Origin of the sequence: Olsenella uli, from assembly GCF_016900775.1 — a bacterium.
GTDB lineage: Bacteria > Actinomycetota > Coriobacteriia > Coriobacteriales > Atopobiaceae > Thermophilibacter > Thermophilibacter uli_A.
In genome coordinates this window covers 1-56,287 of sequence record NZ_JACJKN010000017.1, presented here as the reverse complement: position 1 = coordinate 56,287, position 56,287 = coordinate 1, and the positions used below count along the sequence as shown (strand labels likewise).

Annotated in this window: 47 protein-coding genes, 5 tRNA genes and 1 pseudogene; 51 read left to right on the top strand and 2 right to left on the bottom strand. The window is 70.6% G+C overall.

Annotated elements, in window-relative coordinates; translation table 11 throughout:
* The first annotated feature begins 373 nt into the window (after nucleotides 1-373).
* From H6A23_RS09740 to H6A23_RS09600, 30 genes are all read left to right on the top strand, one after another.
* A complete protein-coding gene (locus tag H6A23_RS09740) occupies nucleotides 374-1,984 on the top strand; it encodes an ABC transporter substrate-binding protein (protein ID WP_204831982.1) in 1,611 nt (536 codons plus the stop codon).
* A 117-nt stretch (nucleotides 1,985-2,101) separates the two neighbouring features.
* The gene (locus H6A23_RS09735) at nucleotides 2,102-3,067 is read left to right on the top strand and encodes an ABC transporter permease (protein ID WP_075279886.1); all 966 of its coding nucleotides are present in this window, start codon (nucleotides 2,102-2,104) and stop codon (nucleotides 3,065-3,067) included.
* Nucleotides 3,068-3,072: 5 nt separating this feature from the next.
* A complete protein-coding gene (locus H6A23_RS09730; RefSeq protein ID WP_273448435.1) occupies nucleotides 3,073-5,094 on the top strand; it encodes a dipeptide/oligopeptide/nickel ABC transporter permease/ATP-binding protein in 2,022 nt (673 codons plus the stop codon).
* On the top strand, nucleotides 5,095-5,919 hold the full coding sequence (locus H6A23_RS09725; RefSeq protein WP_075279888.1) for an ABC transporter ATP-binding protein: 825 nt from the start codon (nucleotides 5,095-5,097) through the stop codon (nucleotides 5,917-5,919).
* A 150-nt stretch (nucleotides 5,920-6,069) separates the two neighbouring features.
* Nucleotides 6,070-6,996, top strand: coding sequence for a dihydrodipicolinate synthase family protein (locus tag H6A23_RS09720; RefSeq protein ID WP_204831981.1), 927 nt, complete (start codon nucleotides 6,070-6,072; stop codon nucleotides 6,994-6,996).
* Nucleotides 6,997-7,007: 11 nt separating this feature from the next.
* A complete protein-coding gene (locus tag H6A23_RS09715; RefSeq protein WP_204831980.1) occupies nucleotides 7,008-7,967 on the top strand; it encodes an ROK family protein in 960 nt (319 codons plus the stop codon).
* Nucleotides 7,968-8,090: 123 nt separating this feature from the next.
* Nucleotides 8,091-8,777: an N-acetylmannosamine-6-phosphate 2-epimerase gene (locus H6A23_RS09710; RefSeq protein WP_204831979.1), complete on the top strand. Its 687-nt coding sequence runs from the start codon at nucleotides 8,091-8,093 to the stop codon at nucleotides 8,775-8,777.
* A gap of 517 nt (nucleotides 8,778-9,294) precedes the next feature.
* Nucleotides 9,295-10,377 (top strand): Gfo/Idh/MocA family protein, encoded by a 1,083-nt coding sequence (locus H6A23_RS09705; RefSeq protein ID WP_204831978.1) that lies wholly within the window; start codon nucleotides 9,295-9,297, stop codon nucleotides 10,375-10,377.
* 3 nt (nucleotides 10,378-10,380) lie between these two features.
* On the top strand, nucleotides 10,381-11,130 hold the full coding sequence (locus H6A23_RS09700) for a DeoR/GlpR family DNA-binding transcription regulator (RefSeq protein ID WP_204831977.1): 750 nt from the start codon (nucleotides 10,381-10,383) through the stop codon (nucleotides 11,128-11,130).
* The gene (gene pfkB / locus H6A23_RS09695) at nucleotides 11,127-12,029 is read left to right on the top strand and encodes a 1-phosphofructokinase (RefSeq protein WP_204831976.1); all 903 of its coding nucleotides are present in this window, start codon (nucleotides 11,127-11,129) and stop codon (nucleotides 12,027-12,029) included. The genes H6A23_RS09700 and pfkB overlap by 4 nt, the downstream gene beginning before the upstream one ends.
* A 270-nt stretch (nucleotides 12,030-12,299) precedes the next feature.
* Nucleotides 12,300-12,545: a hypothetical protein gene (locus tag H6A23_RS11580; RefSeq protein WP_286165939.1), complete on the top strand. Its 246-nt coding sequence runs from the start codon at nucleotides 12,300-12,302 to the stop codon at nucleotides 12,543-12,545.
* On the top strand, nucleotides 12,488-14,275 hold the full coding sequence (locus H6A23_RS09690) for a PTS fructose transporter subunit IIABC (RefSeq protein ID WP_353653056.1): 1,788 nt from the start codon (nucleotides 12,488-12,490) through the stop codon (nucleotides 14,273-14,275). Before H6A23_RS11580 ends, H6A23_RS09690 begins: the two co-directional genes overlap by 58 nt.
* A gap of 232 nt (nucleotides 14,276-14,507) precedes the next feature.
* Nucleotides 14,508-15,434, top strand: coding sequence for an RNase adapter RapZ (rapZ, locus tag H6A23_RS09685; protein ID WP_204831975.1), 927 nt, complete (start codon nucleotides 14,508-14,510; stop codon nucleotides 15,432-15,434).
* Between the two features lies 1 nt (nucleotide 15,435).
* A complete protein-coding gene (gene whiA, locus H6A23_RS09680; protein ID WP_204831974.1) occupies nucleotides 15,436-16,416 on the top strand; it encodes a DNA-binding protein WhiA in 981 nt (326 codons plus the stop codon).
* Nucleotides 16,417-16,566: 150 nt separating this feature from the next.
* Nucleotides 16,567-17,592 carry a type I glyceraldehyde-3-phosphate dehydrogenase gene (gene gap, locus H6A23_RS09675; protein ID WP_075279897.1) on the top strand — a complete coding sequence of 342 codons (1,026 nt, stop codon included), beginning with the start codon at nucleotides 16,567-16,569 and terminating at the stop codon, nucleotides 17,590-17,592.
* A gap of 96 nt (nucleotides 17,593-17,688) precedes the next feature.
* A complete protein-coding gene (locus H6A23_RS09670; protein WP_204831973.1) occupies nucleotides 17,689-18,879 on the top strand; it encodes a phosphoglycerate kinase in 1,191 nt (396 codons plus the stop codon).
* The gene (gene tpiA, locus H6A23_RS09665) at nucleotides 18,872-19,639 is read left to right on the top strand and encodes a triose-phosphate isomerase (protein ID WP_204831972.1); all 768 of its coding nucleotides are present in this window, start codon (nucleotides 18,872-18,874) and stop codon (nucleotides 19,637-19,639) included. Before H6A23_RS09670 ends, tpiA begins: the two co-directional genes overlap by 8 nt.
* 105 nt (nucleotides 19,640-19,744) lie before the next feature.
* A complete protein-coding gene (secG, locus tag H6A23_RS09660) occupies nucleotides 19,745-19,996 on the top strand; it encodes a preprotein translocase subunit SecG (protein WP_075279900.1) in 252 nt (83 codons plus the stop codon).
* A gap of 351 nt (nucleotides 19,997-20,347) precedes the next feature.
* A tRNA-Leu gene (locus tag H6A23_RS09655) sits at nucleotides 20,348-20,438 on the top strand.
* Between the two features lie 100 nt (nucleotides 20,439-20,538).
* Entirely contained in the window at nucleotides 20,539-22,767 is a 2,229-nt protein-coding gene (locus H6A23_RS09650) for a GAF domain-containing SpoIIE family protein phosphatase (protein WP_204831971.1), read from the top strand.
* Between the two features lie 71 nt (nucleotides 22,768-22,838).
* Nucleotides 22,839-23,606, top strand: coding sequence for an anti-sigma factor antagonist (locus H6A23_RS09645; protein WP_204831970.1), 768 nt, complete (start codon nucleotides 22,839-22,841; stop codon nucleotides 23,604-23,606).
* A 103-nt stretch (nucleotides 23,607-23,709) separates the two neighbouring features.
* Nucleotides 23,710-23,785 (top strand) — tRNA-Gly (locus H6A23_RS09640).
* Nucleotides 23,786-23,826: 41 nt separating this feature from the next.
* Nucleotides 23,827-23,900 (top strand) — tRNA-Cys (locus tag H6A23_RS09635).
* A 150-nt stretch (nucleotides 23,901-24,050) separates the two neighbouring features.
* Nucleotides 24,051-24,126 (top strand) — tRNA-Gly (locus H6A23_RS09630).
* An 81-nt stretch (nucleotides 24,127-24,207) separates the two neighbouring features.
* Nucleotides 24,208-25,188: a putative ABC transporter permease gene (locus H6A23_RS09625; protein ID WP_204831969.1), complete on the top strand. Its 981-nt coding sequence runs from the start codon at nucleotides 24,208-24,210 to the stop codon at nucleotides 25,186-25,188.
* Nucleotides 25,185-26,420, top strand: coding sequence for a cysteine desulfurase family protein (locus H6A23_RS09620; RefSeq protein ID WP_204831968.1), 1,236 nt, complete (start codon nucleotides 25,185-25,187; stop codon nucleotides 26,418-26,420). The genes H6A23_RS09625 and H6A23_RS09620 overlap by 4 nt, the downstream gene beginning before the upstream one ends.
* On the top strand, nucleotides 26,420-27,496 hold the full coding sequence (gene mnmA / locus H6A23_RS09615) for a tRNA 2-thiouridine(34) synthase MnmA (RefSeq protein WP_204831967.1): 1,077 nt from the start codon (nucleotides 26,420-26,422) through the stop codon (nucleotides 27,494-27,496). Before H6A23_RS09620 ends, mnmA begins: the two co-directional genes overlap by 1 nt.
* A gap of 48 nt (nucleotides 27,497-27,544) precedes the next feature.
* A complete protein-coding gene (locus tag H6A23_RS09610; protein ID WP_204831966.1) occupies nucleotides 27,545-28,024 on the top strand; it encodes a YbaK/EbsC family protein in 480 nt (159 codons plus the stop codon).
* A gap of 123 nt (nucleotides 28,025-28,147) precedes the next feature.
* Nucleotides 28,148-29,644, top strand: coding sequence for a lysylphosphatidylglycerol synthase transmembrane domain-containing protein (locus tag H6A23_RS09605; RefSeq protein ID WP_353653055.1), 1,497 nt, complete (start codon nucleotides 28,148-28,150; stop codon nucleotides 29,642-29,644).
* A 153-nt stretch (nucleotides 29,645-29,797) separates the two neighbouring features.
* Nucleotides 29,798-29,872, top strand: a tRNA-Val gene (locus H6A23_RS09600).
* A 291-nt stretch (nucleotides 29,873-30,163) separates the two neighbouring features.
* Here H6A23_RS09600 and H6A23_RS09595 read toward each other — a convergent pair.
* Nucleotides 30,164-32,278 carry an LTA synthase family protein gene (locus tag H6A23_RS09595; protein WP_204831965.1) on the bottom strand — a complete coding sequence of 705 codons (2,115 nt, stop codon included), beginning with the start codon at nucleotides 32,276-32,278 and terminating at the stop codon, nucleotides 30,164-30,166.
* Between the two features lie 156 nt (nucleotides 32,279-32,434).
* On the opposite strand from H6A23_RS09595, the pseudogene H6A23_RS09590 reads away from it, so the two are divergent.
* Nucleotides 32,435-32,752, top strand: a pseudogene (locus tag H6A23_RS09590) (peptide chain release factor-like protein); the annotation flags it as partial.
* Nucleotides 32,753-32,831: 79 nt separating this feature from the next.
* Here the strand turns inward: H6A23_RS09590 and H6A23_RS09585 are convergent.
* Entirely contained in the window at nucleotides 32,832-33,302 is a 471-nt protein-coding gene (locus H6A23_RS09585) for a hypothetical protein (protein WP_204831963.1), read from the bottom strand.
* Between the two features lie 287 nt (nucleotides 33,303-33,589).
* Here H6A23_RS09585 and H6A23_RS09580 point away from each other — a divergent pair, with 287 nt between their 5' ends.
* The 20 genes from H6A23_RS09580 (at nucleotide 33,590) to murB (ending at nucleotide 56,021) form a co-directional block, all read left to right on the top strand.
* Nucleotides 33,590-33,952: an Asp23/Gls24 family envelope stress response protein gene (locus tag H6A23_RS09580; protein ID WP_204831962.1), complete on the top strand. Its 363-nt coding sequence runs from the start codon at nucleotides 33,590-33,592 to the stop codon at nucleotides 33,950-33,952.
* Between the two features lies 1 nt (nucleotide 33,953).
* On the top strand, nucleotides 33,954-34,541 hold the full coding sequence (nusB, locus tag H6A23_RS09575; protein ID WP_286165938.1) for a transcription antitermination factor NusB: 588 nt from the start codon (nucleotides 33,954-33,956) through the stop codon (nucleotides 34,539-34,541).
* The gene (locus H6A23_RS09570) at nucleotides 34,541-34,831 is read left to right on the top strand and encodes an exodeoxyribonuclease VII small subunit (protein ID WP_286165937.1); all 291 of its coding nucleotides are present in this window, start codon (nucleotides 34,541-34,543) and stop codon (nucleotides 34,829-34,831) included. Before nusB ends, H6A23_RS09570 begins: the two co-directional genes overlap by 1 nt.
* A gap of 1 nt (nucleotide 34,832) precedes the next feature.
* Nucleotides 34,833-35,564, top strand: coding sequence for a TlyA family RNA methyltransferase (locus tag H6A23_RS09565; RefSeq protein WP_353653054.1), 732 nt, complete (start codon nucleotides 34,833-34,835; stop codon nucleotides 35,562-35,564).
* A 373-nt stretch (nucleotides 35,565-35,937) separates the two neighbouring features.
* Nucleotides 35,938-36,795, top strand: coding sequence for an NAD(+)/NADH kinase (locus H6A23_RS09560; protein WP_204831959.1), 858 nt, complete (start codon nucleotides 35,938-35,940; stop codon nucleotides 36,793-36,795).
* A gap of 52 nt (nucleotides 36,796-36,847) precedes the next feature.
* Nucleotides 36,848-38,491: a DNA repair protein RecN gene (recN, locus tag H6A23_RS09555; RefSeq protein ID WP_204831958.1), complete on the top strand. Its 1,644-nt coding sequence runs from the start codon at nucleotides 36,848-36,850 to the stop codon at nucleotides 38,489-38,491.
* 211 nt (nucleotides 38,492-38,702) lie between these two features.
* Complete coding sequence (locus H6A23_RS09550) at nucleotides 38,703-39,617, top strand: TIGR02452 family protein (protein WP_204831957.1); 915 nt, start codon at nucleotides 38,703-38,705, stop codon at nucleotides 39,615-39,617.
* A 159-nt stretch (nucleotides 39,618-39,776) separates the two neighbouring features.
* Nucleotides 39,777-41,426 carry a CTP synthase gene (locus H6A23_RS09545; protein WP_204831956.1) on the top strand — a complete coding sequence of 550 codons (1,650 nt, stop codon included), beginning with the start codon at nucleotides 39,777-39,779 and terminating at the stop codon, nucleotides 41,424-41,426.
* Between the two features lie 20 nt (nucleotides 41,427-41,446).
* A complete protein-coding gene (locus H6A23_RS09540; protein WP_204831955.1) occupies nucleotides 41,447-42,343 on the top strand; it encodes a site-specific tyrosine recombinase in 897 nt (298 codons plus the stop codon).
* Between the two features lie 501 nt (nucleotides 42,344-42,844).
* Entirely contained in the window at nucleotides 42,845-43,303 is a 459-nt protein-coding gene (locus H6A23_RS09535) for a division/cell wall cluster transcriptional repressor MraZ (RefSeq protein WP_204831954.1), read from the top strand.
* Nucleotides 43,304-43,315: 12 nt separating this feature from the next.
* Entirely contained in the window at nucleotides 43,316-44,278 is a 963-nt protein-coding gene (gene rsmH / locus H6A23_RS09530) for a 16S rRNA (cytosine(1402)-N(4))-methyltransferase RsmH (protein WP_204831953.1), read from the top strand.
* A gap of 239 nt (nucleotides 44,279-44,517) precedes the next feature.
* The gene (ftsL, locus tag H6A23_RS09525) at nucleotides 44,518-45,036 is read left to right on the top strand and encodes a cell division protein FtsL (RefSeq protein ID WP_204831952.1); all 519 of its coding nucleotides are present in this window, start codon (nucleotides 44,518-44,520) and stop codon (nucleotides 45,034-45,036) included.
* 11 nt (nucleotides 45,037-45,047) lie between these two features.
* Nucleotides 45,048-46,832: a peptidoglycan D,D-transpeptidase FtsI family protein gene (locus H6A23_RS09520; RefSeq protein WP_204831951.1), complete on the top strand. Its 1,785-nt coding sequence runs from the start codon at nucleotides 45,048-45,050 to the stop codon at nucleotides 46,830-46,832.
* 43 nt (nucleotides 46,833-46,875) lie between these two features.
* Entirely contained in the window at nucleotides 46,876-48,315 is a 1,440-nt protein-coding gene (locus tag H6A23_RS09515) for a UDP-N-acetylmuramoyl-tripeptide--D-alanyl-D-alanine ligase (RefSeq protein WP_204831950.1), read from the top strand.
* Nucleotides 48,312-49,343 carry a phospho-N-acetylmuramoyl-pentapeptide-transferase gene (mraY, locus tag H6A23_RS09510; RefSeq protein ID WP_204831949.1) on the top strand — a complete coding sequence of 344 codons (1,032 nt, stop codon included), beginning with the start codon at nucleotides 48,312-48,314 and terminating at the stop codon, nucleotides 49,341-49,343. The genes H6A23_RS09515 and mraY overlap by 4 nt, the downstream gene beginning before the upstream one ends.
* A gap of 13 nt (nucleotides 49,344-49,356) precedes the next feature.
* Entirely contained in the window at nucleotides 49,357-50,778 is a 1,422-nt protein-coding gene (murD, locus tag H6A23_RS09505; protein ID WP_204831948.1) for a UDP-N-acetylmuramoyl-L-alanine--D-glutamate ligase, read from the top strand.
* A 1-nt stretch (nucleotide 50,779) separates the two neighbouring features.
* Nucleotides 50,780-52,255, top strand: a complete 1,476-nt coding sequence (ftsW, locus tag H6A23_RS09500; protein WP_353653053.1) for a putative lipid II flippase FtsW — start codon at nucleotides 50,780-50,782, stop codon at nucleotides 52,253-52,255.
* 8 nt (nucleotides 52,256-52,263) lie between these two features.
* A complete protein-coding gene (gene murG / locus H6A23_RS09495; RefSeq protein ID WP_204831947.1) occupies nucleotides 52,264-53,391 on the top strand; it encodes an undecaprenyldiphospho-muramoylpentapeptide beta-N-acetylglucosaminyltransferase in 1,128 nt (375 codons plus the stop codon).
* Nucleotides 53,392-53,697: 306 nt separating this feature from the next.
* Nucleotides 53,698-55,110 carry a UDP-N-acetylmuramate--L-alanine ligase gene (gene murC, locus H6A23_RS09490; protein ID WP_204831946.1) on the top strand — a complete coding sequence of 471 codons (1,413 nt, stop codon included), beginning with the start codon at nucleotides 53,698-53,700 and terminating at the stop codon, nucleotides 55,108-55,110.
* A complete protein-coding gene (murB, locus tag H6A23_RS09485) occupies nucleotides 55,107-56,021 on the top strand; it encodes a UDP-N-acetylmuramate dehydrogenase (RefSeq protein WP_204831945.1) in 915 nt (304 codons plus the stop codon). The genes murC and murB overlap by 4 nt, the downstream gene beginning before the upstream one ends.
* The last annotated feature ends 266 nt before the right edge of the window (nucleotides 56,022-56,287 follow it).

The window sequence follows — 56,287 nt, the reverse complement described above, 5'->3', positions numbered from 1 at the left end:
GGGTGGGGGCGGGCGGTGGCGCGCATATGATATGGAATCGATACCGCTTCGCGCATGATACAAGTGGTTCTACATTGTGATGCCAGTTGGCGAGAAGAACCTTTGGCTGTCATTCATGAATCAGGTCGAAATAATTGATTCACCAGCTATTTGTTTGAAGTTGATTGGATCTTATCGCATAGAAAACAGAAGCGAAATAGGGTCCAACCAGAATACCAATACACAATAAGCTTACGGAAGGATTACCGTCTGGGGTATCAAAACGCACCGTCGGCCGTTTGCTTCAGGAAGATTACGCCCGCATTTCGTAGTGTTGAAAGGCAAAGGGACGGCTGCCCAAGACGGGGCGGCCGCAGGAGGAAAGGGAGAGAACATGAAGAAGCTCATGAACAGCGCCGTGTCGCGTCGCACGTTCCTCGGCGGGGCGGCGGCGGCCGGCGCTCTCGGCCTGGCGGCCTGCAGCGGCGGCGGGGACACCACCACGCCCGATGACACCCAGGGCGATGCCTCCGCCACCGGCGGCAACACCATCTCCGCGGGCTCCGCGTACGCGCCCTCCGAGTACAACCCCACGAAGACCTCCTCGGCCTTCTGCCTGGGCTCCAACTGGCACGTCCTCGAGGGCCTCTACGGCACCGACCCGCACGACTACTCCACCTTCCCCGAGCTCGCCACCGGCGACCCGGAGCAGGTCGACGAGACCCACTTCACCATCACCGTCCGCGAGGGCGCCGCGTTCTCCAACGGCAACCCCGTGACCACCGCCGACATCGTCGAGTCCTTCGACCGCACCAAGGCCGACGCCACCTACTCCGCATTCCTCGCCCCGATCGACGCGCTCGAGGCCACCGATGACACCACCATCACCGTGACCACGGCCATCGCCAACTTCTCGCTGCTCAAGGAGCGCCTGGCGCTCGTCCGCGTCTTCCCCGCCGGCACCACCGACGACGAGCTCTCGAGCCAGCCCGTCGGCTCCGGCCCCTGGATGTATGACGCCATCACGGACAACACCGTCGACCTCGTCCCGAACCCCAACTACAACGGCTCCTATCCCGCCGAGGACGCCGGCCTGCACTACGATATCCTCGTCGACGCCACCGCGCGCATGACCGCCCAGCAGCAGGGGACCACGCTCGTCATGGAGTCCGTCACCGCCGACGCCATCGACATGATCGAGTCCGCGGGCTGCAAGGTCGACAAGGTCCAGGGCTTCGGCACCCGCTTCATCATGTTCAACACCACGAAGGCGCCGTGGGACAACAAGGCCGCCCGTCAGGCCATCATGTACGCCCTCAACACCGACCAGATGATCGAGAACATCTTCAGCGGCCTCGCCGCAGCGGCCTCGTCCTACATCCCGGTCGACTTCCCCAACTACCAGGAGGCCGCGACGGTCTACACCTACGACCAGGAGAAGGCCAAGAGCATGCTGAGCGACGCCGGCGTGACGCCGGGCGACCTCGTGATCCGCACGACGGACAACACGCAGGCCGAGCAGATGGGCATCCAGGCCCAGCAGGACCTCGCCGCCCTCGGCTTCAACGCCACCGTCACCACCGACACCTCGGCGGCCACCTACGCGGCCATCGACGGGGGCTCCGACAACTTCGACATCCTGATCGCCCCCGGCGACCCGTCCTGCTGGGGCGCCGACCCCGACCTGCTCCTCAACTGGTGGTACGGCGACAACGTCTGGCAGCAGACCCGCACCGGCTGGGGCTCCTCCGCTGAGTTCGCCCAGATTCGCGAGCTCATGACCGCGGCCCTCGGCCAGTCCGGCGACGAGCAGCAGGCCACCTGGAAGCAGGTCTACGACCTCATCGCCGACAACTGCGTCCTGTACCCGCTCATCCACGTCCAGACCGTGACCGCGTCCTGGGCCGACGCCGCCACCAGCCCCAGCGGCATCGCCATCGAGGGCTTCGAGGGCATCGGCACCACGGGCATGAACTTCATCGGCTGCAAGACCGTGAGCGCGTAGCCTCTTCCGAAGGCCTCTCCCCACGGAAGGGTGGGGGGCATAAGGACGTTCGAGGGGCCCGGGCGCGGATGAGCTCGGGCCCCTCTGCTCACCAAAGGCATAGAGAGAGGAGAGGGTATGAACAACCTTCTGCGCCTCATCGGTCGGCGCCTCATCGCGCTGCCGATCATGGCCCTGGGCGTCACCCTGCTCGTGTTCTTCCTCATGTCCTTCACCGACCCCTCCATCCCGGCGCGCACCGTCCTCGGCGAGGGCGCGTCTCCGGAGGCCGTCGAGGAGTACATGGACGAGCATGGAATGAACGACCCGTGGCCCGTCCGCTACGTGGACTACATCGCCGGCCTCTGCCAGGGTGACCTCGGCACCTACGGCAGCCGCCAGACCCCGGTGGCCACGGCCATCGCCTCGGCGCTGCCCATCACGATGCAGCTCACGTTCTTCGGCCTGCTTCTCGCTGCGATCTTCTCGTTCACGCTTGGCGTCGTTTCGGCGCTCTATAGGGACAAGTGGCCGGACCAGGTGATACGAGTGATATCCATCGCAGGAATCGCGACGCCGTCCTTCTGGCTTGCGGTCCTGCTCATCCTCGCGGTCACGCTGGGCGGCCTCACGCGCGTCTTCCCGTCCTCGGGCGCGCTTCCCGACCTCTTCGCCAACCCCGCCGGCTACTTCGGCCGCATGATCATGCCCGCCATCGCGCTGGCGTTCCCGGTCATCGGCCAGATGACGCGCATCGTGCGCACCGCGATGGTCGAGGAGCTCGACAAGGACTATGTTCAGACGGCCCGCGGCAGCGGCATCCCCGAGAACGTGGTCATCGCGAAGAACGTGCTGCGCAACGCGCTCATCACCCCGATCACCACGCTCGGCCTCAAGATCGGCTACCTCATGGGCGGCGCCGTGGTCATCGAGGTCATCTTCGCGCTCCCCGGCATGGGCACGCTCATCCAGCAGGGCATCACCGGCGGCGAGATCATGCTCGTTCAGGGCGTCGTCGTGGTCGTGGCTCTGGCCTTCGTCATCATCAACATCGTGGTTGACATGCTCTACCTGCTGATCAACCCGCGCATTAGGACGGTGTAGGCCACATGACTAAGATCAGGGAAAAGCAGACCGAGAAGCTCGAGAGCGCCGCCTCCAAGGGCCTCAAGCTCGGCGGCCTCAAGAAGATGAGCATCTCGAGCAAGATCTCTCTCGTCCTCCTCATACTGGTCGCGCTCTCCGCCATCCTGGCGCCGGTCATCGCCCCGCATGACCCGCTCGAGATCGGCATGGCCTACCAGCCGCCCTCGGCGGAGCACGTCTTCGGCACGGACAACACCGGACGCGACATCCTCTCCCGCATGCTCTACGGCGGCCAGTACTCGCTCGTGATCGGCTTTGGCGCGACGCTGTTCGCGCTCGTCCTCGGCTCGATCATCGGCGCCGTCGCCGCCGTCGCGCGCAAGGCGGTCTCAGAGGTCATCATGCGCGTGCTCGACGTCATCATGTCGATTCCCGGCATCGCGCTCGCCGCCATCCTGGTGCTCATCCTGGGCAACTCCGTCCCGGCCATCATCTTCTCCATCGGCTTCATGTACACGCCGCAGATCGCGCGCATTGTCCGCGCCAACGTGGTGTCCGAGTACGGCGAGGACTACGTCCGCGCGGTCATCGTCTCCGGAGCCCGCGCCCCGTGGATTCTCATGAGGCACGTCCTGCGCAACTGCATCGCGCCGATCATGGTCTTCACGGTCACGCTCGTCGCCGACGCCATCATCTTCGAGGCGTCGCTCACCTTCATCGGCGCCGGCATCGCCGAGCCCACGCCCACGTGGGGCAACATCCTCTCGTCCGCGCGTGACGGCGTCCTGCTTGGCCGCTGGTGGCAGGCGCTCTTCCCGGGCATCGCGATCATGGTCACGTGCCTCGCCCTCAACATCCTCTCCGAGGGCCTGACCGATGCGATGGCCGCCGCCCCGTCCGCGCCCGTGAGCAACGAGAACGCCGAGAGCCGCCGCGAGGCCGACCTCCTCGTCGCCGATCCGGTTCGCGCCTACAAGGAGCAGGCCGACTCCCTCGCCCGCCGTCTCGGGGCGCTCCGCGAGGTCGAGCTCGCGCGCACCGACCGCCGCGTCCCCGACTACTCCGTGGAGCCGATCCTCCAGGTCAAGAACCTCTCGATCGGGTTCCCGCGCCACGGTGACGTCCATGTGGTGGACAACGTCTCCTTCGACGTGCGCCCGGGCCAGTGCATGGCTCTCGTCGGCGAGTCCGGCTGCGGCAAGTCCATCACCACCAAGACCATCATGAACCTCCTGCCCGACAGCGCCCGCATCCAGGGCCAGATCCTCTACAAGGGCAAGGACCTGCTCAAGCTCTCCAAGGAGGAGCACCGCAAGCTGCTGGGCCACGAGCTTGCGATGGTCTACCAGGACTCCCTGTCCTCGCTCAACCCGTCGATGCTCATCTCCGCCCAGATGAAGCAGCTCACGAGCCGCGGCGGCACCCGCAGCGCCGAGGAGCTCCTCGAGCTCGTCGGCCTCGACCCCAAGCGCACGCTCGAGAGCTACCCGCACGAGCTTTCCGGCGGCCAGTGCCAGCGCGTCATCATCGCCATGGCCCTCACGAGGAACCCCTCGCTCGTCATCTGCGACGAGCCCACCACGGCGCTCGACGTCACGGTCCAGAAGCAGGTCATCAAGCTGCTGAACGACCTCCAGAAGCAGCTCGGCTTCGCCATGATCTTCGTGTCCCACGACCTCGCGCTCGTGGCCGAGGTCGCCTCCGAGATCACGGTCATGTACGCCGGCCAGGTCATCGAGTCCGCCCCCACCAAGGAGCTCCTCACCAACCCGATCCACGAGTACACGCAGGGCCTGCTCGGCGCCGTCCTCTCGATCGAGGCGCACGACGGCAGCCGCCTGCACCAGGTTCCCGGCTCCGTCCCGAGCCCCGCGGACTTCCCCAAGGGCGACCGCTTCGCCCCGCGCTCGAGCCACCCCACGGTCGGCCTCGACGTCCATCCCATCCTCAAGCCCGTTCCCGGCGCCGACCATCACCTCGTATCGGAGATCCCGGACGAGGAGCTCGCGAAGAACGGTCTCGTCTCTCGACTGGAGGTGAGGTAGATGGCGGACAAGACCTCTGGGCAGACCCCCATCATCTTCCTGGACAACATCTCGGTCACGTTCAAGTCCCGCACGGGCTCGCTCTTCCACCCCAACCTCGTGCACGCCGTGAACGGCCTCACGCTCAAGCTCATGCCGGGCGAGACGATCGGCATCGTGGGAGAGTCCGGCTGCGGCAAGTCCACGACCGCTAACGTCATGTGCGGCCTGCAGTCGCCCACGGACGGCCGGGTCTACTTCAAGGGCGACGACGTCACCAAGCGCACCGCCGAGCTCCGCAAGAAGATCGGCCGCGTGGTCTCCGTCGTCTTCCAGAACCCGGCCACGGCCCTGAACCCGCGCATGTCCGTCCACGACCAGCTGCTGGACCCGCTGATCGTCCACAAGGTCGGCTCCGACGACGAGCGCGAGGCGCGCATCAACGAGCTGCTCGGCATCGTCGGCCTGCCGTCCTCGGCGATGTACGCCCTCCCGGGCCAGCTCTCCGGAGGCCAGCGCCAGCGCGTCGCCATCGCCCGCGCCCTCTCTCTCCAGCCGGACGTCATCATCGCCGACGAGCCCACGTCGGCCCTCGACGTCTCCGTCCGCGCGCAGATTCTGAACCTGCTCACGGACCTCAAGAAGGAGCTCGGCCTGGCCATGGTCTTCATCAGCCACGACATCCAGACGGAGCGCTACATCTCCGACCGCATCGTCGTCATGAACCACGGCCAGATTATGGAGGAGGGCCCGGCACGGCAGATCTTCGAGGACCCGCACGACGCGTACACCAAGACGCTTCTCGGCGCGGCCCCGTCGCTGCTGCACCCCAACCTCGGTCAGTAGTCCCCAAGGCCCTGCGGCGGGCGCGCCTTCGGGCGCGCCCGCTTTGCGAATCGGCGAGTGGCGCGTTCCTCTCGCCGCTTCTGCCCTAGCATCTGAGCCCCCTGTCCCGCACGGGGCGGAGCGTCCCGCCCCACACAAGAAAGGACCAGCATGGCAGACCTTAAGATCACGGGCGTCGTCCCTCCCGTCGTCGTCCCCGACACCCCCGACCACGAGCTCGACGTTCCCTCCTTCGAGCGCCTCATCGACCGCATGATCGACGCAGGCGTCGACGGCCTCTTCTTCCTCGGCTCCTCTGGCGAGGTCGTCTTCTCCACTGACGAGCGCCGCCGCCAGATCATCTCCGAGGCCGTCCGCATCGTCGACCACCGTGTGCCCGTGCTCGTGGGCATCATCGACACCGAGACCGAGCGCGTCATCGAGCACGGCAAGGTCGCCCAGGAGCTTGGCGCCGACGCCCTCGTGGCCACCGCCCCGTTCTACGCCCTCGGTGGCATGGCCGAGGTTGAGGAGCACTTCCGCATCCTCCACGAGGAGCTCGACCTGCCCATCTTCGCCTATGACATTCCCGTGTGCGTGCACACCAAGCTCCCGTGGCCGCTGCTCGTCAAGCTCGGCAAGGAGGGCGTGCTCGCCGGCGTCAAGGACTCCTCCGGCGACGACATCTCATTCCGCTACCTCTGCCAGGAGAACGAGAAGGCCGGTCACCCGCTCTCGCTGCTCACCGGTCACGAGATCGTGGTCGACGGCGCGTACCTCTCCGGCGCCGACGGCTCCGTCCCAGGCCTTGCCAACGTCGAGCCCGAAGGCTACGTCCGCATGTGGAAGGCCGCGCAGGCCGGCGACTGGGCCACGGTCAGGGCCGAGCAGGACCGCCTGAACGAGATCTCCCACATCTTCGACGTCACCTCCGGCGTGCAGGGCTATGCCGGCGGCGTGGGCGCCTTCAAGACCGCGCTCTGGCTCCTCGGCGTCTTTGACTCCAACACCATGCCGCGCCCGGTCAAGGCCCTTGAGGGCGACAACGTCGAGGCCATCAAGAAGGTCCTCGTGGACACCGGGCTTCTCGAGGGCTAGGGGGGAGAGCCATGAGCCAGACCATCGTTGCTGTCGACATCGGCGGCACCAAGATCGCCTGCGGCCTCGTCACCCTCGGTGGCGACGCGCCCGTGATCTCTAAGGTCGAGAAGGTCCCCACGGATGCCATGAAGGGCGGCGAGCACGTGCTCGCCACGGTGCTCGCCCAGGTGAAGGCCGCCATCGGGCGCGCCGACGAGCCCCCCGTGGGCGTCGGCATCTCCTCGGCGGGCGTGGTGAACCCGCGCAACGGCGACATCACCTTCGCCAACGAGCTCATGCCCGGCTGGGGCGGCACCCACCTCGGCGCCGAGGTCACCGCCTCGACCGGCCTGCCGTGCCGCGTCCTCAACGACGTCCACGCCCATGCCCTGGGCGAGGCGCGCTGGGGCGGCGGCCGCGACAAGAAGAGCTGCCTCGTCGCGGCGGTCGGCACCGGCATTGGCGGCGCCTTCGTCGAGTGGGGCAAGATCATGCTCGGCGCCCATGACGAGGCGGGCCACATCGGCCACGTCTGCTGCCCGGCCGCCGCGGGCGTGCCCTGCTCCTGCGGCGCCACTGGCCACCTCGAGCCCATCGCCGCGGGCCCCGGCATCATCCGCGAGTACGTGCGCCTGGGCGGCGACGAGGCCACGGCCGACGGCACGCCGATGGACGGCGCGGAGATCGACCGCCGCGCCGCCGCGGGCGACGAGGCCGCCAAGGCCGCCGAGGCCCGCGCCGGGCGCGCCCTCGGCGAGGTGCTCGGCAGCATGTGCAACATGCTCGACCCGGACGTCGTCATCCTCTCCGGCTCCGTGGCCCAGTGCGGCCCCGACTGGTCCGACGCCATGGCCGAGGCCTTCCGCGGCCAGGCCATGCCGCCCGTGGCCACCACGCCCATCGTGGGCGGCGAGCTCGGCGGCGACGCCCCGCTCGTCGGCGCCGCGGAGAACTTCGTGAAGTCCGGCTACGCCGAGGTCTCCGACTAGCCCCGCGGAAAACCTGACAAAGGTGACAGGGCAGTTTGTCAGGTTTTCCCGCCGCGACCGTTGCACAAAACCTGACAAACTGCCCTGTCACCTTTGTCAGGTTTTCTCGGAAGGGAGGATGCCATGCCCATCTCACCGCTCGTCCAGTCCCTCAGGGGGAAGCTCGTCGTCTCCGTCCAGGCCTATCCCGGCGAGCCGCTGCGCCACCCCGAGACCATGGCCCAGATGGCCCGCGCCTGCGAGCTCGGCGGCGCGGCGGCCATCCGCTGCCAGGGCCTCTCCGACATCGCCGCCATCAAGGGCCGCGTGGAGATCCCCGTCATCGGCCTGTGGAAGGAGGGCCACGAGGGCGTCTACATCACGCCCACGCTGCGCCACGCCCTGGCCTGTGTGCACGCCGGCGCCGACGTGGTGGCCCTCGACGCCACCGACCGCCCGCGCCCGGACGGCCGCACCTTCGAGGAGACGGTCGAGGCCATCCGCGCCCAGAGCGACGTCCTCATCATGGCCGACTGCATGACCATCGAGGACATCCGCCGCGGCGTGGCCTGCGGCTGCGACCTCGTGTCCACCACGCTCTCCCACAACAAGGCCGCCATCGACACCACGCTCGAGGACGGCCCCGACGTGCCGCTGCTCAGGCAGGCCACCGCGGAGTTCCCCGACTACCCGATCATCTGCGAGGGCCACGTCCACACCCCGGCCGACGCCAGGACCGCCATCGACGCGGGCGCCTGGGCCGTCGTCGTAGGCACCGGCATCACGCACCCCACATCGCTCACCAGCTGGTTCCGCGCCGCGATCGAGTAGGGGAGAGAGCCCCATCGCCCCGGGTTGACGCGGGCCCCGGACTCGTCCGGGGCCCGCTTTCTCTGTCGGCGTCCCCGCCCTGGCGTCCCCGTTCTTCTCGCCATGCGGGCATCTGGGCCTGCCGCCGAGTCGTCGGTCGCGCCGCGCGAGGATCGCATGCGCAGTCCGCGATGTCCGCAAACTCCCGATTCCGCATCCACGCGAGAACGCGCAGCTTGGGGTTTGCCGCCAATCTGGCCCCTTTTTCGGGCTTGCGCATCGGGCAGTTTCAAGTTTGTCACGCGTAACCGCAGATGTCCGGATATCCGAGATTGCGCGTCCTTCTCGCCCCGCGCGGCGCCTGCTGACGTCGCGGAGCATCCAGGTGTGCGTGAAAATGCTCAAAAATGCGTACTTATAACCGTTTATGGGCAATGTCATACCGCTTACCGCTACAATGCCCAAAGTTGCGTACAAATGGAAGAAATTGCGCAAAAATGGGAGTCACAGGGTAGGACACCACGGTAAGGAGGACCCCATGTCAGACACCCGAAAGAGCGCCCCGCTCGACTCCGCCGCCGCGGCCGAGGCCGCCTTCGCCGCCGTCGAGAACCGCCCGTTCCCCGACGACGTCTTCACCGCGCCCGAGCTCCGCTGGGCCGTGATCGGCTGCGGCGTCATCGCCAACCAGATGGCCACCTCGCTTTCGCTCGCGGGCCGCCGCCTTGCCGGCGTGGCCAACCGCACGCGCGAGAAGGCCGTCGCCTTTGCGGAGAAGTACCACGTCGCGAAGGTCTACGACACCGTCGAGGGCCTCTACGCCGACCCGGACGTCGACGCCGTCTACGTCACCACCCCGCACAACACGCACATCCGCTACCTGCGCGGCGCGCTCGCCGCGGGCAAGCACGTGCTCTGCGAGAAGTCCATCACGCTGAACTCCGCCGAGCTCTCCGAGGCCCGCGCGCTCGCCGCGGCCAACGGCGTCGTGCTCATGGACGCCACCACGATCCTGCACATGCCGCTCTACCGCGAGCTCCTCCGCCGCGCGGAGGCGGGCGAGTTCGGCCGCATGAACCTCGCGCAGCTCAACTTTGGCTCCTACAAGGAGTACGGCGACCTCACCAACCGCTTCTACAACCGCGGCCTCGCCGGCGGCGCGATGCTCGACATCGGCGTCTACGCGCTCAGCCTCATGCGCCTCTTCATGGCGAGCCAGCCCGCGGAGGTGGTCTCGCTCGGCAACCTCGCCCCCACGGGCGTGGACGAGGCGGGCGGCATCGTCTGCCGCAACGCCGAGGGCCAGCTCGGCGTAGTCTCGCTCACGCTCCACTCCAAGCAGCCCAAGCGCGCCGTGCTGAGCTTCGACAGGTGCTACGTCGAGGTCATGGAGTACCCGCGCGCGGACACCGCCACGATCGTGTGGACCGCGGACGGCCACCGCGAGACCGTGAGCGCCGGCGTGGAGGGCTACGCCCTGTGCTACGAGATGGCCGACCTCGAGCGCGCCGTCGCGGGCGACGCCGCGGCCGCCGGGCTCATCGACGTCGCGGCGGACGTCATGGACCTCATGACGCGCCTGCGGGCCGACTGGGGCGTCACCTATCCCGAGGAGGCGTGAGCCATGCTGGCTGAAGAGCGCCACGCGCGCATCGTCGAGATGGTCCGCCGGCGGGGGACCGTCACCGTGGCCGAGCTGGCCTCGGCCCTGGACATCTCCGAGTCCACCATCCGCCGCGACCTCGACAAGCTCGACCAGGCCCACCACCTGGTCAAGGTGCACGGCGGCGCCACCACGCGCGAGTCCGCTCACCTCACGCGCGACCTCACGCTCGAGGAGCGCCACGGCCTGCACGCCGAGGAGAAGCGCGCCATCTGCGCCCACGCGGCCGCGCTCGTGGGCCCGGACGACCTCGTCTACCTGGATGCCGGCTCCACCGTCGAGGAGCTCATCGGGCACCTCGCGGAGCGCTCCGCGCGCTACGTCACGGACTCGGTCTCCCACGCCATGAAGCTCGCGGCCCGCGGCTTCCACGTCACGGTGCTCGGCGGCGAGCTCAAGAGCGCCACGGAGGCGCTCGTGGGGCCGGACGCCCTGGCGACGCTCGCGCGCTACCACTTCACGATCGGCTTCTGGGGCGTGAATGGCATCACCCCCGAGCATGGATTCACCTCGCCGGAGAGCAATGAGGCGCTGGTCAAGCAGCTCACGATGGAGCGCACGGCGCGCCGCTACGTGCTCGCGGACGCCACGAAGTTCGACAACACGAGCCTCGTGGGGTTTGGCGCCTTCGACTCTGCCACGATCGTCACCTGCGGGGATGTCCCCGAGAAGTACCGGAGCTTCGAAAACGTAGTGGAGGTAGCCCGATGATCTGCACCGTCACGTTCAACCCGTCGCTCGACTACATCGTCCGCGTGGACGACATGCGCCTGGGCGTCATCAACCGAACCACCTATGAGAAGATCCTGCCCGGGGGCAAGGGCGTGAACGTCTCCATCGTGCTCGGCAACCTCGGGCACGCGAGCCGCGCCCTCGGCTTCGTGGCCGGCTTCACGGGCGACGAGCTCTGCCGCCTCTGCGCCGAGGCGGGCGTCGAGACCGACTTCATCCGCGTCGCGGAGGGCATGACGCGCATCAACGCCAAGATCAAGAGCGCCGAGGAGACCGAGCTCAACGGGCAGGGGCCCGTCATCGCCGAGGGGGACGTCGAGGCGCTCTTCTCCAGGATCGACGCCCTCGGCGAGGGGGACACGCTCGTCATCTCGGGCTCCGTTCCCGCCGCGCTGCCGCACGACATGTACGAGCGCATCATGGCGCGCCTCGACGGCCGCGGCGTCCGCGTCGTCGTGGACGCCGAGCGCGACCTGCTCACGCGCGTCCTGCCGTACCGCCCCTTCCTCGTGAAGCCCAACAACCACGAGCTCGGGGACATCTTCGGCGTGACGCTCGCCACGCGCGACGAGGTCGTGCCGTACGCGCGCAGGCTCCAGGAGATGGGCGCCGTCAACGTGCTCGTCTCGATGGCGGGGGAGGGCGGCGTGCTCGTGGCCGAGACGGGCGAGGTCTTCCAGAGCCCGGCCGCCAAGGGCACCGTGGTCAACTCCGTGGGCGCGGGCGACTCGTCCGTGGCGGGCTTCCTCGCGGGCCTCAAGGAGACCGGCAGCTACGAGGCCGCCTTCCGGATGGCGCTCGCCACGGGATCTGCCAGCGCGTTCTCGGACCACCTGGCCACGAGGCCGGAGGTCGAGGCGCTGCTCGCGGCGTCGTGATCGTCCGCCCCCGGGCCCGGCGAGAAGGACCTCGGCGCTCAGACAGCTTCGCCGCGCGGAGGGCGCGCGGCTGCAGAACTCGCGGCGAGGTCCTTCTCGCCGGGCCCGGGGGCTTCCAGCGACGCGCCGCGTTCTTCTCGCCTGGCGCAGGCCTCGTGGCCAGGTGGCCCGAGAACGCGCGCGGGCGCGACGCCTCGCCCATCGGGCGGCCCGCGGCCGCCTTGGAACAACGGAAAAAAGTGATGGAAGCACGTGAAGAAAGGACGGGACATGAGAATCACTGACCTGCTCAAGCCCGAGTCAATCGGGATCGGGGGTGCGCCGGCATCCAAGGACGAGGCCATCGACGAGCTCGTCGACCTCATGGCGAAGGGCGGCAACGTCGCCGACAAGGCGGGCTATGCCGCCGCGGTGCGGGAGCGCGCGAGGCGCAGTTCTCCACGGGCCTCGGGGACGGCATCGCCATCCCGCACGCCAAGACGGCCGCCGTCTCGGCGCCCGGCCTCGCGGCCATGACCGTGCCCGCGGGCGTGGACTACCAGTCGCTCGACGGCGAGCCGGCGACGCTGCTCTTCCTCATCGCGGCGCCCGAGGGCGAGGCCAACACGCACCTCGAGGTGCTGAGCCGCCTCTCCACGCTGCTCCTGGACGCCGACTTCTGCGCGGCCCTGCGCGCCGCCAAGACCCCGGAGGAGTTCCGCTCCCTCGTGGACACCGAGGAGGACCGGCACCACGCCGAGGAGGAGGCCAAGGCCGCCGGCGCCGCCGCGCGCGACGCCGCGGGCTACGACGTGCTCGCCATCACGGCCTGCCCCACGGGCATCGCGCACACCTACATGGCGGCCGAGGCCCTCGAGAAGAAGGCCGCCGAGCTCGGCATCAAGATCAAGGTGGAGACCCAGGGCTCCGGCGGCGCTAAGAACGTCATCACCAAGAGGGACATCGAGGGCGCCAAGGGCGTCATCATCGCGGCCGACAAGAACATCGACCTCGTCCGCTTCGACGGCATGCCCGTCTACAGCTGCCCGGTCACCCGCGGCATCAACGAGCCCGAGGTCCTTCTCGGCATCGTCATGGACGGCAAGGCGCCGGTCTACCACCACGCCGGCGCCGCCGCGGACGCCGCCGCGGGCGCCTCGGGCGAGGGCATCGGGCACAAGGTCTACAAGGACCTCATGAACGGCGTCTCCCACATGCTGCCGTTCGTCATCGGCGGCGGCATCCTCACCGCCATCGCGTTTCTCATCGACCAGCCCGGCCTCGGCACCGCCGCCTACGGCTCCTCCATCCCGGCCGCGGCGCTCTTCAAGACCATCGGCAACGAGGCCTTCGGCTTCATGTTGCCCATCCTCGCCGGCTACATCTCCATGTCCATCGCCGACAGGCCCGGCCTCGCCCCCGGATTCGTGGGCGGCATCTTCGCCAAGGTGGGCTACGACTTCGCCTACCTCTCCACGCTCGACGCCACGAGCCTCGTCTCCGGCGGCTTCATCGCGGCGCTCTTCGCGGGCTTCGCGGCCGGCTACATGACCCTCGGCATCGAGCGGCTCTGCGACCACCTGCCGGCCTCGCTCGAGGGCATCAAGCCCATGCTCATCTACCCCATCCTCGGCGTGCTCGCCATCGGCGTGGTCATGCTCGCCCTGAACCCGCTCTTCGCGCTCATCAACACCGGCCTCAACGGCTTCCTGCGCGGCCTCGGCACGAGCAACATCGTCCTTCTCGGCCTCGTGCTCGGCGGCATGATGTCCGTCGACATGGGCGGCCCCTTCAACAAGGCGGCCTACGTCTTCGGCACCGCGGCGCTCGACCCGGCGAGCGGCCTTGGCACCACCGGCCAGATCATGATGGCCTCCGTCATGGTGGGCGGCATGGTCCCGCCGCTGGCGATCGCCCTTTCCACCACGATCTTCAAGAACCGCTGGACCAAGACCGACCGCAGCGCCGGCATCGTGAACTACATCATGGGGCTCTCCTTCATCACCGAGGGCGCGATCCCGTTTGCCGCCGCCGACCCCGGCCACGTGCTGCCCTCCTGCATCATCGGCTCCGCCGTGGCGGGCGGCCTCTCGGCGCTCTTCAGCTGCACGTCGCCGGCGCCGCACGGGGGCGCCTGGGTGACCCCGGTCATCGGCAACGGCCTCATGTGGCTCGTCGCGGCGCTCGTGGGCGCCGTCGTGGCCTGCCTCATCCTGTCGCTCTGGAAGAAGCCGCTCCCGCCCGAGGAGTCCGGCCTCGAGAAGTAGCGCCGCCGAAGCGGCGCCGCCGCGCCCCGGGGGATGGCCCCGGGGCGCGGCCCTTCGAGCATGCCCCCGCGCACAGTTTCCCGCTTCCGGGCCGCGATTCCGTGCACGGGGGCATGCCCGGTCGCACGTTCTTCTCGCCTCGTCCTGCCCGGGCGTGCCGCGCGGCGGTCCGAGCCCGCTGCCGTATACTGGCGAGAGGGACGGCGAGAAGGACCTCGAGGAGGGGAGTGCCATGGGTGCGAGCGGCCAGCAGATGCGCGCGGCCGAGGGGCGCGACCGCGTGCCCGACGTCGTGGTGATCACGGGGATGAGCGGCTCGGGCCGCACGCAGGCCCTGCACGTCTTCGAGGACATGGGCTACTTCTGCATCGACAACCTGCCCCCGCGCCTGCTTTTGCAGCTCGCGGAGCTCGTGGGCATCAACTCGGGCGTGGGCCGCCACCTCGCCGTCACCTGCGACCTGCGCAGCCAGGGCCTCTTCGACGAGATCAGCGACTCGCTCACGCAGCTGCGCGACCACGAGATCTCCTGCAAGGTCGTCTTCCTCGACACCGACGACGACGTCCTCATGCGCCGCTACGACGAGAACCGCCGCCGCCACCCGCTCGCCGGCCCCGGCGAGACCGTGGCGAGCGCGATCGCGCGCGAGCGCACGCAGCTCGCCGCCGTGCGCGAGGCGGCCGACCTCGTGATCGACACGAGCCGCACGTCCACCAAGGAGCTCCGCGCCCGCCTGCGCCGCGCCTTCTCCGAGCTCACCGACCAGCAGCTCATGGAGGTCTCGGTCTTCTCCTTTGGCTTCAAGCACGGCATGCCCGTCGAGGCCGACCTCATGATCGACGTGCGCTTCCTGCCGAACCCCTTCTACGACCCGGAGATGCGCACCCTCACGGGCAACGACCGGCTCGTCAGGGACTTCGTGCTCGGCAACCCCACCACCGAGCGCTTCCTCGAGGCGTGGTACCGCCTGCTCGACGTGGCGATGCCCGGCTACGTGGCCGAGGGCAAGAGCCACCTCTCCATCGCCGTGGGCTGTACGGGCGGGCAGCACCGCAGCGTCGCCATAGCCGGCGCCACGGCGGCCTACCTCGAGCACGGCGGCTACCACGTGACGCTCTCGCACCGCGACCTGGCGCTCGCCAACGTGAGGACGGGCTAGGATGTCGTTCACCGCCCGGGTAAAGGACGAGCTCTCCCGCGTGGAGGGCGCGCCCGCCGCCGAGCTCGCGCAGCTCTCGGCCCTCATCCGCGTGTGCGGGACGCTGTCCTTCCGCGGCGCGGGGCGCTACTCCATCCGCATCGCCACGGAGACGGGCGCCGTCGCGCGCACGATCATCAAGCTCACGCACAAGCTCTTCGACCTGGAGACGCCGCTCACGGTGCGCCGCTCGGTCCTGCACAAGACGCGGAACTACCTCATCGAGATGCCCGAGCAGGACGAGCTCGCCGACGACCTCGTGGAGCTCGGGATCCTCGTGCCGGGCCGCGGCCTTGCGACGGGCGTGCCGGCGGCGCTGCTGCGCACGCGCGAGGCGCGGGCGGCCTTCGTGCGCGGGGCCTTCATGGCGGGCGGCTTCATCGCCGACCCGCGCGGCGACTTCCACCTGGAGATAGCCGTGACGGGGGAGGACTTCGCCCGCGGGCTCGTGGCGCTCGTGGGGTCCTTCGGGGTCTCGGCGCGCCTGAACCGCCGGCGCGGCGCCTTCGCGCTCTACCTCAAGAGCTTCGACGACGTGATCGCGCTCCTGCGCGTCATGGGGGCGCGGCGGATGGCGCGCGTGGTGGAGCTCGCCCGCGCGCAGAAGTCCGTCAAGAACGACGTCAACCGGCGCGTCAACGCCGAGATGGCCAACCAGGCCCGCTCGACGGGGGCCGCCGCCGAGCAGCTCGCCCTCATCGAGCGCGCCGAGAGGGCCGTGGGGCTCCAGGCGCTGCCGCCGGCGCTGCGCGCCTTCTGCCGCGCGCGCCGGGAGCACCCGGAGCTCTCGCTCGCCGCGCTCGGCGCCGAGCTCGACCCGCCGGCCTCCAAGTCCGCGATGTACCACCGCGTCCTCAGGCTCCAGCAGATCGTCGAGGAGGCCGAAATAGCCCGTCCCCAAAGGAGAGCTGGGAACCATCCCACGTCGGCCGACGAAATCTGAGCGCCCGCGGCTTAAATTCCCCCGAGGCCCAGTTTTAGCGAAACGCATCGTCGCGTGTGGGGTACACTATCGGATGGCAGGGGCGTCAGCCCATGTTGGTGCTTTGGTCCGCCGAGGAGAAGCCCCGGCGGCCCCGTGAAAGGAGAAAGCATGGCAGTTAAGGTTGCAATCAACGGCTTTGGTCGCATCGGCCGTCTGGCTTTCCGTCAGATGTTCGGTCACGAGGGCTCCGAGATCGTCGCCATCAACGACCTCACCTCCCCCGACATGCTCGCGTACCTTCTGAAGTATGACACCACGCAGGGCAACTACGCTCGCGACCACAAGGTCGAGGCCGGCGAGGACTCCATCACCGTCGACGGCAAGAAGATCACCATCTACAAGGAGGCCGACGCCTCCAAGCTCCCCTGGGGCGAGCTCGGCGTTGACGTCGTCCTCGAGTGCACCGGCTTCTACACCTCCAAGGCCAAGGCCCAGGCCCACATCGACGCCGGCGCCAAGAAGGTCGTCATCTCCGCTCCCGCGGGCAACGACCTCCCCACGATCGTCTACAACGTCAACCACGAGCAGCTGACCGCCGATGACAACATCATCTCCGCGGCCTCCTGCACCACCAACTGCCTCGCCCCGATGGCCAAGGGCCTGAACGACTTCGCGCCGATCGTCTCCGGCATCATGACCACCATCCACGCCTACACCGGCGACCAGATGCCGCTCGACGGCCCGCAGCGCAAGGGCAACAAGCGTCGCAGCCGCGCCTGCGCGCAGAACATCGTCCCCAACTCCACGGGTGCCGCCAAGGCCATCGGCCTGGTCCTCCCGGAGCTCAACGGCAAGCTGATCGGCGCCGCCCAGCGCGTTCCCACGCCCACCGGCTCCATCACCAACCTCTACTGCGTGGTTGACAAGGTCGTCACCAAGGACGAGGTCAACGCCGCTATGAAGGCCTATGCCGAGACCATCCCCGAGACCTTCGCCTACAACGAGGACGACATCGTCTCCTCCGACATCATCGGCGAGACCCACGGCTCGATCTTCGACGCCACCCAGACCATGGTCCAGGACCTCGGCAACGGCCAGAGCCTCGTTCAGGTCACCTCTTGGTACGACAACGAGAACTCCTACACCTCCCAGATGGTCCGCACCATCAAGTACTTCGAGAAGTTCGTCGCGTAGCCCACGCTCGCATCGGCTTTTCGCAGGGGGTGCGGTCGCAGCTCACGGGGCCGCGGCCGCGCCCCTTTCTCGTAGGAACCAGACAAAGGAGTGAGCATGGCCTTCACCAAGAAGACCGTCCGCGACGCCGACGTCGCGGGCAAGCGCGTCCTCATGCGCGTGGACTTCAACGTCCCCCTGAAGGACGGCGTCGTCACGGACGACACCCGCGTCCGCGCCGCCATCCCCACGATCGAGTACCTCAAGGACAAGGGCGCCAAGATCATCCTCATGAGCCACCTCGGCCGCCCCAAGGGCGACGGCCCCGAGCCCCAGTTCTCCCTGAAGCCCGCCGCCGACAAGCTCGCCGAGCTTACCGGCTATGACGTGAAGTTCGTCGACGACACCTACGGCGAGAAGGCCAAGGCCGCCGTGGACGCGCTCCAGGACGGCGAGATCCTCGTCCTCGAGAACGTCCGCTTCGACAAGCGCGAGAAGAAGAACGACCCCGAGATCGCCAAGACGCTCGCCTCCTACGGCGACGTCTTCGTGCTCGACGCCTTCGGTACCGCGCACCGCGCCCAGGGCTCCGTGGTCGGCCCCGCCGCGTATCTTCCCGCCTACGCCGGCTTCCTGCTCGAGAAGGAGGTCGACACCCTGACGTCGATCTTCGCCGAGCCCGAGCGCCCCTTCGTCGCCATCGTCGGCGGCTCCAAGGTGTCCTCCAAGATCGGCGTCCTCGATCACCTGATCGACTCCGCTGACACCCTCATCATCGGTGGCGGCATGGCCTACACCTTCTTCCTGGCCAAGGGCTACACCGTGGGCACATCCCTCAAGGAGGAGGACTGGGTCGAGCGCGCTGGCGAGATGCTCAAGAAGGCCGAGGAGAAGGGCGTCAAGATCCTGCTCCCGATCGACAACGTCGTCGCCGACCACTTTGGCGAGGACGCCGAGGGCGAGATCGTCGACTCCGACAAGATCCCCGACGACCGCATGGGCATGGACATCGGCCCCAAGACGCGCGAGCTCTACGCCGACGCCATCAAGGCCGCCAAGACGGTGTTCTGGAACGGCCCGATGGGCGTCTTCGAGATGGACCAGTTCGCCGCCGGCACCGAGGCCGTCGCCCGCGCCGTGGCCGACTCCGACTGCACCTCGATCATCGGCGGCGGCGACTCCGTCGCGGCCATCAACAAGTTCGGCCTGGCCGACAAGATGAGCTGGATCTCCACCGGCGGTGGCGCTTCCATGGAGCTCGTCGAGGGCAAGGCCCTTCCCGGAGTGGAGGCGCTTCTCGATGCGTAAGAGGATGATCGCTGGCAACTGGAAGATGAACAAGACCTACAGCGAGGGCGTCGTCCTCGCCCAGGGCCTTGCCGACGAGCTTGCCGACGGCACCGGCGACGTCGACGTCGTCGTCTGCCCGCCCGCCGTCGACCTCAAGGGCGTCTCCGAGGTCATCGAGCAGGCGTCCGCCCCGTTTGCGCTCGGCGCCCAGAACGTCTACTGGGAGGAGTCCGGTGCCTACACCGGCGAGACCGCTCCCAACATGCTCGAGGCCGTGGGCGCGACCTACTGCATCATCGGCCACTCCGAGCGTCGCGACTACTTTGGCGAGACGGACGAGGACGTGAACAAGAAGGCCCGCGCCCTCATGGCTCACGGCATCGTGCCCATCTCCTGCTGCGGCGAGTCCCTCGAGGTCCGCGAGGCCGGCAAGCACGTCGAGTTCGTCGTCGACCAGATCAAGAAGGACACCGAGGGCCTCGAGATCACCGACCCCTCCAAGTACGTGATCGCCTACGAGCCCATCTGGGCCATCGGCACCGGCAAGACCGCCACGGCCGATGACGCCCAGGAGGTCTGCGGCGCCATCCGCGCGACCCTCACCGAGATCTTCGGCGAGGAGGTCGCCCAGGGCATCCGCGTCCTCTACGGCGGCTCCGCCAAGCCCGAGAACATCGCCGGCTTCCTGGAGAAGGAGGACGTCGACGGCGCGCTCGTCGGCGGCGCCTCCCTCAAGGCCGACAGCTTCGCGGCCATGGTCAAGAGCGCGATGGCCTAGCGCCACGTTCTTCTCGACAGATGTGGAGTCTGGGGCCCGGACAAGATCCGGGCCCCTTTGTGTTACCATGACCAGTTGTTATGCATCTGTCCTGAAGGAGCCTCAGTGAACCCGCTCAACATCATCCTGACCGTCCTGCTCTTCCTCTCCGGAGCCCTCACCGTCATCCTCGTCCTCATGCACTCGGGCAAGGGCACGGGCGTCTCTGATATGATCGCCTCCTCGCTCTACAACTCCGGGACCGGCTCGGGCGTCCTCGAGAAGAACCTCAACCGCCTGACGGTCATCACCGCGACCGTCTTCATCGTGAGCATCCTCGTGATGGCCCTCACGTTCCCCACGGGCACGCTCGGCTAGGGCTGCCCTCATCCTAAGGAGCGGTCTTTTGGCCGGCGACGCCCTGGGGCTCGCCGGCCTTTTTTGTGCGACGACGTCTGGGGCCGCACTCGCGAGTGCGTGCCGCAAGTGCGGGCGCACTCGCGGCAGATAGGCGTTGAGTGCGGCCGCATGGGCGAGAAGAACCTGCGAGCGCGTCCGCCGGCACGCTCCTGAGGCCGCACTTGCGAGTGCCCTCCGCAGGTGCGGCCTCAGGGGTTTTGGCCCGCTCGCCCCGCGCTCGAAAAAAATCTCAGATTGGGGCTTGCATCCCCAGCCGGACTCGTGCATACTATCCCTTGCGCGAAAGCAGAACCAAACGCGCAGTGACAAGTCGGAGTGGCGGAATTGGCAGACGCGCTAGCTTGAGGTGCTAGTGACTGACTAAAAGGTCGTGCGGGTTCAAGTCCCGCCTCCGACACCACGAAGGTGCACGGGCCCCGAGAGGGGCCCGTTTTCGTATGCGGATTCGCGTCGCGGCGGCGTGCTACGCTAGTGCCAGGAATCGCGACGGAGGGGGTCACATGCCCAAGGGTGAGCTCAGCACCACGCGCGTCGGGGGGATCGGCGAGGGCAGCCTCGTCGGCGCCCTCTCCAAGCTCCTCCAGCTCACCTGCGAGGCCGTGCTCGTCTTTGACGGCTCCGGCCGGGTCCTCCTCGCCAACGACGAGGCGGCGGAGCTCCTCGGCTTCGGCGAGGGCCTCGTGGGCGTTGACGTGCGGGCGCTGGTCGAGTGCGAGGGGGGCGCCGAGGCCCCCTTCGACGTCCGCGCGCTCGGCATCCCCGTCGACGGGTCGGTGGGGCTTGCCACGCTCAGGTCCGCGGACGGGCGGGCGCACGCCGTGCGCGTGCGCTGCGACGCCGTGCGCGCGCCGGGGGAGACCTACCTGCTCGTCGCCCTGCCCGTCAACGCCGACGCCCTGGCGGAGCGCGAGGGCGCGCGGGCGATGGCGGACCTTAGGCGGGCCAACCACCGCCTTTCGGGCACGCTCAACATCGTGCTCGACACGATAGACTCCGCCGACATCGCCACCCTCTTCGAGCGCACGCTCGAGGAGCTGACCGACACCATGGAGGCGGACGGCACGCTCGTGTACCTCTCCGAGGCGGACGGCTTCCACCTGCGCGGGATCTCGAGCGGGCTTCTCGGCGAGCGGCTCGCGCGGTTCATGCCCTTCGGGCGCAGCGTGGAGCGGCTCGCCATCCGCGAGGGGCGGGCGGTGCGCCTGCGGGTGTGCGCGCCCACCAACGCCTCGCTGCGCCAGGGCAGGCTCACGAGGCGTGACGTGCTGAACGAGGAGACGGGCGAGGTGGTGCGGATGCGGGTGGACACCGTGCCCCCGTTCACGAGCTTCATCGTGGTCCCCGTGTGGTTCGGCGGGCGGGTCATCTCGATCATCGAGGTGGGCTGGCGGCGCCTGCACCCGCTGCTCAAGGATGACGCGCGCCTGCTGGACTCGGTCGCGCGCTACCTCTCCATCCAGCTCGCCGGCGCCTTCGCCACGCTGCGGGCGCGCCGGGCGGACCGGCTCGCCTCCCTCGCGACGGAGCTGCGCGAGGAGCTGCTCACCTCGGCCTCGGAGGGCTCGGGCGAGGGCGCGCTCGGGCGCATCCGCGACGTCTTCGTCGAGGCGGGGGACGAGCTCGACGCCGCCGTCGTCACGGTGCGCGAGAACGACCGGCAGCACGTCGTCATGGCGGAGCTGCCGCTCACGGGCGCGCGCGAGCTGCCCGTGGACCTCGACGCCCTCGTCGGGCCGCATCGCGTGGGGGACGTGGCCGTGGCCCCGGTGCCCCCCGACTCCGCGCTCTGCTCGCTGCTGCGCGACCTGGGCGAGCCGTGCGTCGGCGCCCTCGTCGACCTGGGCGACCTCTCGGGCGCGCGGCGGTGCCTGCTCGTGCTCCGCCCGGACGGGGCCGAGCCCCTCGACGAGACCGAGCTCGAGTTCCTCGTGGGGCTCGCCTCCGACGCGCGCGACATCGCCCGGGGCGAGGAGGCGCGCGAGCAGGACAAGCGCATCTCGCAGGCGCTCCAGACCGGCATGAGAAACGAGCTGCAGTCGGTCGAGGGGCTCACCTCGCAGGCCGTCTACTCCTCCGCGACCAAGGCCGCGTCGGTGGGAGGGGACTTCTACGACCTCATCCGCCTGCCGGGGCATCGCGCCTGCGTCATCATGGGCGACGTCTCGGGCAAGGGGGTCGAGGCGGCCTCGGTCTCGGCGGCGGTCAAGACGGCGCTCGGCGCCTACGCGTGGGAGGGCCTGGCGCCCGCCCGGATGGTGCGCTCGCTGAACGAGTTCCTTCTCGGCTTCTCGCGCCTCGAGACCTTCGCCACGCTCTTCGTGGGCATCGTGGACCTCGACGCCGCGACGATCAGGTACTGCTCGGCCGGCCACCCGCCCGCCGTGCTCGTGCACGCCGGGGCGGACGAGATATCGATCCTCGACGTGCAGTCGGGCGTGGTGGGGGCCTTTCACGACATCAACTACCAGGACGGGCTCGTGAGCCTCGTCCCGGGGGACGTCATTTTGCTCTACACCGACGGCACGACGGAGGCGCGCGACCCGCAGGGCGCCTTTTTCGGGGAGGACGGCCTGCGCGAGGCGGTCATGCGCGAGTCGGCCGCCGACAAGCCCTTCGAGGGCTTCGTGGGCCGGCTTCTGGCCGACCTCGAGGGGTTCACGGGGCAGAACCTGGAGGACGACGTCGCCATGCTGGCCCTGCGCTTCGACGGGCGCGCCGGCGGGGCGTGACGCGCCCGCCGCGCGCCCGCGCGCTCGCCGGCGGGGCGTTAGGACGCGCCTTGGCGGGGAATAATCCCGTCATGGGCGTTCCGGTTGACATAGCCATCTTCAACGTGGAGGGCGATCTCGACGTGAGGTCGGTCCCGGCCGCGCGCCGCCGGCTCGACGCCCTCGTCGCGGAGGGCACGCGGCGCATCTTCATGAACATGGGGGACGTGAGCTACGTCGACTCGGCGGGGATGGGCTTCATCCTGGGCGAGCTGCGGCGCATCCGGCGCCTCGGCGGCCTGCTCTCGCTCTCCAACGTCTCGCCGCAGCTCTACCGCGCGCTCAGCCTCATGCGCATCGTGGAGTACATGCCCGTCTCGCGCGCGGGCGCCCGCCGCGAGGTCTCGGCGCTCGACCCCTCGGTCCTGCCGCGGTGGCGCACGACCTTCCGCGTGGGCGCAGATGAGCTCTCCTCGGCGCGCGAGCGGCTGGGCGAGCTCCTCTCGCGCCTCCCGCTCTCGGGCGACGCCCTCTTCGACATGGGGCTCGCCTGTGGCGAGGCGCTCGGCAACGCCGTCGACCACACCTGCGCCGACGGGGTGCTCGCTACGGTCGCCGCCTACCCGGACCGCGTGTGCGTGGAGGTGAGCGACTGCGGCTGCGGGTTCGAGCTCGCGGAGGGCGACGAGCCGCCCGAGGCGGGCCCCGAGGACGAGCGCGGGCGCGGTATCAGGCTCATGCGGATGCTCGCCGACTCGGTGAGCATCATGCGCAAGCGGACGGGGGAGGGGACCGTCGTGCGCCTCGTCAAGCTGCTCGACGCGCCCGCGCCCGACGGCGCCGCCCCGCTCGCGGGCTGACGCCCCGCGGGCATCCTGACGTCCGCATTCACAGTTTCTCCACGGTTCTCAATCTGACCCCTTGCGCCGATGGGCCGGGGACCGTATAGTAATCCCTGCGCTTGCGGGCTTAGCGCAGTTGGTAGCGCGCCACCTTGCCAAGGTGGAGGTCGCGGGTTCGAACCCCGTAGCCCGCTCCATGCGAGCTCAGAAGGCCGGTCTTGATCGGCCTTTTTCATACGGCGAAGTGGCCAAGTGGTAAGGCACGGGCCTGCAAAGCCCTGACCCCCGGTTCGAATCCGGGCTTCGCCTCCAGGACGTGACGGGCACCCCTCGGGGTGCCCTTTTTCGTGCGCGAGTTCCCGTTCTTCTCGCCACCGCGGCGAGAAGAACGGGGGGCCGAAAAACTTCTCAAGATTGTCCTTGCAATCCTCTGGACGAAGCCGTATCATTACTCCTTGCGTCGCGGGCTTAGCGCAGTTGGTAGCGCGCCACCTTGCCAAGGTGGAGGTCGCGGGTTCGAACCCCGTAGCCCGCTCCATGAATCTGAGAGGGCCGGTCATGTGACCGGCCCTTTTGCTATCCTGTTCACTCGGACGCCTGAGCCTGAGGGGACCCTTGCATGCTCTTCACCATCGCGCTTCTCATCTTCCTGTTTGCCGTCGCACAGGGCTTCGTGCGCACGGTGGTCTACTTCTGGGAGTGGCTCTCACGCGGGCGCAGGCTCGGAGACGAGGAGGTCGAGCTCGCCGAGGAGGCCCTCGAGGAGTCCGAGGACGCGCTCGAGCGCGAGCTCGCCCGGGCCTCGCGCCAGCATGGGCTCGGCCGCGTCTTCGCGCGCTGGCGCGCCTCCGGCGCCGCGGTGGAGGAGTACCTCGACCATCTCCAGCTCGGCTGGTACCAGGTGATCTTCGTCTTCTTCGTGGGCAGCATGGCGGGGCTTCTCATCGAGGAGGTCTTCATGCTCCTCACGGCCGGCCTCACGGAGAGCCGCGTGGGGCTCGTGTGGGGGCCCTTCTCGCCGCTCTACGGGGTGGGTGCGGTCCTTCTGACCGTGCTCTGCTTCCAGATGCGCCGCCGCGGCGCGCGGGCCTGGCAGGTGTTTCTCGTCTCCGCCCTCGTGGGAGGGGTGCTCGAGCAGCTGACGGGCTGGGCCATGTCCGAGCTCTTCGACGCGGAGTCCTGGACCTACCTCCACCTGCCCGACCACATCACGCAGTGGGTGGCGTGGCGCTTCGTCGCCATGTGGGGGCTGCTCGGGCTCGTGTGGTCGCGCGCCGTCATGCCGCGCCTGCTCTACCAGATCGGCATGCCCGTCGCCCGGCGCCAGGTGGTGTTCGTCGCGCTCGTGGCGGTCTACCTCGTGGCGGACATCGCGATGACGCTCGTGTGCTTCGACCGCAAGACGGAGCGCGACGCCGGCGTGCCGCCCGCCAACGCCTTCGAGCAGTGGGTGGACACGAACTACTCGGACGAGTTCATCTCGGCGCGCTTCCAGAACCTCAAGATCGGCGGGGAGCGCGACCTCGTGGACGAGGACGGCAACCTCGTGCTTGACGAGGACGGCAACACCATGACGCAGGACGAGGGGGGCGCGCGATGACGCCGGGACCCACCGAGGGCGCCCTTGCGGGCGGCGCCTATCTCGACTACGCGGCGGCGACGCCGCTCGACCCCGAGGTGCTCGAGGCGATGACGCCCTACCTCACGGGGCGCTTCTACAACCCGTCCGCGCCCTACGAGCTCGCGCGCGGGGTGCGCGACGACGTCGAGCGCGCCCGCGGCGCCGTGGCGCGCCTCATCGGGGCGCGCCCGGGCAACCTCGTCTTCACGGCCGGCGCGACGGAGGCCAACAACCTCGCCTTCGCGGCGGTCGAGGGGCACGTGGTCGTGGACGCCATCGAGCACGAGAGCGTGCTCGCCTGCGCCGGGACCCACGCCCGGCGTACCGTGCGCGTGGGGCGCGACGGCCTCGTGGACCCCTCCGCCGTGGCCCGGGCGATCCGCCCGGAGACCGAGCTCGTCTCGGTGGAGCTCGCCAACGGGGAGCTCGGCTGCGTGCAGCCCGTGCGCGAGATCTCCCGCGCCGTGGCCGCCGAGCGCGCGCGGCGCCTCGAGGCGGGCGAGCGCACGCCCATCTACCTGCATACGGACGCCTCGCAGGCGGCCGGCGCCCTCTCCGTCAACGTGAGCTCGCTCGGCGTCGACCTGCTCACGCTCTCCGCGGCCAAGATCTACGGCCCCAAGCAGGTGGGCGCCCTCTGGGCCTCTGACGACGTCCGGCTGCGCCCGCTCGTCTACGGCGGCGGGCAGGAGGGCGGCGTGCGCTCCGGCACGGAGAACGTCGCCGGCGTCGTGGGCCTCGCGCGCGCCCTGGAGCTCGCCTCCGAGCGCCGGGCGGGCGAGGCGCGCCGGCTCGCGGGGCTGCGCGAGCGGCTGCGCGCGGGCCTGCTCGAGCGCCTGCCGTGGACGGTGGTCTCCGGGCCGCGCAACCCCAAGAGGCGCCTGCCGGGCCTTCTGCACGTGGCCTTCGCGGGGATCGAGGCGCGCCGCCTCGTGATCGCCCTCGAGCGCGAGGGCGTCTCGGTGGGCACGGGCTCGGCCTGCGCCGCGAGCCGCATGCGCGTCTCGCACGTGCTCGAGGCCGTGGGGATGCCGCGGCCGCTCGCCGAGGGGAGCCTGCGCCTCACGCTGGGGCGCCCCACCACCGAGGCCGAGGTCGACTACGCCGTGCTCGCCATCGAGCGCGCGGTGCGCTCCGAGATGGCCCGCCTCGGGCTCGACGACGCCTCCCAGGCCGCCCGAGCGGCCGAGCTCGTGGCGGGGTGGCGCTGATGGGGGGCGCTCCCCTGGGGCCCGCCCGCGGCGCGCGCGTCTTCTGCGGCCTCTCCGGCGGCGTGGACTCGGCGCTCGCCGCGGCGCTGCTCGTGGAGGCCGGCTATGACGTCACGGCCGTCTACATGCGCAACTGGTCGCGCGACCTGCCCGGCTTCAGGTGCCCGTGGGCGAGCGAGCTCGCCGACGCGGAGCGCGTGGCGGTGACGCTGGGGATCGACCTCGAGGTCTGGGACTGCGAGGCCGAGTACAAGGCCACCGTCGTGGACTACCTCGTGGACGCCTACGCGCACGGCCGCACGCCCAACCCCGACGTAATGTGCAACCAGACGATCAAGTTCGGGACCTTCCTCGAGCGCGCCCTCGCCGAGGGGGCGGACTTCGTGGCGACGGGCCACTACGGCCGCGTGGAGCGCGGCGAGGGCGGCCGCGTGTGCCTGCTGCGGGCGCTCGACGAGCACAAGGACCAGACGTACTTTCTGTGGCGCGTGGGCGAGGGGGCGCTCTCCCGCGCGCTCCTGCCGGTGGGGGAGGTCCGCGACAAGGCCACGGTGCGCCGCATGTGCGCCGAGCGGGGCCTGGGGGTGGAGAACAAGCCGGACTCCGACGGCATCTGCTTCGTGGGGCCGGTGGGCATCCGGACGTTTCTCCTCGACGCGCTCGAGCGGCGCGCCGGGGACGTGGTGGAGTGGGAGACCGGGCGCGTGCTCGGCCGCCACGACGGGGCGTTCCTCTTCACCGTGGGGCAGCGGCGCGGGCTCGACCTCGGCGGCGGCCCGGCCCGCTACGTGGTCTCCACGGACGTCGAGAAGAACGTGGTGTACGTGACGGCGGACCGGATGAGCCCCGCGCTCTTCTGCCGCGAGGTCGAGCTCGACGACGTCCGCTGGATCTCCGGCGAGCCGCCCGCGGCGGGGCGCTACCTGGTGCGCACGCGCCACACGGGCGAGCTGCGCGAGGCGGAGCTCGCGGGCTCCGTGTTGCGCTTCGAAGAACCGGTCCGCCGCGTGGCCCCCGGCCAGTCCGCGGTGCTCTACGATGGTCTCCGCTGCCTCGGCGGCGGCATCGTGACATAGGGACGGAGGCTTTGTCACCGCTCCGTCCCCTGTCCCAGAGGGGGAGCCATGTCGATAGAGCGGGCCCGCGCGCACCTCGCGCAGTTCGGCGCCGAGGGGCGCATCCAGGAGTTCGAGACGTCGAGCGCCACCGTGGAGCTCGCCGCGGCGGCGGCGGACACGGAGCCCGCGCGCATCGCCAAGACGCTCAGCTTCATGGTGGGGGAGACCCCCACACTCATCCTCTTCGCCGGGGACGCCCGCGTCAACAACCCCGCCTTCAAGGCCACGTTCCACACCAAGGCCAAGATGCTCACGCCCGACCAGGCGGCCGAGCTCGTCGGCCACGAGGTGGGTGGCGTGTGCCCCTTCGGCGTGGGGCCGGGGGTGGACGTGTTTCTCGACGAGTCGCTCCGGCGCTTCGAGACCGTGTGGCCCGCGGCGGGCAGCTCCAACTCCGCGATCGAGCTCACGCTGGACGAGCTCGAGCGCTTCTCGGGCGCGCGCGGCTGGGTGGACGTGGCCAAGGGCTGGCGCGAGGGGGAGTAGGCCGACGGCGCGCGTAGCCGTTCTCTGTTGTCTGCCGCCCGGCTGCCGGCGAGCGGACGCGCCTCTCGCCGCCGCGCTACACTAGACTGACGAACCGTCCGCCGGCCCAGGGGGAGCTTCCGAGTGGCAGAAGATCAGAACAGAGCCGAGACCGCGCGCGGGTCCGCCCCTGCGGCGGAGCCCCCGGCGGCATCGGCGCAGGCCCCCGCCCCCAGGGCGGCGAAGGGCGCCGCCAAGCGGGTCGCCATGAAGGTCTCGGCCGTCCGCACCGTGGCCGCCGAGGACCGCGAGGCGGACAAGCAGTCCCTGGGGCAGGTCAGAAAGACGGTCGTCTTCCTGGGCCTCGTTGCCGTGGCCTATGCGGCCTACCTCGTCCTCAGCGGGCAGGTCGACGAGTTCGTGACGTCGCTTGCGGGCGTGGACCTCGCCTGGGTCGTGGCGGGCGTGGTCTGCTTCATGTTCTACTACGTCTTCGGCGTGCTCGCCTACGTCCTCTCCATCATCGCCGACCCGGACAACCCCGTGGGCATCCGCGACCTCATGAGCGTCGAGGCCTCGGGCGTCTTCTTCATGCGCCTCACGCCCAACAGCGCGGGCGCCCCGCCGGCGCAGATCTACCGCCTCACGCGCGCCGGCCTCTCCGTGGGCGAGGCGAGCGCCCTCAACTTCACGCGCACCGTGCTCTACGAGGCGGGCGAGGGCGTCTTTGCCGCCATCATGCTCCTGTTCTGCGGCACCTACTTCTACGAGACCTTCGGCGACGTCACCCTCATCGGCGTCTTTCTCTTTGGCTTCAAGGTGGTGCAGGTGGGCGCCATGCTCTTCCTGTGCCTGTTCCCCCGTCCGGTGGTGGCCATCGGCAACTGGGCGCTGCGCTTTGCCAACCGCCGCGGCTGGCTCAAGGACGAGAAGTACGCGGAGTACTACGAGGTCGTGAACACCCAGGTGGTCAAGTTCTCGGCCGCCTTCAAGCGCTCGGCCAGAAACGTGCGCGAGATGCTGCTCACGATGCTCGTGACGCTGTTGCAGCTCGGCTGCATGTACGCGCTGCCGTGGTTCGTGCTGCGCTCCTTCGGCGAGCCGGCGGACTTCATGATCTGCCTGGCCTCGGGGTCCATGCTCGAGCTCCTCATCAACGCGGTGCCGCTGCCGGGCGGCGCGGGCGGCGCCGAGGTGGGCTTTGCCATCCTCTTCCAGGGGATGTACGGGGTGCACACCACGGCCGGCTTCGTCATCTGGCGTGCGGTGGAGTACCTGCTTCCGGTCCTTATCGCCGCGCCGTGCATGGGCATGCGCTCCACGAGCGGCGAGTCCATCAACCGGCGCTGGACGCGCGTCTGGAAGCGCTTCCGCGGGTTTATGGGCGGCAAGCCGGGCGCGGGCGGCGGGCGCGCGGCGCGCGGCGGCGTCACCGTGCGGCCGGGCGCCAAGAAGGCCGTCGTCTCCGGCGGGCCCTCCGGCGCGGGCGCCTCGGACATCGAGGCGCGCATCGCCGCGGGCAAGGCGGCCGCCGCGCGCCGCCGCGCCGCCGAGAAGGCCGACGCCAAGAAGCCCGCTCCCGCGGGCGCGGGCTCCGAGATCACCGTCAAGATCAAGCGCAGACCCGCCGCGAAGCAGTAGGCTTCTTCGCATCTCGTGCGGCCGTCCGGGCGGGGCGCGAGAAGAACATTCGGCCCGGGCGCAAAAAAGTCAAAAATGGGGGTTGCGCTCCGGCCGCGTTCCTTGCTAATATATCCCTCGCGCTGCGGTCCCCAACGCAGCGGAACAACACAAGGGCGTTTAGCTCAGGGGGAGAGCGCTTCCCTGACACGGAAGAGGTCACAAGTTCAAATCTTGTAACGCCCACCAAACTTTCGCAGCTCAGAGCATATAGGCTCTGAGCTGTTCTCGTATCTGCCGCGTCCGTCGCGGCAGGGACCCAGAGAGAGGGCCGGGGGTCGTGGCAGTTCCCGCGTCCGTGGCGTTGTCGCGTTGGGGGTTGTGGCAGCTGCGGTTTGGACTCAACTGGGCGTTCTTCTCGTCCCGTTGCGGAATCTGGGGTCGTGGCAGGACGAATGCTGCCTCGACCCCAGATTCCGCAACGCTGCCGGCGGCGAGGCTGCCACGACCCCCGATTCCGCAACGCCGGGCGCACCGGCGCTACTCCAGCTTGCTCGCGAACTCCAGGTAGCTCATCTGCGCGAGGTCGTCATAGACGTCCGGGAGCGCGCCGGCCTCGTCGAGCGGGGTCCACGTGCCGTCCGCGCCGCGCGCGCCAAGCAGGCTGAGCGCGGGCATCTCCTCCCAGGCGACGAGCTGGGCCTTCTGGTAGTCCGTGAGGGGCGCGCCGATCCTCTCGGCGAGCAGGGCCCCGAGGTAGCACACGCTTGTGGCCTCCTCGTCAAGCTCTCCCGCGCCGGCGATGTCGTAGTTGGCCCAGACGAAGTACGTGGTCTCGTGGACTCTCAGGTTGTGGGCCAGCTCGTCGGACTCGTCCGGGTACAGCGCGTCGTTCACGATGGAGGAGAGCGCGGGCTGGTGGTCGCCGAAGAACAGCACCACCACGGGGCGCTCGAGCCCCTCGAGCGCGGAGATGAGCCCCTCGAGCGCCCGCTCGGACTCGGCGATGCAGCCCAGGTACTCGGAGAGGCGGGCGCTGTCGTAGGCGCTCACGCCGTCGACCTGGTACTGCTCCACCGCGCCGATGTTGTTCTGGTCGTAGCTCGAGTGGTTCTGCATGGTCACGTCGAAGATGAGCTGCGGCCCCGCGTCCTCGTCGAGCAGGCGTAGGATGCGCTCGTAGGTCTCGGCGTCGGACACGCCGCTGTGGTACCACTCCGCCCCGGGGAAGTCGTCGATGGTCAGGAACTCGTCGAAGCCGAGCGCCTCGTAGACGCGGTCGCGGTTCCAGTTGGTGGCGTAGTTGGGGTGCATCGCCGTGGCGCGGTAGCCGAGCGCCGAGAGCTGCCGGGCGAGGCTCGGGGCCTCGGAGAGGTCGTAGAGCGAGTAGGGGTACTTGCCGTCGCCCACGTAGGCGAGCGGGATGCCCGTGATGAACTCGAACTCGGAGTTGCAGGTCCCGCCGCCGATCACGGAGACCGAGAGGTCGCCCGCGAGGATGCGCCCCGGGATCTGCCCCAGGTATTCGAGCCCCTCGTAGCCCCAGCTGGCCCCGTCCAGGCAGGAGAGGTCGGCGAAGGTCTCGTTCATGATGCAGATGACGGTGGGGCGGGCCTCATCGAACTGCGCCGTCGCGGCGGCTCGCCCGGCCGCGGCGCCGCGCGTCTCGTCGTAGCTCGCGGCGTAGGAGGCCTCGAGGCCGCGCGCGGCGGAGGCGGAGTAGCCCTCGGGCTCCTCGACGGGCAGGTCCTGCGCCACGGCGACGAAGGACGTGAGGAAGCCCTGCCTGCGGTAGTAGGTGAGCGTGTACCAGTACTCCATGCCCACCCCGAGGTCGTCGAAGTAGCTCGGGACTGCGACGCCCGCCCAGAGCGCGACGAAGGCGAGGCACGCGGCGGCGAGGTTGGCGGCGGCGGAGCGCGCGCGGCCGGCGCGGCCCTCGGCCGGGACGGGGAGCACGAGCGCGCAGGGCGCGAGCGAGGCGAGCAGGCACGAGAGGCCGAGAAGGACCTCGCCGTCGACGGCATAGACGTAGTTGCCGCTCACGGCCGCGGCGGTCCCCAGCACGAAGAGGTCGTTGGGCAGGATCGCGGACGCCTTGAAGCTGGCGACGAAGAACTGCGTGAGGCCGATGAACGCGCACGTCCCCACGCCGAGCGCGATGCCCGAGCCGCGCCTCTGGAAGAGGAAGTACAGGAACGTGAGCGCGCCCAGGACGAGGAGCGCCTCGATGAGGGCGAACCTCGGCTCCACGGCGATCCCGCCCTCGGCGTAGGGGAGCTCCATGGCAAGAAACCCGAGCGTCACGCCGGCCGCTATCGCCAGGGCGGCGAGCGCGGCGCGCGGCACCCGGCGGGGGAGGCCGGCCGCGGCGGCGCGGGCGTCGAGCGCGGCGAGGAGCGGGTCGCGCAGGAGCGCGGCCGCCCCGGCGACGAGCGCCGCCGCGCAGAGGGTGAGAAGCTCTGGCGCGCCGCCCAGGTAGAGGCCGCTCCCGCACCAGACGATGGCGGCGATGAGCATGAGCGCGGGCGCGGCGAGCCAGAAAAAGGCGCTCGGGCGGGGGAGGCCGCCCCTCGCGAGGGAGCGGCGGACGAAGAGCACCGACCCGGCCGTGAGGGCGCAGAGGGCGACGAGCGGGATGAGGGCGAGGGGCATCATGACCCTTTCGTAACACGAGGCTTACACGGCCATCATGATACGGCATGCGGCTGTGCGTCCTGTGGTGCCCTCGGGCTCTGCTACCATGCTCGCATGGAGACGAACGGGCTCACATACCGCGACTACGCCGCCTTCGCGCGGCAGACGGCCGACGAGATCGCGCGCGACTGCGAGGTCCAGGCCTTTCATGCCTCGGGCCCGGGCGGGCAGGGCGTCAACACCGCCGACTCCGCCGTGCGGATGCGCCACCTGCCCACCGGGATCGTCGTGGTGTCGCGCGAGGAGCGCAGCCAGCTCCAGAACCGCCGCCGCTGCGTCGAGAAGATCCTCGAGATATGCCGCCGCCGCGCCCGCCCGCCGCGCCCGCGCAAGAAGACGTGCGTCTCCGCCGCGCAGAAGCGGCGCCGCCTGGAGGCCAAGCGCGCTCGCGGCCAGGTGAAGCAGCTGCGCCGTCGCGTGGACGGGGAGTAGGCCCCATCTCGCGTCGCGCGCAGATGCCCGCTATGGGCTGGTGCCAGGGCGGCGCGGGGGGTCGGCCCAGAGGTTGCGGCTACCGCACGCGCCTAAGCCAGCGGCGAACGTCCGCGCCGGCCGACACGAGCAGCACCGCGGCGGCGACCGCCATGACGGCGGAGAGCGCCCAGAGGTCGAGGGCCGCGTCGAAGGGGGCAAGCTGCACGGGGAGGAGCGCCCGCCCGCCGTTCTCGGGGTCCAGCCCGAGCATCGTGAGCACGCAGGTGCCGACGGCGGCAAAGACCGCGAAGATCGAGCAGAAGCCGAGGCCGGCGCGGCTCATGACGTCGACCGTCCGGCCCGCCTCGTCGCGCGACGAGGCGTCCGCGGCGCCCGAGACCCTGCGGACGCCCGAGCGCAGGGCGAGGTAGATCGCGCAGGCAACGAGCGCGATGACCAGGTAGATGAGGGCGAAGACGCCGACGCACGGATTTGCCACGCCGAGCAGGCCCGCCCCGCAGAGGAGGGCGAACGCCGCCCAGAACGACCTTGACTGCTCCAACCGCATGGCAAGCCCCCCGTTCTTCTCGCCTGTTCCTCAGTATCGCACTTCCGGGGCGCCCGGGACGCGTCGGCGTTGGCCGCTCCGGGCGGCGCCGGACCTGAGTGACGCGTTTCGAACGAACGGGCCGCCTGGGAGGGCCCCATTTGTCCAAAACTCGTCTCCCACCCATGTGTGACGGCTCATTTGTCCAAAACCTGTCACTCTGGCCGCGCCCGCGCGGTCGCGGCACGCGCCGCCGCGGCCAGAGGGTATACTGTGTGGGACGCAACCGTTCGACAAGGGGGTCCTCAATGGCCGAAAGCGAGCTTCACGTCTCTGGCATCGGCATCTCCAAGGATGTCGTCTCCACCATCGTCTCCATCGCCGCCCGCCGCGTCGAGGGCGTCGCCTCCGTGGGCGGCAACGACATCGCCTCGAGCCTCATCTCGGTCTTCACGAGCAGGAGCGTCGCCCCCGAGAAGGCGGTCGAGTCGGCGGTCGAGGGCGACGAGCTGCACCTCACCGTGCACCTCGCCGTGTTCTACGGCTACCCCTTCACCAAGCTCGCCGCAGACGTCCGCCAGGCGGTCGCCGATGCGGTCACGGAGCAGATCGGCGTCGGCGTCTCCGCCGTCGACGTGTGCATTGACAGCCTCGTCTTCCCCAAGGAGTAACTTGAGCACTCACTTCGGCGGGCGCACTCTCGCCCGCAGCCAGGCCCTCCAGCTGCTGTTCCAGGCGGAGGCCAACTCACGCGCGGTCCTCTCGGTCCTCGACGGCGACTACGCCCTCTCCGAGGGCCCGCTCGACGACTACGCCCGTCGGCTCGCCCTCGGCGCCGACGAGGCGCGCCCCGAGATCGACGCCGTCATCTCGACCCGCTCCACGAGCTGGTCGATCACGCGCATGAACGGCGTGGACAGAAACCTCCTGCGCCTCGCGATCTACGAGATGCTCTACGTCGACGAGGTCGACGTGGCCATCACGATCGACGAGTGCGTGGAGCTGGCCAAGGCATACGGCACCGACGAGTCCTCGCGCTTCGTGAACGGACTTCTCGGCCGCGTGGCCGACGACCTCGAGGCCGGGGTGGACGTCGTCGCGGCGGCCCGCGCCGAGGTCTCGCGCCGCGAGGAGGAGGCCCGCGCCGCCGTGGAGGCGGACGCGGACGAGGCCGAGGGCGACGCGGCCGCGGCTCCCGACGATGCCGGCCAGCCCGCCGCCGATGCCGACGGGGCCGACGCCCCCGCGGGGGACGCGTAATGGCGCGTGTGGACGTCTCGCGCTACCAGACGTTCGGCGACATCACCGAGCGCCTGGACGACATCGTCGCGCAGGTGCGCGACAAGGACGTCTCCCTCGAGCGCTCGCTCGATCTCTTCGACGAGGCCATCGCGCTCGGCTCCAAGGCCGTGAGCCTCGTCGACGCCACGGACTTCTCGCCCGAGGAGGAGGCGCGCCTCGTGGAGGAGCACCGCTCCGCCGGCTCCGACGTCCCACCCGCCGCCGAGAGGGGCGATGGCGCCGAGCCGACCGCCCCCGACGGGGAGTAGCGTGCCCCGCCGACGCCTCGACGAGGAGCTCGTCGCGCAGGGGTTCTTCTCCACGACCGACGAGGCCCTGCGCGCCGTGATGGCGGGCGAGGTCTCGACGAGCGACCGGCGCATGACGTCGGCCGGCGAGCGCGTCCGGCCCGGCATTCCCCTGCACGTGCGCGGCCGCTCCCGCTACGTGAGCCGCGGCGGCCTCAAGCTCGAGCGCGGGCTCGAGGCCTTTGGCGTGGACCCGGTGGGCCTTGCCTGCCTGGACGTGGGCTGCTCCACGGGCGGCTTCACGGACTGCCTGCTCAAGCGCGGTGCAGCCTCGGTCATCTCCGTCGACGTGGGCTATGCCCAGTTCTCGTGGGACCTCCGGCAGGACCCGCGGGTCCGCCTGCTCGAGCGGACCAACGTCGTGGACCTTCCGGGCATCGTGGGCGCGGGCGTGGTCGACCTCGCCGTCTGCGACGTCTCGTTCACCTCGGTCCTGGCCGTGCTGCCCGCCGTGCTCGAGCTCCTGCGCCCGGGAGGGACCTTCCTCACGCTGGTGAAGCCGCAGTTCGAGGCCCCGCGCGAGGACGTGGGGGAGGGTGGCGTGGTGCGCGACGCGGCCGTCCGCGTCGCCGCGCTCGAGCGGGTGCGCGCGGCGTTCGAGGCCGCGGGCCTCGCGGTGCGCGGGTCGTGCGAGAGCCCCATCACCGGCCACAAGGGCAACGTCGAGTACCTCCTCTGCGGGACGCTCCCCTAGGGGGCGCCGAGGGGCCCCGGCGCGCTGTCCGGCGCACGTTTCGCCTTCGTGCGCCGCAGCCCCGCCCCCGCGCGCAATCATCGCCTTGGTGCGTCGCGTTTCGAGGCACCCTATCAGTATGAGTAAATGCATTAGATTTACTAATTATATTTTAGAATAATCTGCTCGGCAGCCAGACTGGAAAAGGCTACGCACCAAGGAGGAATCTGCGCACGGGCCGGGGTTTCTTTCGCACGAGCGAGACTTTTGCGCAGGGCGTCCCGCGGCCGTCCCGTCCCGGGCCGGCCGGTGCCTCCCGGGGCACGCGGGGCCGATTGCCGCCGCGCGGGATGCTACACTCTGAGACGTTGACCATGAAGGAGGAGACAGGCGCGTGAAGGTCCTCATCGTTCCCAACTTCTCTCGCGCGGACGCCCTCGAGGGCGCCCGCTCCCTCGAGCGCTGGCTGCTCGACCAGGGCGTGGACGTGCTCTGGGCGCACGACCAGCGACTCTTTCCCGACGCCGAGGACACGGCCGAGGGCTGCAACCTCGTGGTCTCGCTCGGCGGTGACGGCACCCTGCTGCGCGCCGCGCACATCGTCGGCTACGCGGGCGTGCCCATCGTGGGCGTCTCCTTCGGCCACCTCGGCTTTCTCACCGCCGCCGGCCCCGAGGACCTCGTCGCGACCGTCGAGGACGCGCTCGCGGGCGAGCTTCACGTCTCGCGCCGCGCGACGCTCGACGTCGAGTGCGCCTACGAGCGCCCGGACGGGAGCACGTACGCGCGGCACAGCTTCGCCCTGAACGACCTCGCCGTCGCGCGGGGCGGCGCGGGCAACATGATCGAGTTCGACGTCTCCGTCTCCGGCAAGCACATCGACCGCCTGCGCGGGGACGGCTTCGTGGTCTCCACGGCCACGGGCTCCACCGGCTACGCGCTCGCCTCCGGCGGGCCCATCGTCACGCCCGAGTTCACGGGCATGGTGTGCGTGCCCATCGCGCCACACACCATCATGGCGCGGGCCTTCCTCACCGCGCCCTCGGACGTGGTGGAGATAGAGATGAGCCCCGAGCGCCCGGCCATGCGCCACTTCTTCGTGGACGGGCAGCCCGTCCCGCGCGAGAAGCACAGCCGGGGCGTGCGCGCCACGGTCCGCCGGGGCAGGGGGGACGTCATCCTGCTCGACCGCAGCACGCAGAGCTTCTACGACTCGGTCTCGCGCGTGTTCTACGGCCAGGTGGGAAAGTGACGCCGCGCGGGCGCGGCCCGGCGCGCGGCGAGAGAGGCGGGCGGACGGACAGATGATCGACGAGCTTCACGTGCGCAACGTTGCGCTCATCCGCGACGCCTCCATAGAGCCGGCGCATGGCCTCACCGTCCTCACCGGCGAGACGGGCGCGGGCAAGACGGCGCTGCTCTCCTCGATCAAGCTCCTCGTGGGGGAGCGCGCCGACGCCGGCATGGTCCGCGAGGGCGCGCCGGCGCTCGAGGTGGAGGGCAGGCTCTTCCTCCCCGGCGACGACGAGGACGGCACCGTGGTGCGCCGGCGCGTGTCCGCCGACGGCCGCGGCCGCGTGGAGCTGGACGGCCACATGGCGAGCGTGCGCGAGCTCGCGGCGCGCGTGGGCGCGACGGTGGACCTCTGCGGGCAGCACGAGCACCAGCGCCTGCTCTCCGTGCAGACGCACGTGGGCATGCTCGACTCGTGGGCCGGCGCGCCGGCGACCGAGGCCCTCGCGGCCTACCGCGCGGCGCTCGCGGCGGCCGAGGCGGCGGCCGCCGAGCTCGAGCGCGTGCGGGAGATGGGCCGGGCGACGGGGGAGCGCCTCGACGAGGCCACCTTCGTCCTGAGGAGGATCGACGAGGTCGACCCGCGCGAGGGGGAGCTCGAGGAGATCGAGGCCCAGCTCCCGCGCGTCGAGCACGGCGAGGCCCTCATGGCGGCCGCCTCCGGCGCGCGCGAGCTGCTCTCCGGCGACGGCGGCGCCTGCGACGCGCTCGGCGACGCCGTGCGGGCCCTCGGGGACGCGGCGCGCTACGACGGCGCGCTCGGCACCTGGGCCAAGGCGCTCGAGAGCGCGCTCATCGACGTGGAGGACGTTGCCTCCGAGCTGCGCGACTACGCCGATGAGGTGGACTTCGACCCCGAGGAGCTCGAGCGGCTGCAGGATCGGCTCGCCAAGCTCGAGGGGCTCAGGCGCGCCTTTGGCCCGAGCATGGCCGACGTGCTGCGCCGCCGCGAGGAGGCGCGCGAGGTCGTGGAGGCCGCAAGCGACGGGGGCGAGCTCGAGCGTCGCGCGGCCGACGAGCTCGCCCGCCGCGAGGCGGCGCTCGCCGAGGCGGCCGACGCGCTCGACGCCGTGCGCGCCGAGGCGGCCCCGCGCCTGGCCGAGGCGGTCTCGGCCCAGATGGCGTTTCTCGAGATGGGCTCGGCCGAGCTCGTGGTGTCCCAGGAGCGCCTGCCGCGCGCGGAGTGGACGCGCGCGGGGGCCTCGCGCGTGGAGTTCCTCTATCGCCCGGGCGCCGGGCTCACGGCGCGGCCGCTGCGCAAGATCGCCTCGGGCGGCGAGGTCAGCCGCGTGATGCTCGCGTGCAAGGTGGTCCTCGGCGAGGCGGACGACTGCGAGACGCTCGTCTTCGACGAGGTGGACGCCGGCGTGGGCGGCGCCACGGCGGTGGCGCTCGCGAGCGTGCTGGCGCGCCTCGCGGCCACGCACCAGGTCATCGTGGTCACGCACCTCGCTCAGGTGGCGGTGGCGGCCGAGCGGCACTACCTCGTGCGCAAGTCGGAGGGGGAGTCCGGCGTGCCCGAGACCTCGCTCACGGAGATCTCCGGCGAGGAGCGCGTGGCCGAGGTGGCGCGCATGCTCTCGGGCGACACCGGCGCCGCGAGCCGAGACCTCGCCCGCGAGATGCTCTCCGAGCGCGCCACGCCCGGCAGGTGATGACAAAGGTGTCAGGGTCAACTGTCATGAACCTTTCACAACAGTTGACCCTGACACCTTTGTCATCAACAGTTGACCCTGACACCTCTGTCATCACGGCCCGCGGGCGCTCTGTAACGCGTCGCCAAACTCTGCGCCGCCCCTTCGCCGTCCGCGCCGCGTTGTGGCAGAATGACGGGTGCTCGACGACGGTTCGACGATAGGAGCACCCATGGCCGAGAAGAACGCTCGGCGCGACGCCCGCGGGGGCGGCCGCGCGGCCGAGGCGAAGCGCCACACGAGCGAGATGGCACGGCGCTTCGCGTCCGAGATAGCCCGCGCCGTCGCCGACACGCGCGCCTACGACGGCGCCCCGCGCCCGGCGGTCGAGGGTCGCGTGCCCTCCGTGAGCGTGGTCGACGAGGATTCCGTCGCCGCCGTCCTCGCGCGCGGGCGCGGCCTCGCCTCCGCCTGCGACCTGGCCGTCCTTGACTTCGCCTCCTTCACCTACCCCGGAGGCGGCTACGACAGGGGCACCATGGCGCAGGAGGAGTCCCTCTGCGCCGAGAGCTTCCTCTACAACGTGCTCGCCGAGAAGCGCGCCTGGTATGCGGAGAACCGCCGGCGCAACATCAACTGCGACCTCTACCGCAACCGCGCGCTCGTGGTGCCGCGCGTGCGCTTCGAGCGCGACGGCTTCCACTCCTACGCCGACGTCATCGTGGCCGCCGCGCCCAACGCCCGCCGCGCCCGCGAGGAGTACCGCGTGGGGGACGAGGCCCTGCTCTCGGCCCTGCGCGACCGCGTCCGCCTGGTGATGGCCGTCGCGGACGACCTCGGGCACGACAAGCTCGTCCTGGGCGCCTTCGGCTGCGGCGTCTTTGGCTGGGACGCGGCCTCCGTGGCGGAGGCCTTCCGCGCGGAGCTCGCGGGTGGGACGCACGCCGCCTCCGAGGTGACCTTCGCGATCCCGCGCGGGCGCGCGGACGAGAACCTCGAGGTCTTCGAGCACGCGCTCGCCACCTTCCCCGAGCCCAATCCCGCGCCGTACCGCACCCGCGCCGAGCGCGCCGCCGAGGCCGCCCGCGCCCGCGCGGCGCAGCCCGCCGAGGACGAGGGCGAGGACGACTGGAGGCGCTACCTCTAGCCTGACAGATGCCCCTGTCACCTTTGTCAGGTTTCCGTCCCGCGTCCCATTGTTTCGCGCTTGCGTCCGTTTCGGCGAACGGTCGCGGTGCCGCCGCGTCGTCGCGCTACCATGAAGACCCGTGGAAACGAACGGATTCTACGGGAAGGTCGTACTGCGATGGCAAAGCACATATTCGTGACCGGCGGCGTCGTCTCGTCTCTGGGAAAGGGCATCACCGCGGCGTCGCTGGGACGCCTGCTCAAGGCGCGCGGCTACAAGGTCATGATGCAGAAGGCGGACCCCTACCTCAACGTGGACCCGGGCACGATGAGCCCGTTCCAGCACGGGGAGGTCTTCGTGACGGAGGACGGCTACGAGTCCGACCTTGACCTCGGCCACTACGAGCGCTTCATCGACGAGAACCTCACGCGCGAGTCCAACTTCACCACGGGCGCCATCTACCAGAGCCTCATCTCCCGCGAGCGCGCCGGCGACTTCCTCGGCGGCACCGTGCAGGTCATCCCGCACGTGACCGACGCCATCAAGGAGCGCTTCCGCCGCATCGAGGAGCAGACGGGCGCCGACGTGGTGATCACCGAGCTCGGCGGCACGATCGGCGACATCGAGGGCCAGGCCTTCGTGGAGGCCATCCGCCAGTTCCGCAAGGAGGCCGGCCACGGCAACTGCTGCCTGATCCACGTGAGCCTCGTGCCCTACATCGCCGCCGCCCACGAGGTCAAGACCAAGCCCACGCAGCACAGCGTCCGCGAGCTGCGCTCGATGGGCATCCAGCCCGACTTCATCGTCTGTCGTTCCGACCACGAGGTCGACGCCGACATCCGCGCCAAGATCGCGAGCTTCTGCGACGTCGAGCCTGACTGCGTCTTCGAGAACTCCGACTGCCCCTCGATCTACGACGTGCCCAAGCACCTCGCCGACCAGGGCTTTGACGAGAAGGTCTGCGAGCGGCTGGGCCTGGAGTCGCGCGAGTGCCACATGGAGTCCTGGTATGCCTTCACGAGCGCCATGCACGCCGCAAACGCGCGCGAGGACGTCACGCGCATCCGCGTGGTGGGCAAGTACACGCAGCTCCCGGACGCCTACCTCTCGATCATCGAGGCGCTGCACCACTCCGGCGTGCTCTTCGGCCGGCACGTGGACATCCAGCTGGTGGACGGCGAGGCGCTGGGCGCCCAGAACGTCGAGGAGGTGCTCGGCGACGCCGACGGCATCCTCGTGCCCGGCGGCTTCGGCCTGCGCGGCATCGAGGGCAAGATCTGCGCCGCCCGGCGCGCCCGCGAGCACAAGGTGCCCTATCTGGGCGTGTGCCTGGGCCTGCAGGTCGCGGTCTGCGAGTTCGCGCGCGACGTCTGCGGCATGGAGGGCGCGAGCTCGGCCGAGTTCGACGCGGAAACTCCCTTCCCCGTGATCGCCATCATGCCCGACCAGGCCGAGATCACCGACAAGGGCGGCACGATGCGCCTCGGCGCCTACCCGTGCAAGGTCGTCCCCGGCACGCTCGCCGAGGAGGCCTACGGCGAGCCGCTCGTCTACGAGCGCCATCGCCACCGCTACGAGGTCAACAACGCCTACCGCGACCGCCTCTCCGAGGCGGGGCTCGTGGTCTCGGGCCTCTCTCCCGACGAGCGCCTCGTGGAGATGGTCGAGCTCCCCGAGAGCGTTCACCCCTGGTTCGTGGCGAGCCAGGCCCACCCCGAGTTCAAGAGCCGCCCGGACCGCCCCGCCCCGCTCTTCAGGGAGTTCGTGCGCGCCGCGATCGCGCACCACGAGGGGTGCGGCCGCCACGACGTGACCGCGCTCTCCTAGGACGAGCGGACGGAGGAGCCGTGGACCTCTCCCGCGCCCTCGAGGAGTACCTCGGCTACCTCGCCGTCGAGCGGGGCAGCTCCGAGAACACCATCGCCTCCTACGGCCGCGACCTCGCCCGCTACGTGGCCTGGCTCGCCGAGCGCGGCGTCACCGACCCCGAGGCCGTGACGCGCCAGCTCGTCGAGGAGCACGTGGGCGCGCTCGTGGACGTGGGCCTGGCGCCGTCTTCGGTGGAGCGGGCCGTCTCCGCGATCAAGGGACTCCACCGCTTCATGGTGGCCGACGACATCTGCTCGGCCTTCCCCACGGCCGACCTCCCACTGCCCGCAAAGCCCGCCCGCCTGCCGGACGTAATCTCGGTCGAGGCGGCCGCCCGCCTGCTCGACCAGCCCTTCCCCCGGACGCCCGCCGGCCTGCGCGACCGCGCCATCCTGGAGACCCTCTACGGCTGCGGCCTGCGCGCGAGCGAGCTCTGCGGGCTCGACCTGCGCGCCGTCGCCCTCGACGAGGGGCTGCTGCGCGTCCGCGGCAAGGGGGAGAAGGAGCGGGTGGTCCCCGTCATGGGGACGGCCGCCGCGGCCCTTGCGGCCTATCTCGGGCAGGGGCGCTGCGCGCTCGCGGGGCGCCGCCCCACGCAGGCGGTCTTCCTCAACGTGCGCGGCGGGCGCCTCTCGCGCCAGTCGGTCCATGCAATCGTGGAGCGCTACGGGCGCGTGGTGGGCATCGAGGGCCTGCACCCCCACACCCTGCGACACAGCTACGCCACGCACCTGCTCGAGGGCGGCGCCGACCTGCGCGCCGTGCAGGAGCTCCTCGGGCACGCCAACATCGCCACCACGCAGCTCTACACCCACGTCGACCGTTCCCACATCAGGCGCGTGTACCTCGCCGCGCACCCCCGCGCGCGGGAGTAGGCCCAGCCGACCGGCCCCGGCCCGCCGCCCTTCTCGCCCGCTCCTCGCTGCGTAAAAGTCGCGGGGCGAGAAGGACGGCGGGCCGGGGCCTGCGCTGACGCGCGCTCGTCGCGCGGTGCGGCCTGGCCCCCCTGGGCGCTACTCTCTTTTTTGCTGGGCGGGCGTGGGACGGCGCCCCACCGCGTATGGGATGGCTCCACACCGCCTGCGAACTGCGCATTTGCCGAGAAGAACGCGCCGCTGCGCCGCTGAGCTGCGCCTTCACGGCGCCCACACATTATGTTTCCCCCAAAGGCGAACAGGCACGGCCCCGCTTGTGGTCGGGGCGGGCCTGCTGCACCACATCTTGGGCTCCGCGGTGTCGGCGTGGGCTGCCCGCAGGGTGGATTCAACCGGAGGTGTGTGCCGTTGTGTTTTCTAGTGTCGCAAAGTGGGGTGGATGGCGTATAGTGTTCCCACGCTCCGTTCGGGGCAGGCTTCTCGTCTCGAAGGGAGGGTGACATGCTCGCCGGGTCGTATCCGATGTCCGTGGATGCCAAGGCGCGCGTCACCCTGCCGGCCGTCTTCCGCAAGCAGCTCGTGGATGGCGACAGGAAGACGATATACCTCGTCCCGCTCAACGGTTGCGTGAACGGCTTCACCCCTGAGGGGTTCGAGGCGTACGTCGACGGGCTCTTCGAGTACGGCGACCACCACTTCGATCCCCGCAGCCGCGATGACGTTCGCCTGAGGACGGGGCTGTGGGCGCGTGCCGTGGAGGTCGACATCGACTCCGCCGGTCGCGTGGCCCTCGGCAGGCTCGACGCGGCCAAGTCCGGCACGCGCGAGAAGCTCGGCCTCACCGATGCCGTCACGGTGGTGGGCGCCGGGGACCACTTCGAGGTCTGGAACACCGAGAAGTGGAACGCGACGCAGGAGAGCCTCGAGGACGACCTCGACGCGCTTCTCTTCCACGACTAGGGGGTGAGGGTCTTGACAGGAGAATATCGGCACGTACCCGTGATGCTCGACGAGGTCCTCGCCGAGCTCGACCCGAGGCCGGGAGAGGTGGTCTGCGACTGCACCCTCGGCGGGGCCGGGCATTCGGTGGAGCTTGCGAGGCGCGTCGCCCCTGATGGCCTCTCCCTGGGGATCGACCAGGACGACATGGCCCTGACGGCGGCGTCGGAGCGCCTCGCGCGCGAGGTCCCGGAGGCGAGCGTGCGCCTGCTCAAGGGGAACTTCGGCGACCTCGACGATCTGCTCGTCGAGGCGGAGGTCCCCGGGGTGGACTGCTTCCTCTTCGACCTCGGCGTCTCGTCGCCGCAGCTCGACATCCCGGAGAGGGGCTTCTCGTACCACGAGGACGCCCCGCTCGACATGCGCATGAATTCGGGGAACCACACCATAACCGCAGCCGAGGTCGTCAACACCTACAACGAAGCTGACCTCACCCGAATCCTTCGCGTCTACGGTGACGAGCGCTTTGCGTCCCGCATCGCCCGTCGCATCGTCGAGCGCCGCGCCAAGGCGCCCGTCGAGACGACCCTCCAGCTCGTGGAGATCGTCAAGGAGGCGATACCCGCGGCGGCGCGCAGGCACGGCGGCCACCCGGCGCGCAAGACCTTCCAGGCCCTGCGCATCGAGGTGAACCACGAGCTCGACGTCCTCGACCGCGGCCTCAGGGCGGCGGCGCGCTGGGCGAACCCGGGCGGTAGGATCTGCGTCATCTCCTACCACTCGCTTGAGGACCGCATCGTGAAGCACGTCTTCTCCGAGCTCTCCCAGGGGTGCACCTGCCCGCCGGACCTCCCGGTGTGCGTGTGCGGTCACGTGCCGATAGTCGACGTCAGGACGAGAAGGCCCCTCGTCGCCACCGACGAGGAGGTCGCGGCCAACCCACGGTCGCGCAGCGCCCTCATGCGCGTGGCGGTCAAGCTCGACGCCTCCGGCTGAGGGCCTCCAGAGCGACGTAGCCGGCGCGAGCCGTCTACCGAGAGACGTAGCACAACCGCATCAGAACGCAGCATAAACGCACCACCTTCGAACCATCAACGAACTATCAACTCACAATCAAGTAACTCTTAAGGTCGCTCAACTAACTCTCGAGGAATAGTCTCAATTAACCCTCAAGTACCCAGCGTACCTGCCATGAACGTAAGGCGCGGCACCAGCCGCTCACGAGAAGGACGACGATGAGGTACCAGGGATCTGAGGCATACGCATACGACGCGGCGACCGAGCCGAGAAGGCGCGAGCGGGCCTCGCAGGAGCCGCTCCGCTCCTTCGAGGTCGTCCCCGGCGGCGGGCTCGACGCGCGCGCCCGCCGCGGCGTGAGCCCCCAGTTCGTCGCCCGCGTCCGCGCGGCCGTCGCCGTCGCGGCGCTCGTGATCGCCCTCGGGCTCGTGCGCGTGGTGCTCTCCTCGGCGACCGTCGCCGTCCTCGAGCAGAACGCCTCCCTCGCCGAGCAGATCGAGTCCGCGCAGACCCTCTCCACCGACCTGAGGGTCGAGCGCTCGGTCCTCTCGAGCAACGCGCGCATCAGCCGCATCGCGACCCAGAACTACGGCATGACGCTCCCCTCCGAGCGCCTCACGGTCGACCTCGGCGACGGCGCCGAGGGGCAGGGCGCTCCGGAGGCCGGCGAGGCCCCCGCTGATGGGGAAGCTGCGCAGCCGACTGACGCCACGGGCGGGAACGCCGCCGTGGACTAGACTGTCTTGACGTGAGAGACAGAGATCGACAGAGCCGCCGCAGGCGGAGGAACCATCCGGAGGCCTCGTATGACGAGGCCTCTCGTGCGCGTTACCGCGTGAGGGCGTCCCGGCCGGGGGGCTCGGGCTCGGGCGGGGACTCGCACGGCTTCGTCGTCGTGCGCCGCACGCTCCTCGCGCTGTTCGCCGCCGTGGCGGCGCGCCTCGCCTTCCTCCAGGTCTTCGCCGCCCGCGACTACGCCGCGCGCGCGGAGAGCCAGCGCACCAACCGCATCACGCTCCACGCCAAGCGCGGCACCATCTACGACCGCAACGGCAACGTGCTCGCCATGAGCGAGGAGTGCAGCACCGTCTACGCAAACCCCGAGGAGGTGTCGGACCCCTCGGGCGTGGCGGCGGCGCTCGTGGCGCACCTCGGCGGCGACAAGCAGGACTACATGGACCTGCTCACCCAGGACACCACCTTCGTCTACCTCAGGCGCCAGGTCGAGCAGGAGACGGCCGACGCCCTCAAGGGCGAGCTCGCCGAGAAGGACCTCGCGGGCGTCTACTACCTCGCCGACACCAGGCGCGTCTACCCCTACGGCAACGTGGGCGCGCAGGTGCTCGGCTACGTGGGCGTGGACGGCCAGGGCCTCTCCGGCATCGAGCAGCAGTACGACGACGTCCTCACGGGCACCGACGGCGAGATGCTCGTGGAGACCGGCCTCTACGGGACGCCCATCGCGGGCGGCGCCTCCCAGGTGACGGAGGCCAGGGACGGCACGGACCTCGTGCTCTCGATCGACATCGACCTCCAGGAGGCCTGCGAGACCGCCATCGCGCAGGGCGTCAAGGACTACATGGCCGACTCCGGCTCGGCGATGATCATCGAGCCGCGCACCGGCGAGGTGCTCGCGGCGTGCTCGACGCCGCTGCCGGACTTCTCGAACCTCACGGACCCCTCGTCGCTCAACCTCAAGCTCGTCTCGAGCTCCTTCGAGCCCGGCTCCATCTTCAAGGTCATCACGACCGCCATCGGCATCGACGACGGGCTCTTCTCGCCGGACACCACCTACTCGGTCCCGCCCGCCTACACCGTGGGCTCCGACACCGTGCGCGACGACGACCTGCGCGACTACCAGATGGACATGGACGTGCGCGAGATGATGCGCCGCTCGTCAAACACCGCGATGGCGCTTCTCGCCGAGGAGGTCATCGGCGCCAAGGCGTTCTCCGAGGGGGTCGACCGCTGGGGGATAGGCCACAAGACCGGGATCGACTTTCCCGGCGAGGTCGAGGGCATCGTGAAGACGCTCGGCGAGTACGACGGCTCCACCCTGGGCTCGATGTCGTTCGGCCAGGGCGTGGCCGTCCCGCTCGTGCAGGTCGTGCGGGCGTATGGCGCGATCGCCAACGGGGGCGTCCCGTGCACGCCGCACTTCCTCGTGGAGCGCGGCGACGAGGAGGTGGAGTGGCCCGCGGGCGAGGCCGTCTGCTCGGCCGAGACCGCCGCGGCCGAGACCGACATGCTCCTCACGGTGGTGCGCGAGGGCACCGCCGAAAACGCCCAGATCGAGGGCTACGACATCGCGGCCAAGACCGGCACCGGCGAGCAGGCGGGGGAGTCGGGCGGCTACGAGGAGGGAAAGTTCGTGGCGTCGCTGTGCGGCTTCGTCAACGCGGCCGACCCCGAGGCCCTCGTCTACGTGGGCCTGAACGGCCTTCCGTACCTCGCCGCCGAGACCTCGGCCCACGTCTTTCGGGACGTGATGGAGCAGACCGTCCAGATCATGGGGATCGCCCCCGTCTCGTAGAATGGTGGCGGGGGCCGCCCCGAACGTACGCAAGGGAGTGCAGATGCTACGCATGACCGTCTCCGACATCGCCCGGGCGACCGGCGCCGCCGTCCTTCTCGAGGGCGCGCGCGACGTCGCGGGCGAGGTCGTCGTCGACTCGCGCGAGGCGGGGGAGGGGCGCCTGTTCGTCGCCTTCCCCGGGGAGCGCGTCGACGGCAACGCCTACCTCGCCGCCGCCGCCCGCGCGGGCGCCGCGGCGGTCGTGGCGACCGCCGAGCCCCCGGCCGAGGCGCTCGAGGCGGCCCGCGCCGCCGGCTGCGCCGTCCTGCGCGCGGCGGGCGACGACGGCGAGGAGTTCCTCCTGCGCCTGGCCGCCGCGTGGCGCGAGCTCCACCCCGGCTGGCTCGTCCTGGCCGTCACGGGCTCGGTGGGCAAGACCACCACGAAGGAGATGCTCGCCGCCGGCGCCGCCGCGCAGCGCCGCACCCACGCCACGCGCGGCAACCTCAACAGCCTCATCGGCCTGCCGCTCACGGTCCTCGCCGCGCCGGAGGACGCCGAGGTCGTGGTCCTGGAGCTCGGCATGAACCACCCGCACGAGATCGAGCGGCTCTCCGCCGCGTGCCGCCCGGCGCTCGCCGCGATCACTAACGTGGGGACGAGCCACATCGGCATCCTCGGCAGCCGGGAGAACATCGCCCGCGCCAAGGCCGAGGTCGTCTCCGGCATGCGCGCCCACGAGGGGGTGGGCCCCGCGCTCGCGCTCGCGAGCTCGGGCGACTTCACGCCCTTCATCGCCGACGGCTTCGCCCGCCCCGCGGGCGTGGACGTCATGACCGTGGGGTCGGGCGAGGGCGACCTCGTGCGCGCCGCAGGCGTCTCGCTCGACGACGCCGGCCGCGCCCGCTTCACCGCGGCGTGCGCCGACGGCTGGTCGCGCGAGGTGGCGCTCTCCCTGCCGGGCGCCAGGCTCGTCGACGACTTCCTGCTCGCGCTCGCGCTGCTGTGGCGCGCGGGCCTCGACCGCGACGCCGCGGTGGACGCCATCTGCCGCATGGAGCCCACGAGCATGCGCCTCGACGTCGTCCGCGCCCCCTCGGGCGCCCGCCTGATCGACGACTCCTACAACGCCGCGCCCGCCTCGATGGCCTCCTCGCTCGACGTGCTCTCGAGTATGGCGTGCGCGGGCCGGCGCATCGCCGTGCTCGGCGAGATGGGCGAGCTCGGCGACGAGGCCGCGCGCCTGCACGGCTACGTGGGCGCCTACGCGGCCGCCAGGGGGGTCGACCTGCTCGTGCTCGTCGGCGGCGCGCTCGCCGACGAGATGGCCGAGGCCGCCCGCACGATGGGCCTCTCCGAGGACGCCGTGGAGCGCCTCGCCACGGTCGAGGACGCCCTGCGCGTCATCGGCCCCGTCCTTGCCGAGGGCGACCTCGTGCTCGTGAAGGCGAGCCGCGCCGCCGGCCTCGACCGCTTCGTGAAAGGGGTGCTTGCCTCGTGATAGGAAATCCCGCCTATCCCACCTACCAGGTATTTCTCGCCATCGGCATCGCGGCTCTGGTGACCTGCGCGCTCATGCCGCTCTTCATCCGACTCATGCGCCACGAGGGGGTGGGCCAGCAGATCCGCGCCGACGGCCCGCAGCGCCACCTCGTGAAGCAGGGCACCCCCACGATGGGCGGCATCATCATCCTCGTGGGCGTGCTCGTCGCCTGCGGGCTCGTCGCCCAGTGGACCCCGGCGCTCGTGCTCGCCGTCGTGGTGACGCTCGTCACGGGCTCGCTCGGCCTGCTCGACGACATCGAGTCGGTGGCCCACGGCCGCTCGCTCGGCCTCACGCCCTCCCAGAAGATGGCGGGGCTCGTCGTCATCTCGGTGGCGTTTTGCCTCGTGGCGGTCAACGTCTGCGGCATCGCGCCGGAGGTCCGCTTCCCGGGCGGCCTCTCGCTCGACCTGGGCGTCCTCTCCACCACGCTTCCCGTGGGCGGCGCCGAGGTGACGGTGCCCTGGCTCTACCTCGTCTTCGTGTTCCTGCTCATGGCGGGCCTCTCCAACGCCGTCAACCTCACCGACGGCCTCGACGGCCTCGCCGGCGGCTGCACGATGGTGGTCATGCTCTTCATGGCGATGGCCGCCTACCGCTACAACGAGCTCGACCTCGCCATCTTCGCAGGCGCCATCGCGGGCGCCTGCGTGGGCTTCCTCTGGCACAACTGCTACCCCGCCTCCATCTTCATGGGGGACACCGGCTCGCTCGCCCTGGGCGCGGCGCTCGCCTCGCTCGCCGTCCTCACCAAGACCGAGGTCACCTCGCTCATCATGGGGGGCCTGTTCGTCTGCGAGGCGCTCTCCGTCATGATCCAGGTCACGAGCTTCAAGCTCACCGGCCGCCGGGTCTTCCTGATGACGCCGATCCACCACCACTTCGAGCAGATGGGGTGGGCCGAGAACAAGGTCGTCATCCGCTTCTGGATCGTCTCGGCGGCCTTCGCCGCCCTCGGTTTTGCCCTGTACTTCCAGCTCGGCTAGGGGATGAGCTCATATGGGTTCCACCGCTCAGGCATATCTCGGCGACGTCGCCGTGCTCGGGCTCGGCCGCACCGGCGAGTCCGCCGCCCGCTACCTCGCGTCGCTCGTTCCGCTCCGCGCCCGCTCGGTGACGCTCTTCGGCGGCGCCGCGTCCGCGGAGGGGGAGCGCACGCGCGCGCTCGAGGGCGCCGGCGTGCGCTGCGTCCTCGGGACCGAGGAGGTGACCGGCCGCTACGACCTCGTCGTGGCGTCGCCCGGCATCCCCGTCGACTCCGCCTTCTTCCGCTCCGCCGCCGCGTGCGCAGCCGAGGTCGTGGGCGAGCCCGAGCTCGCCTGGCGCGAGAGCCCCGAGCGGTGGGTCGCCATCACGGGCACCAACGGCAAGACGACCACCACCTCGCTCGCCGCGCACCTGCTCGGCGAGGCGGGTCTGCCCGCCGAGGCGGTGGGCAACATCGGCACGCCGCCCACCGAGGCCCTCCCCGCGCGGCCCGAGGGCGGCTGGTTCGTGGCCGAGCTCTCGAGCTTCCAGCTCGCCACGACGCGCCTTTTGCACCCGCGCGTCGCGGTGCTGCTCAACATTACGCCCGACCACCTCGAGTGGCACCACACGATGGAGGCCTACGCCGCCGCCAAGGAGCGCGCCTTCGCCAACCTCGGCGCGGGCGACCTCGCGGTGGTCTCCGTCGACGACGCCCTCTGCCGCGCCGCGGCCGCGCGCCTGGAGGGGCGCGGCCTGCGCGTCTGCCGGCTCTCCGTGCACGAGGAGCCCGCCGGCCCCTGCGCCGCCTTCCTGCGCGCGGGCGAGCTCGTGGTGCGCCTCGACGGCGCCGAGCGCGCGCTCTGCCGCGCGGCGGACCTCAAGATCGTTGGCCTGCACAACGCCGAGAACGCGCTTGCCGCCTCGGCCGTCGCGCTCGAGCTCGGCGTCTCCGCCGCCGACGTGGCCCGCGGGCTCAGGTCCTTCTCGCCGATCGAGCACCGGCTGGAGCCCGCGGGCACCGTCGCCGGGGTGCGCTACGTCAACGACTCCAAGGCCACCAACACCGACGCCGTCGAGAAGGCGCTCACGGGCTTTTCTCCCGGCTCGGTGGTGCTGCTGCTCGGCGGCCACGACAAGATGACCGACCTCTCCTCGCTCGCCGCCGCGGTGCGTGGGCGGTGCCGCGCGGCCGTCTGCTTCGGCGAGGCGGGCCCCAGGATCGCCTGCGCCCTCGAGGGCGCGAAGGACGGCGAGAAGGACGGGGCCGGCCTCGAGGTCGTCTCCGCGCCGCACCTGCGCGAGGCCTTCGCCGAGGCCGCCCGGCTCGCCCGCCCGGGCGACGTCGTGCTGCTCTCGCCCGCCTGCTCGTCCTTCGACGAGTTCTCCAACATGGCCGAGCGCGGCCGCCTCTTCAAGCGGCTCGTGGCCGAGCTCGGCGAGAGGGGGGCCTAGCGTGGCCGCCTGGGCGCGCCCCGCGCCGGCCCCGCGCGCGCAGGGGCGCGCACGCGGCGGCGCGCAGGGCCTCTTCGGCGTCCCCGAGCGCTTCATGCGGCCACGGCTCGTCTTCATCGCCGTCACGGCCGTGATCTTGGCCTTCGGCCTGCTCATGGTCTACTCCGCCTCCTCGGTCACGGCGCTCGCCGACTTCGGGGACGCGGCCTACTACCTCAAGCGCCAGCTGCTCTTCGGCGCGGTGGGCGTGGCGCTCGCGGTCTTTCTCGCCCGGGTGGACTACCACTTCTGGAGCGACCGGCTCATCAACCTCATCTGGGCCGTGACGATAGGCCTGCTCCTGCTCGTCTTCATCACGGCCGGCGACGCCTACGGCGCCACGCGCTGGATCGCCATCGGCGGCTTCCAGCTCCAGCCCTCGGAGTTCGCGAAGATCTCCGTCGTGCTCGTGGCGGCGAGCCTCGCGCAGCGCTACTTCGAGGAGGGCACGCTCGGCTGGGGCGAGTTCGTCAAGCTCATGGGCATCGGCGTGGGGCTTCCCGTCGTGCTCATCATCCTGCAGCCGGACAAGGGCTCCACGATGGTCATCGGCATCACCATCGTCACGATGGGCTACCTCGCCGGCGTTCCCAAGCGCATCCTGCTCGGCTTTCTCGCCCTGGGCCTGCTCGCCTTCCTCGGCCTCTCGCTCAAGGACGACTACTCGCGCCAGCGCCTGCTCACGATGCTCAACCCCGAGTCGGACCCCTTCGGGGACGGCTACCAGCTGCTCCAGGGCTTCTACGCCTTCGGCACGGGCGGGCTCTTCGGGGTGGGGATTGGCTTTTCCAAGCAGAAGTACTCCTACCTCCCCATGGCGCACAACGACTTCATCTTCGCCGTCATCGGCGAGGAGTGCGGGCTTCTCGGCACGCTCGGGCTGCTCGCGGGCTTCGCGGCGCTCGGCTGGGCGGGCTATCAGATCGCGCGGCACGCCCCCGACCTCGCGGGGCGGCTCATCGCGGCGGGCTGCACCACGATCCTCGTGATTCAGATGCTGCTCAACGTGGCGGGCGTCATCGGCATCTTCCCGCTCTCGGGAAAGCCGATCCCGCTCGTCTCGTACGGCGGCTCCTCGGTCATCGCGAGCCTCATGCTCGTGGGCATGATCGTCTCGGTCTCCGTCCACTCGCACCTGCCCGAGACCGCCCACGACGGCGCGCGCCGCTCGTGGCAGGTCGAGGACGGCGCGGCCGGCGGACCGGGGCTCTCGCTCGTGGGGGAGCCGCGCCCGCGCTCGGAGCGCGCCGCGGCGCCCGGGGCGGGGCCGAGGCTCACGGTCATGGACGGCGGCGCGCGGGGCCGGGGCGCCGGACGCCGGGCGGAGCGCCCCGCGGGCCGGGTGACGACCGACGCGCGCGGCAGGAGACGGGTCGACCTCGGGCCCGACGCGGCGGACCGCCTGCGCGGCCGGCGCGGCCCGAGGGGGAGACGATAGGAGGAGACATGTCCCAGCGCACCCTCGAGGTCGCCATCGCCGCGGGCGGGACGGCCGGCCACATCAACCCCGCGCTCGCGCTCGCCGAGGAGCTGCGCGACCGCGGCCACCACGTGAGGTTCTTCGGGCAGCAGGCCAAGCTCGAGGGCCGGCTCGTGCCCGAGGCGGGCTTCGAGCTCGTGCCCGTGGTGGTCTCGGGCTTCGACCGCGCGCGCCCCTGGACGCTCGCGAGCTCGCTCTGGCGCATGCGGCGTGCGCAGTCCAAGATCGCGCGGCGCTTCTCGGAGGAGGGCGCGCCGGACGTGGCCGTGGGCTTTGGCGCCTACGTGGAGATGGCCCTGCTCACCTGCTGCCACCGCCTGGGCGTCCCCTACGTGCTGCACGAGCAGAACTCGGTGCCGGGCCTTGCCAACAAGGCGCTCGCCCCGCACGCGGCGAGCGTGTGCATCTCGGTGCCGGCCGCGCGCGCGGTCTTCGAGCGCGAGGGGGGGCGCCCGCCCGCCGTGGTGCTCACCGGCAACCCCGTGCGCAGGAGCGTGGTCAGCGCGAGCCGCGCGGAGGGGCGCGCCGCCTTTGGGGTGGGGCCCGACGAGACGATGCTGCTCGTCTTTGGCGGCTCGCTCGGCGCCGCCCACATCAACGAGGGCGTCTGCCGCCTCAAGCGGGAGCTCCTCTCGCGCGAGGGGCTCGTCGTCGTGCACTCCACGGGCGCCGACGGCTTCGACGAGACGGTCGCGGCCCTCGCGCTCACGCCCGCCGAGCAGCTGCGCTGGCGCGTGATGCCCTACATCTCCAACATGGGGCAGGCGCTCGCCGCGGCCGACCTCGTGCTTTCGCGCGCCGGCGCCTCCTCGATCGCGGAGATCGCCGCGCTCGCCGTGCCGAGCCTGCTCGTGCCCTACCCGCACGCCACGGCCGACCACCAGACCACCAACGCGCGCTTCCTCGTGGACGCCGGCGCCGCCGTCCTTCTCGCCGACTCCCGCATCGACGAGCCCGTCTTTGCCGACGAGCTCCTGGGGCTCGTGGACGACCCGGCCCGCCGCGACGCCATGCGCGCCGCCGCCCGTGGGCTCGGGCAGGCCCGCGCCGCCGCCGCGCTCGCCGACCAGGTGGAGGCCGCCGCCCGCGCGTGAGGCCGCGCCCCGTGAAACGTCGCGAACGCCCCGCAGGGTTTCTGTGCGGGGCCGCCGCGACGTTTCTGCCCCGTAAATCGTCGCGAACGCCCCGCACGCCCGCCGCGCGGGGCCGCGGCGACAGTCCCGCGCCGCAGAACGTCGCGAACGCCCCGCGCCTCGTCCCGGCAGGGCGAGAAGGACGGGGGCGGGGCCGCCGCCCCGAAGACGGAGTGGAGAGTGTCGCGCGCCGCCCGCCCCGGGCCGCCCATCGGCTACAGTAGAGGGTCGAGAGAGATGCCCGTTCCATGAGCACGGAGGGTTTTGATGGCAGAGATCGAGAACGTCACGAGCGCCCACTTCATCGGGATCGGGGGCGCCGGCATGAGCGGCATCGCGCTCGTGCTGCACGAGCGCGGCTGCCGCGTCACCGGGTCCGACCTCAAGAGCTCCCACTACGTGCGCGAGCTCGAGGCGGCCGGCATCGACGTCACCGTGGGCCACGCGGCCGCCACGATCGACGCGGCCTCGCCGCAGGTCGTGGTCACCTCCACGGCCATCCCCGACACCAATCCCGAGGTCGTCCGCGCCCGCGAGCTGGGCATCCCCATCTGGCCGCGCGCCAAGATGCTCTCGTGGCTCTCGGGCACCCAGCGCACCGTCGCCGTGGCCGGGACGCACGGCAAGACGACGACCTCCTCGATGGTGGCCACGATGCTCGACAAGATGGGCCTCGACCCGTCCTTCCTCATCGGCGGCGTCGTGGAGGGCTATGACACCAACGGCCGCAACGGCGCGGGCGAGCACTTCGTGTGCGAGGCGGACGAGTCCGACGGCTCCTTCCTCTACCTCAACCCCAGCGTCGTGGTGGTCACCAACATCGAGGCGGACCACCTCGACCACTACGGCACCCTCGAGAACCTCGAGCGGACCTTCTGCACCTTCATGGGCCTCGTGGGCGAGGAGGGGACGGTCGTGGTGAACGGCGACGTGGCGCACGTCGTCGAGCTCGCGCGCTCGACCGGCAGGCGCGTGGTGACCTACGGCTTCGACCCCGCGTGCGACTTCGTCTGCGTGCCCGGCGAGGCGGCTCACCACCTGGAGAGCTCCTTCTCCGTGCGCCTGCCCTCCGGCGGCGAGGTCGCGGTGACCATCAGCGCCAACCCCGGGCGCCACAACATGGCCAACGCCACCGCGGCCATCGCCGTGGCCTCGGTCCTGGGCCTCGACGAGCATGCCGCCGCCGCAGCGCTCTCCCAGTTCAAGGGGGCGCGCCGCCGCTTCACCCACGTGGGCGACGTCGCCGGCGTGACCGTCGTGGACGACTACGGCCACCACCCCACCGAGGTGGCGGCGACCCTCTCCGCAGCTGCCGACCTGCCGTTCGAGCGCATCGTCTGCGTCTTCCAGCCGCACCGCTACACGCGCACCCAGAACCTCGCCGAGGAGTTCGGCTCCGCCTTCGACCACGCCGACGTCCTGCGCGTCATGGACGTCTTCTCCGCCGGCGAGATGCCCATCCCCGGGGTCTCCGGCAAGACGATCGTCTCCTCGGTGCAGCGCAACGGGCACGTGGCGGACGTGGCCTACGTTCCCAACCGCCGCCAGCTCGTCGAGGAGCTCTGCGACCTCGTCCGCCCCGGCGACCTGCTCATCACGCAGGGCGCGGGGGACGTCACCTCGATGGGCCCTGCCTTCATCGAGGCCATGCGCGAGCGGGAGGGCGGTCGCGCCTCGTGAGCGTCTTCAACGCGTACATGACCCTCTCGGGCGCCATCGACGCCGACGTCCGGCGCGACGAGCGCCTCTCGCGCCGGACCACCTACCGCATCGGCGGGCCGGCGGCCCTGTTCGTCGCCGCCCACAGCTACGCCGCGCTCGCGCGCACGGTGGCGGTTCTCAAGGCCGAGCACGTCGACTGGGTCATCGTGGGCAAGGGCTCCAACCTGCTCGTTGCCGACCGGGGCTACGACGGCTGCGTCATCACGCTCGACGACGAGTTCTCCCGCGTCGCGATCGGGGAGGACGGCACCGTCACCGCCGGCGCCGGCGCCGCGCTCTCCAAGGTGGTCAACGAGGCCCTCAAGGCGGGCCTCTCGGGCCTCGAGTTCTGCGTGGGCATCCCCGGCACGGTGGGCGGGGCGGTCTCCATGGACGCCGGAACGCGGCACGAGTGGATCGGCCGGCGCGTCCGCGACCTCGTGGTCCTGCGCCCGGGGGAGGGCCTGCACCGCTACGAGGGGTCCGACATCGAGTGGGGCTACCGCTCGACCTCGATCCCCACCTCGGAGATCATCCTCGAGGCCACGCTCGCGCTCGAGCCGGGCTCGCGCGCCGAGATCACCGCGGACACGGAGGCGCGCCTGCGCCGCCGCCGGGAGGCCCAGCCGCTCGGCGCGCCGAGCTGCGGGTCGGTCTTCCGCAACCCGCCCGAACGCTCCGCCGGCATCCTCATCGAGTCGTGCGGGCTCAAGGGGGCCACGTGCGGCGGCGCGCAGATCTCGCCCGAGCACGCCAACTTCATCGTCAACCGCGGCGGCGCCACGGCGGCCGACGTCGTGACGCTTATCGGCCGCGCGCACGACGAGGTCCTCGCCCGCTACGGGGTGGACCTCTCCTGCGAGGTCAAGCTCCTCGGCTTTGGGGCGTAGGGCAAAGAGATGGCGAGAAACCCGGGCATGCGGCCGACGCCGCGCCAGAAGTCCCCGATAGCCCCCGCGCCCTCCGGGCAGCCCCGCGGCGGGGCTGCGAGAAGGACGGGCGGCGCGCCGCGGCGCACGAAGGCCCCCAGGCCCGCCAAGGCGCCCAGGCCCAAGGCCCCCAAGCCCGCCAAGGCGTTCCGGCCCCCCGCGACGGGCCGTGCGGCCGCGCCGCGGCCCCGCCCGGCCGCTCCGGCGCCTGTCTCTTATACACATCT

Coding starts and splice junctions, on each gene's coding strand:
- H6A23_RS09585 (WP_204831963.1), bottom strand. CDS start 33,302: ATGCGGTTGGAGCAGTCAAGGTCGTTCTGGGCGGCGTTCGCCCTCCTC.
- H6A23_RS09550 (WP_204831957.1), top strand. CDS start 38,703: ATGGCCGAGAAGAACGCTCGGCGCGACGCCCGCGGGGGCGGCCGCGCG.
- H6A23_RS09725 (WP_075279888.1), top strand. CDS start 5,095: ATGGCGGACAAGACCTCTGGGCAGACCCCCATCATCTTCCTGGACAAC.
- H6A23_RS09620 (WP_204831968.1), top strand. CDS start 25,185: ATGACGCCGGGACCCACCGAGGGCGCCCTTGCGGGCGGCGCCTATCTC.
- H6A23_RS09570 (WP_286165937.1), top strand. CDS start 34,541: ATGGCGCGTGTGGACGTCTCGCGCTACCAGACGTTCGGCGACATCACC.
- H6A23_RS09610 (WP_204831966.1), top strand. CDS start 27,545: ATGTCGATAGAGCGGGCCCGCGCGCACCTCGCGCAGTTCGGCGCCGAG.
- mnmA (WP_204831967.1), top strand. CDS start 26,420: ATGGGGGGCGCTCCCCTGGGGCCCGCCCGCGGCGCGCGCGTCTTCTGC.
- H6A23_RS09670 (WP_204831973.1), top strand. CDS start 17,689: ATGGCCTTCACCAAGAAGACCGTCCGCGACGCCGACGTCGCGGGCAAG.
- H6A23_RS09720 (WP_204831981.1), top strand. CDS start 6,070: ATGGCAGACCTTAAGATCACGGGCGTCGTCCCTCCCGTCGTCGTCCCC.
- H6A23_RS09515 (WP_204831950.1), top strand. CDS start 46,876: ATGCTACGCATGACCGTCTCCGACATCGCCCGGGCGACCGGCGCCGCC.
- H6A23_RS09700 (WP_204831977.1), top strand. CDS start 10,381: ATGCTGGCTGAAGAGCGCCACGCGCGCATCGTCGAGATGGTCCGCCGG.
- pfkB (WP_204831976.1), top strand. CDS start 11,127: ATGATCTGCACCGTCACGTTCAACCCGTCGCTCGACTACATCGTCCGC.
- H6A23_RS11580 (WP_286165939.1), top strand. CDS start 12,300: ATGAGAATCACTGACCTGCTCAAGCCCGAGTCAATCGGGATCGGGGGT.
- gap (WP_075279897.1), top strand. CDS start 16,567: ATGGCAGTTAAGGTTGCAATCAACGGCTTTGGTCGCATCGGCCGTCTG.
- H6A23_RS09645 (WP_204831970.1), top strand. CDS start 22,839: ATGGGCGTTCCGGTTGACATAGCCATCTTCAACGTGGAGGGCGATCTC.
- H6A23_RS09715 (WP_204831980.1), top strand. CDS start 7,008: ATGAGCCAGACCATCGTTGCTGTCGACATCGGCGGCACCAAGATCGCC.
- H6A23_RS09625 (WP_204831969.1), top strand. CDS start 24,208: ATGCTCTTCACCATCGCGCTTCTCATCTTCCTGTTTGCCGTCGCACAG.
- H6A23_RS09545 (WP_204831956.1), top strand. CDS start 39,777: ATGGCAAAGCACATATTCGTGACCGGCGGCGTCGTCTCGTCTCTGGGA.
- recN (WP_204831958.1), top strand. CDS start 36,848: ATGATCGACGAGCTTCACGTGCGCAACGTTGCGCTCATCCGCGACGCC.
- H6A23_RS09705 (WP_204831978.1), top strand. CDS start 9,295: ATGTCAGACACCCGAAAGAGCGCCCCGCTCGACTCCGCCGCCGCGGCC.
- H6A23_RS09735 (WP_075279886.1), top strand. CDS start 2,102: ATGAACAACCTTCTGCGCCTCATCGGTCGGCGCCTCATCGCGCTGCCG.
- H6A23_RS09740 (WP_204831982.1), top strand. CDS start 374: ATGAAGAAGCTCATGAACAGCGCCGTGTCGCGTCGCACGTTCCTCGGC.
- murD (WP_204831948.1), top strand. CDS start 49,357: ATGGGTTCCACCGCTCAGGCATATCTCGGCGACGTCGCCGTGCTCGGG.
- ftsL (WP_204831952.1), top strand. CDS start 44,518: ATGAGGTACCAGGGATCTGAGGCATACGCATACGACGCGGCGACCGAG.
- H6A23_RS09580 (WP_204831962.1), top strand. CDS start 33,590: ATGGCCGAAAGCGAGCTTCACGTCTCTGGCATCGGCATCTCCAAGGAT.
- rapZ (WP_204831975.1), top strand. CDS start 14,508: ATGGGTGCGAGCGGCCAGCAGATGCGCGCGGCCGAGGGGCGCGACCGC.
- murG (WP_204831947.1), top strand. CDS start 52,264: ATGTCCCAGCGCACCCTCGAGGTCGCCATCGCCGCGGGCGGGACGGCC.
- H6A23_RS09730 (WP_273448435.1), top strand. CDS start 3,073: ATGACTAAGATCAGGGAAAAGCAGACCGAGAAGCTCGAGAGCGCCGCC.
- H6A23_RS09535 (WP_204831954.1), top strand. CDS start 42,845: ATGCTCGCCGGGTCGTATCCGATGTCCGTGGATGCCAAGGCGCGCGTC.
- murC (WP_204831946.1), top strand. CDS start 53,698: ATGGCAGAGATCGAGAACGTCACGAGCGCCCACTTCATCGGGATCGGG.
- whiA (WP_204831974.1), top strand. CDS start 15,436: ATGTCGTTCACCGCCCGGGTAAAGGACGAGCTCTCCCGCGTGGAGGGC.
- H6A23_RS09650 (WP_204831971.1), top strand. CDS start 20,539: ATGCCCAAGGGTGAGCTCAGCACCACGCGCGTCGGGGGGATCGGCGAG.
- H6A23_RS09595 (WP_204831965.1), bottom strand. CDS start 32,278: ATGCCCCTCGCCCTCATCCCGCTCGTCGCCCTCTGCGCCCTCACGGCC.
- tpiA (WP_204831972.1), top strand. CDS start 18,872: ATGCGTAAGAGGATGATCGCTGGCAACTGGAAGATGAACAAGACCTAC.
- H6A23_RS09710 (WP_204831979.1), top strand. CDS start 8,091: ATGCCCATCTCACCGCTCGTCCAGTCCCTCAGGGGGAAGCTCGTCGTC.